The sequence below is a fragment of the Algoriphagus sp. genome, from assembly GCF_024305035.1.
Classification (GTDB): Bacteria; Bacteroidota; Bacteroidia; order Cytophagales; family Cyclobacteriaceae; genus Algoriphagus.
The window spans coordinates 1-57,671 of record NZ_JAMWZB010000026.1 but is presented as its reverse complement, the minus strand read 5'-3'; the positions used below and the strand labels follow the sequence as shown (position 1 = coordinate 57,671).

Annotated in this window: 49 protein-coding genes; 24 read left to right on the top strand and 25 right to left on the bottom strand. The window is 43.6% G+C overall.

Annotated elements, in window-relative coordinates:
• Positions 1 to 118 precede the first annotated feature (118 nt).
• Complete coding sequence (locus tag Q0L00_RS14930) at positions 119 to 1,213, top strand: RHS repeat-associated core domain-containing protein (protein ID WP_297337686.1); 1,095 nt, start codon at positions 119 to 121, stop codon at positions 1,211 to 1,213.
• 213 nt (positions 1,214 to 1,426) lie between these two features.
• On the opposite strand, the gene Q0L00_RS19730 is transcribed toward Q0L00_RS14930, so the two are convergent.
• From Q0L00_RS19730 to Q0L00_RS14920, 3 genes are read right to left on the bottom strand one after another with little or no spacing between them, the layout of a single operon-like run.
• The gene (locus tag Q0L00_RS19730) at positions 1,427 to 1,627 is read right to left on the bottom strand and encodes a type II toxin-antitoxin system RelE/ParE family toxin (RefSeq protein WP_363318554.1); all 201 of its coding nucleotides are present in this window, start codon (positions 1,625 to 1,627) and stop codon (positions 1,427 to 1,429) included.
• Positions 1,628 to 1,674: 47 nt separating this feature from the next.
• On the bottom strand, positions 1,675 to 1,881 hold the full coding sequence (locus Q0L00_RS14925) for a hypothetical protein (protein WP_297337685.1): 207 nt from the start codon (positions 1,879 to 1,881) through the stop codon (positions 1,675 to 1,677).
• Positions 1,878 to 2,213 (bottom strand): helix-turn-helix transcriptional regulator, encoded by a 336-nt coding sequence (locus Q0L00_RS14920; protein WP_297337684.1) that lies wholly within the window; start codon positions 2,211 to 2,213, stop codon positions 1,878 to 1,880. The genes Q0L00_RS14925 and Q0L00_RS14920 overlap by 4 nt, the downstream gene beginning before the upstream one ends.
• 259 nt (positions 2,214 to 2,472) lie before the next feature.
• Between Q0L00_RS14920 and Q0L00_RS14915 the strand changes: the two genes are divergently transcribed.
• From Q0L00_RS14915 to Q0L00_RS14905, 3 genes are all read left to right on the top strand, one after another.
• On the top strand, positions 2,473 to 2,643 hold the full coding sequence (locus tag Q0L00_RS14915) for a hypothetical protein (protein WP_297337683.1): 171 nt from the start codon (positions 2,473 to 2,475) through the stop codon (positions 2,641 to 2,643).
• Positions 2,644 to 2,900: 257 nt separating this feature from the next.
• Positions 2,901 to 4,823, top strand: a complete 1,923-nt coding sequence (gene abc-f, locus Q0L00_RS14910; RefSeq protein ID WP_297337682.1) for a ribosomal protection-like ABC-F family protein — start codon at positions 2,901 to 2,903, stop codon at positions 4,821 to 4,823.
• 24 nt (positions 4,824 to 4,847) lie between these two features.
• Positions 4,848 to 6,116: a DUF5103 domain-containing protein gene (locus tag Q0L00_RS14905; protein ID WP_297337681.1), complete on the top strand. Its 1,269-nt coding sequence runs from the start codon at positions 4,848 to 4,850 to the stop codon at positions 6,114 to 6,116.
• A gap of 50 nt (positions 6,117 to 6,166) precedes the next feature.
• Here Q0L00_RS14905 and Q0L00_RS14900 read toward each other — a convergent pair whose 3' ends face one another.
• The 9 genes from Q0L00_RS14900 to Q0L00_RS14860 all read right to left on the bottom strand — a co-directional run bounded on the left by Q0L00_RS14900 (position 6,167) and on the right by Q0L00_RS14860 (position 15,933).
• On the bottom strand, positions 6,167 to 6,898 hold the full coding sequence (locus Q0L00_RS14900) for a DUF4397 domain-containing protein (protein ID WP_297337680.1): 732 nt from the start codon (positions 6,896 to 6,898) through the stop codon (positions 6,167 to 6,169).
• Between the two features lie 203 nt (positions 6,899 to 7,101).
• Positions 7,102 to 9,363, bottom strand: a complete 2,262-nt coding sequence (locus Q0L00_RS14895; RefSeq protein ID WP_297337679.1) for a molybdopterin cofactor-binding domain-containing protein — start codon at positions 9,361 to 9,363, stop codon at positions 7,102 to 7,104.
• A 12-nt stretch (positions 9,364 to 9,375) separates the two neighbouring features.
• Positions 9,376 to 9,834 (bottom strand): (2Fe-2S)-binding protein, encoded by a 459-nt coding sequence (locus Q0L00_RS14890; protein ID WP_297337678.1) that lies wholly within the window; start codon positions 9,832 to 9,834, stop codon positions 9,376 to 9,378.
• Between the two features lie 136 nt (positions 9,835 to 9,970).
• Complete coding sequence (locus Q0L00_RS14885; RefSeq protein ID WP_297337677.1) at positions 9,971 to 10,381, bottom strand: response regulator; 411 nt, start codon at positions 10,379 to 10,381, stop codon at positions 9,971 to 9,973.
• Positions 10,378 to 13,059 (bottom strand): two-component regulator propeller domain-containing protein, encoded by a 2,682-nt coding sequence (locus Q0L00_RS14880; RefSeq protein WP_297337676.1) that lies wholly within the window; start codon positions 13,057 to 13,059, stop codon positions 10,378 to 10,380. Before Q0L00_RS14880 ends, Q0L00_RS14885 begins: the two co-directional genes overlap by 4 nt.
• A gap of 544 nt (positions 13,060 to 13,603) precedes the next feature.
• Positions 13,604 to 14,053: a fasciclin domain-containing protein gene (locus tag Q0L00_RS14875; RefSeq protein ID WP_297337705.1), complete on the bottom strand. Its 450-nt coding sequence runs from the start codon at positions 14,051 to 14,053 to the stop codon at positions 13,604 to 13,606.
• Positions 14,054 to 14,265: 212 nt separating this feature from the next.
• Positions 14,266 to 14,463 (bottom strand): hypothetical protein, encoded by a 198-nt coding sequence (locus Q0L00_RS14870; protein WP_297337675.1) that lies wholly within the window; start codon positions 14,461 to 14,463, stop codon positions 14,266 to 14,268.
• Positions 14,464 to 14,921: 458 nt separating this feature from the next.
• Complete coding sequence (locus Q0L00_RS14865; protein WP_297337674.1) at positions 14,922 to 15,368, bottom strand: nuclear transport factor 2 family protein; 447 nt, start codon at positions 15,366 to 15,368, stop codon at positions 14,922 to 14,924.
• Positions 15,369 to 15,486: 118 nt separating this feature from the next.
• Positions 15,487 to 15,933: a nuclear transport factor 2 family protein gene (locus Q0L00_RS14860; RefSeq protein ID WP_297337673.1), complete on the bottom strand. Its 447-nt coding sequence runs from the start codon at positions 15,931 to 15,933 to the stop codon at positions 15,487 to 15,489.
• Between the two features lie 270 nt (positions 15,934 to 16,203).
• On the opposite strand from Q0L00_RS14860, the gene Q0L00_RS14855 reads away from it, so the two are divergent.
• The 13 genes from Q0L00_RS14855 (at position 16,204) to Q0L00_RS14795 (ending at position 30,257) form a co-directional block, all read left to right on the top strand.
• On the top strand, positions 16,204 to 17,013 hold the full coding sequence (locus Q0L00_RS14855) for a hypothetical protein (RefSeq protein ID WP_297337672.1): 810 nt from the start codon (positions 16,204 to 16,206) through the stop codon (positions 17,011 to 17,013).
• Positions 17,000 to 17,959, top strand: coding sequence for a helix-turn-helix transcriptional regulator (locus Q0L00_RS14850; RefSeq protein WP_297337671.1), 960 nt, complete (start codon positions 17,000 to 17,002; stop codon positions 17,957 to 17,959). The genes Q0L00_RS14855 and Q0L00_RS14850 overlap by 14 nt, the downstream gene beginning before the upstream one ends.
• A gap of 134 nt (positions 17,960 to 18,093) precedes the next feature.
• Complete coding sequence (gene moaA / locus Q0L00_RS14845) at positions 18,094 to 19,074, top strand: GTP 3',8-cyclase MoaA (protein ID WP_297337670.1); 981 nt, start codon at positions 18,094 to 18,096, stop codon at positions 19,072 to 19,074.
• Between the two features lies 1 nt (position 19,075).
• Positions 19,076 to 20,251, top strand: a complete 1,176-nt coding sequence (gene glp, locus Q0L00_RS14840) for a gephyrin-like molybdotransferase Glp (RefSeq protein ID WP_297337669.1) — start codon at positions 19,076 to 19,078, stop codon at positions 20,249 to 20,251.
• A complete protein-coding gene (locus Q0L00_RS14835; protein WP_297337668.1) occupies positions 20,251 to 20,988 on the top strand; it encodes a sulfite exporter TauE/SafE family protein in 738 nt (245 codons plus the stop codon). The genes glp and Q0L00_RS14835 overlap by 1 nt, the downstream gene beginning before the upstream one ends.
• A gap of 653 nt (positions 20,989 to 21,641) precedes the next feature.
• Entirely contained in the window at positions 21,642 to 21,881 is a 240-nt protein-coding gene (locus Q0L00_RS14830; RefSeq protein WP_297337667.1) for a MoaD/ThiS family protein, read from the top strand.
• A 1-nt stretch (position 21,882) separates the two neighbouring features.
• On the top strand, positions 21,883 to 22,968 hold the full coding sequence (locus tag Q0L00_RS14825; protein WP_297337666.1) for a HesA/MoeB/ThiF family protein: 1,086 nt from the start codon (positions 21,883 to 21,885) through the stop codon (positions 22,966 to 22,968).
• On the top strand, positions 22,961 to 23,407 hold the full coding sequence (locus tag Q0L00_RS14820; protein WP_297337665.1) for a molybdenum cofactor biosynthesis protein MoaE: 447 nt from the start codon (positions 22,961 to 22,963) through the stop codon (positions 23,405 to 23,407). The genes Q0L00_RS14825 and Q0L00_RS14820 overlap by 8 nt, the downstream gene beginning before the upstream one ends.
• A gap of 18 nt (positions 23,408 to 23,425) precedes the next feature.
• Entirely contained in the window at positions 23,426 to 24,682 is a 1,257-nt protein-coding gene (locus Q0L00_RS14815) for a pyridoxal-dependent decarboxylase (protein WP_297337664.1), read from the top strand.
• 359 nt (positions 24,683 to 25,041) lie between these two features.
• Positions 25,042 to 26,523, top strand: a complete 1,482-nt coding sequence (locus tag Q0L00_RS14810; protein ID WP_297337663.1) for an MFS transporter — start codon at positions 25,042 to 25,044, stop codon at positions 26,521 to 26,523.
• Between the two features lie 12 nt (positions 26,524 to 26,535).
• Entirely contained in the window at positions 26,536 to 28,494 is a 1,959-nt protein-coding gene (locus Q0L00_RS14805; protein WP_297337662.1) for an alpha-amylase family glycosyl hydrolase, read from the top strand.
• A gap of 186 nt (positions 28,495 to 28,680) precedes the next feature.
• A complete protein-coding gene (locus Q0L00_RS14800) occupies positions 28,681 to 29,637 on the top strand; it encodes a DNA-processing protein DprA (protein WP_297337661.1) in 957 nt (318 codons plus the stop codon).
• Positions 29,628 to 30,257 carry a hypothetical protein gene (locus Q0L00_RS14795; RefSeq protein WP_297337660.1) on the top strand — a complete coding sequence of 210 codons (630 nt, stop codon included), beginning with the start codon at positions 29,628 to 29,630 and terminating at the stop codon, positions 30,255 to 30,257. Before Q0L00_RS14800 ends, Q0L00_RS14795 begins: the two co-directional genes overlap by 10 nt.
• A 237-nt stretch (positions 30,258 to 30,494) precedes the next feature.
• On the opposite strand, the gene Q0L00_RS14790 is transcribed toward Q0L00_RS14795, so the two are convergent.
• The 5 genes from Q0L00_RS14790 to Q0L00_RS14770 form a co-directional block, all read right to left on the bottom strand.
• Positions 30,495 to 31,517 (bottom strand): LacI family DNA-binding transcriptional regulator, encoded by a 1,023-nt coding sequence (locus tag Q0L00_RS14790; protein WP_297337659.1) that lies wholly within the window; start codon positions 31,515 to 31,517, stop codon positions 30,495 to 30,497.
• Positions 31,518 to 31,578: 61 nt separating this feature from the next.
• Positions 31,579 to 33,135, bottom strand: coding sequence for a metallophosphoesterase family protein (locus tag Q0L00_RS14785; RefSeq protein ID WP_297337658.1), 1,557 nt, complete (start codon positions 33,133 to 33,135; stop codon positions 31,579 to 31,581).
• Between the two features lie 154 nt (positions 33,136 to 33,289).
• Positions 33,290 to 34,420: a hypothetical protein gene (locus Q0L00_RS14780; RefSeq protein ID WP_297337657.1), complete on the bottom strand. Its 1,131-nt coding sequence runs from the start codon at positions 34,418 to 34,420 to the stop codon at positions 33,290 to 33,292.
• A 202-nt stretch (positions 34,421 to 34,622) separates the two neighbouring features.
• Positions 34,623 to 36,953: a glycoside hydrolase family 95 protein gene (locus tag Q0L00_RS14775; RefSeq protein WP_297337656.1), complete on the bottom strand. Its 2,331-nt coding sequence runs from the start codon at positions 36,951 to 36,953 to the stop codon at positions 34,623 to 34,625.
• A gap of 89 nt (positions 36,954 to 37,042) precedes the next feature.
• On the bottom strand, positions 37,043 to 37,615 hold the full coding sequence (locus tag Q0L00_RS14770) for a TlpA disulfide reductase family protein (RefSeq protein WP_297337704.1): 573 nt from the start codon (positions 37,613 to 37,615) through the stop codon (positions 37,043 to 37,045).
• 178 nt (positions 37,616 to 37,793) lie between these two features.
• Between Q0L00_RS14770 and Q0L00_RS14765 the strand changes: the two genes are divergently transcribed.
• Entirely contained in the window at positions 37,794 to 40,043 is a 2,250-nt protein-coding gene (locus Q0L00_RS14765) for a Tex family protein (RefSeq protein WP_297337655.1), read from the top strand.
• 271 nt (positions 40,044 to 40,314) lie between these two features.
• Here the strand turns inward: Q0L00_RS14765 and Q0L00_RS14760 are convergent, their stop codons facing one another.
• The 3 genes from Q0L00_RS14760 to Q0L00_RS14750 all read right to left on the bottom strand — a co-directional run bounded on the left by Q0L00_RS14760 (position 40,315) and on the right by Q0L00_RS14750 (position 47,596).
• Complete coding sequence (locus Q0L00_RS14760; RefSeq protein WP_297337654.1) at positions 40,315 to 42,924, bottom strand: ABC transporter permease; 2,610 nt, start codon at positions 42,922 to 42,924, stop codon at positions 40,315 to 40,317.
• Positions 42,924 to 43,250 (bottom strand): helix-turn-helix transcriptional regulator, encoded by a 327-nt coding sequence (locus Q0L00_RS14755; protein WP_297337653.1) that lies wholly within the window; start codon positions 43,248 to 43,250, stop codon positions 42,924 to 42,926. The genes Q0L00_RS14760 and Q0L00_RS14755 overlap by 1 nt, the downstream gene beginning before the upstream one ends.
• A 1,559-nt stretch (positions 43,251 to 44,809) precedes the next feature.
• Positions 44,810 to 47,596: an outer membrane beta-barrel protein gene (locus Q0L00_RS14750; protein WP_297337652.1), complete on the bottom strand. Its 2,787-nt coding sequence runs from the start codon at positions 47,594 to 47,596 to the stop codon at positions 44,810 to 44,812.
• Between the two features lie 285 nt (positions 47,597 to 47,881).
• Here Q0L00_RS14750 and Q0L00_RS14745 point away from each other — a divergent pair, with 285 nt between their 5' ends.
• Together Q0L00_RS14745 and Q0L00_RS14740 are read left to right on the top strand one after the other, a co-directional pair.
• Complete coding sequence (locus tag Q0L00_RS14745) at positions 47,882 to 48,127, top strand: hypothetical protein (RefSeq protein WP_297337651.1); 246 nt, start codon at positions 47,882 to 47,884, stop codon at positions 48,125 to 48,127.
• Positions 48,124 to 48,897: a LexA family transcriptional regulator gene (locus Q0L00_RS14740; RefSeq protein ID WP_297337650.1), complete on the top strand. Its 774-nt coding sequence runs from the start codon at positions 48,124 to 48,126 to the stop codon at positions 48,895 to 48,897. Before Q0L00_RS14745 ends, Q0L00_RS14740 begins: the two co-directional genes overlap by 4 nt.
• 33 nt (positions 48,898 to 48,930) lie before the next feature.
• Here Q0L00_RS14740 and Q0L00_RS14735 read toward each other — a convergent pair whose 3' ends face one another.
• Positions 48,931 to 49,683 (bottom strand): hypothetical protein, encoded by a 753-nt coding sequence (locus tag Q0L00_RS14735; protein WP_297337649.1) that lies wholly within the window; start codon positions 49,681 to 49,683, stop codon positions 48,931 to 48,933.
• Between the two features lie 72 nt (positions 49,684 to 49,755).
• Here Q0L00_RS14735 and Q0L00_RS14730 point away from each other — a divergent pair, with 72 nt between their 5' ends.
• On the top strand, positions 49,756 to 50,367 hold the full coding sequence (locus tag Q0L00_RS14730) for a 2OG-Fe(II) oxygenase (protein ID WP_297337648.1): 612 nt from the start codon (positions 49,756 to 49,758) through the stop codon (positions 50,365 to 50,367).
• Here the strand turns inward: Q0L00_RS14730 and Q0L00_RS14725 are convergent.
• Complete coding sequence (locus Q0L00_RS14725) at positions 50,364 to 50,792, bottom strand: DUF2141 domain-containing protein (RefSeq protein WP_297337647.1); 429 nt, start codon at positions 50,790 to 50,792, stop codon at positions 50,364 to 50,366. The genes Q0L00_RS14730 and Q0L00_RS14725 overlap by 4 nt on opposite strands.
• Positions 50,789 to 51,859, bottom strand: coding sequence for an AMP-binding protein (locus Q0L00_RS14720; protein WP_297337646.1), 1,071 nt, complete (start codon positions 51,857 to 51,859; stop codon positions 50,789 to 50,791). Before Q0L00_RS14720 ends, Q0L00_RS14725 begins: the two co-directional genes overlap by 4 nt.
• A 97-nt stretch (positions 51,860 to 51,956) precedes the next feature.
• On the opposite strand from Q0L00_RS14720, the gene Q0L00_RS14715 reads away from it, so the two are divergent.
• Positions 51,957 to 52,790, top strand: coding sequence for a 1,4-dihydroxy-2-naphthoyl-CoA synthase (locus tag Q0L00_RS14715; RefSeq protein WP_297337645.1), 834 nt, complete (start codon positions 51,957 to 51,959; stop codon positions 52,788 to 52,790).
• Positions 52,791 to 53,165: 375 nt separating this feature from the next.
• Here the strand turns inward: Q0L00_RS14715 and Q0L00_RS14710 are convergent, their stop codons facing one another.
• Entirely contained in the window at positions 53,166 to 53,846 is a 681-nt protein-coding gene (locus Q0L00_RS14710) for a response regulator transcription factor (RefSeq protein ID WP_297337644.1), read from the bottom strand.
• Positions 53,843 to 55,411: a HAMP domain-containing sensor histidine kinase gene (locus tag Q0L00_RS14705; RefSeq protein WP_297337643.1), complete on the bottom strand. Its 1,569-nt coding sequence runs from the start codon at positions 55,409 to 55,411 to the stop codon at positions 53,843 to 53,845. The genes Q0L00_RS14710 and Q0L00_RS14705 overlap by 4 nt, the downstream gene beginning before the upstream one ends.
• A 142-nt stretch (positions 55,412 to 55,553) precedes the next feature.
• On the opposite strand from Q0L00_RS14705, the gene Q0L00_RS14700 reads away from it, so the two are divergent.
• Positions 55,554 to 56,393 carry a GLPGLI family protein gene (locus Q0L00_RS14700; protein WP_297337642.1) on the top strand — a complete coding sequence of 280 codons (840 nt, stop codon included), beginning with the start codon at positions 55,554 to 55,556 and terminating at the stop codon, positions 56,391 to 56,393.
• Between the two features lie 89 nt (positions 56,394 to 56,482).
• Positions 56,483 to 57,671 (top strand): carboxypeptidase-like regulatory domain-containing protein (locus Q0L00_RS14695; protein ID WP_297337641.1); only part of this gene is annotated, 1,189 nt, incomplete at its 3' end.

Below are 57,671 nucleotides of genomic sequence, written 5' to 3'. Positions count from 1 at the left end.
GAATGAACTTGCGGGTGCCACCCAGCGAGGGGGAGGCGGCAATCCGATAGCGCTGTTCAATCTGGCGGATATTCTCGCTGGCCATCTGCAAAAGAAATCTGCTCCTGAAGCCTACCTGATGTATGCATTATGTGACAAAGACAGTAACCGATATGAAGTGGGCAAGAAAGTTTTGAGCAGAGATGCTGCCAATCAACATGAGGTTTTGGAAGAAAATCTGTACATTTCCAAAGACGGTTATATGGAAACCTTCGTGGTAAACGAGACCTCAGAGGATGTCTGGTTTGACAATATGATGCTGATGAGTTTGTCTTCGCCGATAGCCCAAGAAACTCATTATGATCCATGGGGGTTGGAATTGACTGGAATTGGATTTCAGTATGGGGGGATTAAGGCGAATAAGTACCTCTACAACGGGAAGGAATACACTGACCACCTAGGAGTGAACCTGTATGATTACGGGGCACGTTTTTATGATCCAGTTATAGGGAGATGGGCTGTTCCTGATCCGATGTCCCATCTCCGGGAATGGGTGTCGCCGTACAACTTCGTGCAGAACAACCCGCTGAACAGAATTGATCCTGATGGTAGATTTGATTGGGTTGTCAATAAGGACAACGAGATTTATTGGGATGACAATGCGACTTCCCAGGCAACAACAAAGACTGGTGAAACCTACTTGGGCAAATCCGGGACGGGAGTAGACGAACAGACCGGTAATACCGTAGTCTATAATTCCGATGGAAGTACAACAGAAGGGATTAGGAGTTTACCCGAATTTACAGTATCCTCACCTAACCCGGTTCAAGACGGTGTTTATAGAGGGAGAAGGGAGTTTGCTGCTGCTGCTCTTGGAGTGACAAAAGACGCTACGGGGAAAGTGGGGTTTGGAGCTACTGCTGCCGGGCTTGTAGCTGCTCCTTTTGCTCCACCGGTTGGAGCGGGGTTGTTAGCCGTCCGAGAATTATTTTCTGTTATTTCAGGAGTAAGTAGTGCTACTCTTAACTTTAACCAAGGTAATTATGGAGCTGCGGCGACTGATGCAGTTTTATTAGGGGCGGGGACGCAAGGAAATAGAGTTTTAGATAATCTTTTGAATAATGGTGTTATAGGGGCAACTGATGAGATTATTCTTAGGGCTACACAGAATACTGATATTGAAATAACTAACCAGTTAATTGTTCCTGCTATTCAAAAAAAGAAAGATAAATGATGGTTTGGGGTATAGTATTAATTCTGGCAGGGCTGTTTTTTTTGTATCAAACAATAAAACAACCAATAAAAGGAGATTACGGTTTTACCAATCTAAAAGGATATGCAGCAGGTCTTTTGTTTATTTTGATAGGTATTTATTTTATTTTTGAGTACTTCGGGTCACAATAAAAGTAGATAAAATGAAAAAGCCCGGCATTTCTGCCGGGCTTTTTCAATAAATATCCTTTCTGTGTCCTAAATCAATGACATCCACAAGCAGGACGCTGTCCTGTATCTCGTAGATGATTCGGTAATCGGCCACACGGACACGGTAGCCGTCCCTGCCTTTTAGTTTCTTGCAGCCTTTTGGGCGTGGGTCGTTCCCCAGGTCGAGTATGGCGGTCTTGATATTGGAATAATACGGTTCCGGAATCTTGGCGAGCTTTTTCTACGCTTTGCGCTCAACACGGACTTTGTACATTACTTTTGTTTTTGTTCGCGTTTTTTCTCGATCTCCCTGAAAGCCTGTTCTGCATCTATAAACTCCTGTTTGCCCTTCTTGGCGGCATCATAGAGTTTAATGTCTTCGAGTTCCTCCAGGTCATCGACCATTTTGTTATATTCCTTGATTGGAAGAATAACTGCGAGTTTTTTGCCGTGGTCATCTGTTACAAATTGTGTTCTCATTGCATATAAGCCTTTTGGGCGTTTGTGTCCCTGATTACAGTATCGATCAAAAAGAAAAGTTTGTCTTTTATGGTTGGGTTCAGGGCTTCGATCTCCTGCAGTCGCTGTACGGTCTTTTTGTCAAACCTTGCGTTTTGCCCTTCTCCCACCAGATAATCCAAAGACACCTCAAAGGCATCCGCAATCTTCTTGGCGGCATCGATGGATGGAACGGCTTCGCCCCGTTCATATTTACCGATCATTACCCGGGATACGCCGCTGTTGTTGGCCAAATCGGTCTGTGACCAGCCCTTGGAATCTCTTAAAGTTGCAATTATTTTGCCTGTTTCCATACCTGATAAGATACAATTATACTCTGTAATCTATGTTTATGGCAAATTTACGTAAATAAAAGATAGAATAAAACCTTTGGATACTTTTGTCTCTGATTGGAACAAGAAATATTTTTCTATAATCTTTCGATTATGGAGATCACCGATATCCAAACCGGACTGACGTTAAAAGGAAGTCCTGGAACATTATGGTCTGAAACCGGACAAACAAAGCAGGCTGAGCTGCCCGTTCCACCTGGACAAAACCCAGAGCCTACAGGTGTATGACAAGACCCAGACGGCCTACTGCTTCAGTACCTGCCCGATCCATGGGAAGAGCTTTAACGTGATCGACTTTATCATGCCTATGGAAAAAACGGACAACCACCAAGCGATCCTCAGAGCCAGAAAACTGATCACAAGAACGGCTTTCCACGGGAGTTTTAGCTAAACTCAATTCCTATTTTTTTCCATCCCTTTTTCTACACTAATTTTTTTTGCACGGTTGGGTCAAGTTTGCCAAGTGTATAGGGGCTGGATCTCTAGAAACTCCCTTCTTCTCAAATTCCTTCTTTTTATTGCTTTTTTATTTCCTTTTTTTAGTTCTGATCCGCTGAAAGCGATCTGTTTCTATTGGGTAGCCAAACCTTCAAACAAACTTTTCTCAATCAGGAAGGATAGGAGCGGGCGATTAGCTATTTTTGCCGCATGTTATCAATTAGTAACCTTTCATATTTTATCGGCGGGAGAGCCCTTTACGAAAATGCCAACCTACACATTAAGCCCAAGGACAAAATTGGGCTGGTGGGTCAAAATGGTACCGGTAAATCCACACTTTTACGGATAATCAATGGAGATTACCAAGCCACCACAGGGGAGGTGCAAAAAGCCAAAGATTGTACCATTGGGTTTTTGAACCAGGACTTGCTTTCCTATCAATCCGATGACAGCATTTTAAATGTTGCGCTTGCCGCATTTAAAGAGACCTTGGCATTGCAAGATGAGATCGATGAGGTATTGCATCAGATGGAGACCGATCATTCCGAAGAAATCATCAACCGCTTAGCCTATTTGCAGGATCGTTTTGAAGCCAATGAAGGGTATACCATTAAAGCCAAAGCGGAAGAGGTTTTGGAAGGGATTGGTTTTAAAACCGAGGATCTCCAAAAGCCCCTCCGTACGTTCTCCGGAGGCTGGAGAATGCGGGTGATGCTGGCAAAGTTGCTTTTGGAAAAACCCTCCCTGTTAATGCTGGATGAGCCGACCAACCACCTGGATTTACCCTCCATCCAATGGGTAGAAAATTACCTTAAAAACTACGAGGGAGCTGTTATCGTAGTCTCCCACGATCAGACTTTTTTGGATAACTGCATCAGCAGCACCGTTGAGGTGGCCAATCAAACCTTGACGCTATATCCCGGAAATTATTCTTTTTACAAGGAAGAGAAAAAACTGCGAATGGAGCTGCAGCAGAATGCCTACGAAAACCAGCAGCAGATGATCAAGCAGACCGAACGCTTTATCGAGCGCTTTAGAGCCAAAGCCACCAAGTCCAACCAGGTCCAATCCCGAATCAAGGCGCTTGACCGGATGGAACGGGTAAATGAGGTAGTCAACGATGAGGCTTTTGTCAATTTCAAGTTCAAATTTTCCCAAAAGTCCGGTCGTGATGTCGTGGTCTTGGATCAGGTTTCGAAGGCTTATGGAGCGTTGACTATTTTGAAAAATACCTCTGCCCGCATTGAGCGGGGAGATAAAATCGCCCTGATCGGAGCCAACGGGAAAGGAAAGTCCACCTTACTTCGAATCATCGATGGATCTGAAAAAATCGAGGGGAAACGCACCGAGGGCCACAACGTCATCAAATCCTTTTTTGCCCAGCATCAGCTGGAAGCCCTGACTTTGGATAATGAGATTTTGCAGGAAATGGCTCAGGCGGGAAGCGCCAAAACCGACACCGAATTACGCGGGGTCTTGGGGTGTTTTCTTTTTTCCAATGATGAGGTGTATAAAAAAATCAAAGTGCTCTCCGGAGGGGAAAAATCACGGGTGGCCTTAGCCAAAACCCTGATTTCAGAAGCGAATTTTTTGCTGCTGGATGAACCGACCAACCACCTGGATTTTCAGTCGGTTAATATTTTGATCCAGGCCTTACAGCAGTATGAAGGTACCTTTGTGACCGTTTCTCACGATCGCCATTTCATCCGGGGAGTAGCCAATAAAATCTGGTACATCGAAGATCAGCAGATCAAGGAGTACCCCGGAACCTATGATGAATATGAATTCTGGCGAAGTCAGCAGCAGCAAAGTCCAGTGAAGGAGGAAGTAAAAAGTCTACCCAAGGAAAAACCCAAACCCAGTCAAAGCGATGCCGAGCTCCAACAGGCTAAAAAGGAACTCAAGCGCCTGGAACGGGACTTGGAAGAATCCGAAGGGAAAATGGAGAAATTGGAGTCCCAAAAAGAAAAGCTGGAATTGGAATTGGCAGATCCGAATTTGTATGCTGACGAGCAAAAGGCTCAGCAGGTGCAGCAACAGTATCAATCGATCCAAGCCCAACTCGAGCAGGTGACCCAAACCTGGGAAAAACTAGTCGATGAAATTTCTGCCTTGCAGGAGGTTTTGGCTTAAGGGGATTAATGTCTATTTTCAGGCATGAATCAAGCAAAATCCTTCCTGTTGCTGTGGTGTTTTATCCTGGCCTCAGGTTCACTTCTGGCTCAGATCGAAGACCAAGTATACAAAGACCACATTTATTCAGTTCGTCTTTTTGCCACGGGATCTGATTTTTACAGTCAGTTAAATTCTCCGGTGGTTTCCATTGCCGATTCCCGATCATTGGTGCTACATTTTGATGATTTGGCTTATGATCCGGAGCTGTACTCGGTCAAATTGATTCATTGTGATGCGGATTGGAAACAATCCCAGTTGAAAAACAATGATTTTTTGTCCACGTTCAATGAATTTACCATTCAGGATTACGAGTATTCGGTCAATACCCGGATTCCCTACATTCATTATACCTTTCAGATCCCTCAAGTCACCAAATCCGGCAATTACATCGCTAAAGTGTACCGGGGAAGAGATGAAGAAGACCTGGTTTTGACCCGGAGATTTATGGTGTATGAGGATTTTTTTACGGTGGGGGCAGCCATCGTTCCGCCCACTCAAACCCAGGATAGACAGACTTCCCAGCAAGTCAACGTCACGGTCAACTATTCGAATGGGGAAATCATGGATCCCAACAATCAAATCCGTGTGGTAATCCGTAAAAACCAGCGTTGGGCCAATGCCAAGTCCTTTTCCAAACCGACGTTTTTGAACCAGAGCAGTAAATTGATGCGCTTTGAAAGCTTTGATGGGGAAAATACTTTTCCTGCTGGAAATGAATTTCGATTTGTGGATTTACGCTTTATTCGGGCAGCAGGGGTGAACATCGCCAATATAACGGTAGAAACAGATGTGATTTTTGCCGATGCCAAAATCGACAGCCCCCGAGACGATCTAGCCTATTCTCAATATTTGGATTTGAATGGGCAATATGTCGTGTTCAACAATGACCGGCCAGGAGGAGATCCGGAAATCGATAGCCAATACATTCTGACTAATTTTTACCTCAAATACCCTCAAACCACCACTCCCATTTACCTGGTCGGTTCGTTTACTGCTTGGGGAAAGTCACCGGATGCACAGCTTAAATGGAATGAGGAATTGGAGCTTTACGAAACGGCGGTTTTGTTAAAACAAGGCTGGTACGATTACCAATACGTACTAGGCGAGGAGCGGGATCCAGCGCCCTTTGAAGGAAACTATTTCCAAACCGAGAATGAATATGAAGTCATGGTGTATTACCGGGGCTTAGGATCACGCTATGATCAGTTGGTAGGCTATGTATACCTTCAGCCTAACCGCAGAAGGCTATAAAAAAATCCCGAGTGAATACCCGGGATTTTCTGCGTCAGTTAAGCTGCCATTTACTGGTAGTTTACATAGTTGGTTAATAATTGCAAATCTAGCTTCATGTCTTCATCCTCGGTTTCGGTCAGTCCCCGGAGAATAAAGGTATAGACGCGATTGCCTTTGAGCTCTACATCTGTTGCACTGACTAATACCTCTTCGGTATCCACCGAGATTACTTCGATATCGTAGATGTCTGTAGCGATATCGGAGAATCCGGAGTTCTCGCCAAAGGCCACATCGGTGGATAAGCGATCTTCCGAATCGCTGATTTTTACATAAACTTCTTCGGTATCCGGAGAGAGATGAACCAACCGAACCTGAGCCTCTTCTGCATTGGGTTCATCCCAGTCATCCTCCACCAAAATCGCATCTAAGTTCGCTACCTTGTTGAGGATAAATAAGGAATAAACCGTATCTGCTCCCAGCCTAAATTCCTTTTCCAGCAAGGAGGAGGCCGCATCAAAAGCGGTTACCTTGAATTGCCGCTCGCCTACATAAAAAGGACTGTAAGCCAATGCCTCTGCAAAATCAAGGGCTTGGTTATTGATTCGATTGGCGTCGGCATAGATATCGAGTTCAGGGGCATCAGGGGAACCTTGATACACCGAAACATAAGCAGTAGGTGGGAGATCTGGGTTTTCGATATCATCCAGGCAACTGCTCAGACCCAAAATTCCGGAAAGTGCAAGGGTACTGAAAGCTAGGGTAAGGCTTGGTTTTTTGAAAGAAATCAATCTTTTAATCATGATGTTGGATTTAGTTTTTATTCTGACCCCAATACGTAGCATCCCTGCATTTCGCTTCAATCCTTTTGTTAAAAAAGAGTAAATAGCAGAATATCAGGAAGGAAATTTCTTACAAATCCAAGATTGATCCTTTGAAAAACCAAAAGCAAGCATCGGAAGATGCCTGCTTTCGGTGTAATTTTAGCTTAACCGAGTCTTTGGTTTTACCTCAACAGGTTACTCATTTCTTCCAATTTGGGTTGGAAAGGTTGATCATACAGCCGTTTCCCGGTTGCTTTATACAGGGCATTGGCCACAGCGGCAAAAACAGGAGGGAAGAGAGGTTCTCCCAATCCGGTGGGGTCTTCGGTGCTATCCACAAAATGCACTTGGATATTTTTGGGTGCCTCTTGTTGACGGATCATGCGGTACTGGTCAAAATTCCGCTTGGTAGGCTTGCCGTTTTCGAAGGCCAACTCGCCAAAAAAAGCATTTCCAATGCCATCCACGATCGCTCCTTCCCCCATATTGGCAGCAGCATCCGGGTTCACCACGATCCCGCAATCCACGGCAGCATAGACATTTTCCACTTTTGGTGTACTTCCTTCCATTTTGAGATCCAATACCTCAGCCACGTAGGAATTGTGGCAGAAGTAGGCCGAAACTCCCCGGTGAACTCCAGCCGGCGGATTGCTCCATTTGGATTTTTCCCGTACAAGTTCCAGAACGCCTGCGTAACGCTTGGGATCATAATCGTTGTTTTCTCCGACTGGATTGGTTTGGGCGCGCTTGAGTAATTCCAAGCGGAATTCAATCGGATCCTTCCCCATTTCCTCGGCCAATTCATCCAAAAAGCTTTGCTCTGCTCCGGCAATAAAGTTGGATCGAGGTGCTCGGAAAGCCCCAATGGTGATGTTGGAAGGAATTTCCCAGCTTTCGGCTAAATAGTGGTCAATCGCCCCCGCCGGGAATCGGTTGGGATGGATTGGGGTTTCAGGGATTCCTCCAGCTTTGACATGAAATGCCACTAATTGATTGTTTTCATCCAATGCGGCCCGGTAGGTAGCCGAATAGGTGGGGCGGTAAATTCCATAGCCCATATCATCCTCCCGCGTGTAGACCATTTTGACCGGAGCCTGAATTTTTTGAGAAATCAAAGCCGCCTCAACCATATGGTGGCTATAGGCTCTTCGCCCAAATCCTCCGCCCATTCGAGCCAGGTTGATTTGAATGTTTTCTTTAGGTAAATCCAGGGCTTGGGCCAGCGTATTCATTATAAATTCAGGTGCCTGTGTCGGACCGTAGATTACGGCTTTGTCCGATTTTACATCTGCAAAGCAATTGATGGGCTCCATGGTATTATGAGCCAGAAATGGAGCATTATAGGTTCGCTCAATTACCTTTGCTGCCTTTTGGAATGCTGCTTCTGGATCTCCATCCCTTCGAAGTATATTTCCTGATTTTTGGATGTACTCAGCCATCTTAGCTTTATGATCGCTGGTGTTTTCCAGTCCAGCTGGGACTGTAACTGGAATTTTATTTCCAAAAGCATCCATGGTGAATTTACTTTCTGGGGCATTTTCCCATTCTGCTTGGAAGGCTTTTTTAGCCTGTAATACTTCCCAGGTTGAATTTCCTACGATTGCAATTACTTCGGGGAAGGTGGTGGTATCAAAGAAATTTCGTTCATAACCCTCCTTGAAAAGCTTAATCGTAAAGACATCCTGAATTCCGGGCATTCCCATGAGGGAGGACTTTTCAAAAGACTTGATCCTCATTCCAAATGCGGGAGGGTGAACAATGGCCGCATACTTCATTCCTTCCACTTTGTGGTCAATGGCATACATGGGCTGGCCGGTCACTATCTTTTTGCCATCAACATTCTTTTTCGAAGTCCCGATGATGGTAAAATTTTGGATATCCTTGAGTTTGACTTCTTCAGGAACCTCCAGGGTGGCCGCCAAACTGGCCACTTGTCCATACTGGACTTTTTTACCGGAGGCTTTATGCTCGAGGTGACCGTTTTCGGTGCTGATCTCTTTTGGATCCACCTTCCAGGTTTGAGCGGCAGCAGCAATAAGCATGGCCCGAGCCGTAGCACCCGCTGTACGGAGTGGGATCCAACCTTGACGAATCCCCTGGCTACCCCCGGTAAACTGGCGATCAAATCGCTCCGGGAAAAAGTCGGCTTGTTCGACGATAACCTGTTTCCAATTCACCCCAAGCTCTTCGGCTAAAATCATGGGCATGGAAGTTTTGACATTGGAGCCAAACTCTGGGTTGGGAGAAAAAAGCGTAACTGCTCCATTTTCACCGATTTTAATGTAGCTGTTGAGTTCAAACCATTCTTTGGGCATACCCAGGGTCTCCTCTGGGCTAGGCTTACAGCCTGCCAACCAAGAAAAGCTGAGGACCATTCCTCCCCCGGCAAGAGCAGAAACCTTCAGAAATGATCGTCTGTTGAGTTTTGTGTTTACAGTAGTCATGGATCTGAGGGATTACAGTTTTTGTGCTGCAGTTTTTACGGCAGCTTTGATTCTAAGGTAGGTTCCACATCGGCAAATATTCCCGTTGAGGGCATTCTCGATTTCTTCATCCGATGGCTTGGGATTATCGTTTAAAAGTGCTGCCGCAGTCATGATTTGACCGGCTTGGCAATACCCACATTGAGGAACATCATGCTCAATCCAGGCTTCTTGAAGGGGATGGTCTCCATTTTCTGAAAGCCCTTCGATGGTGGTGATTTCGGCTCCTTCAGCGCTGGAAACAGGAAGTGAACAGGAGCGAACCGCCGTACCGTCCAGATGGATGGTACAGGCACCGCATTGAGCAATGCCACAGCCGAATTTAGTCCCCACCAAATCCAAATGATCCCGCAATACCCAAAGCATTGGAGTGTTAGGGTCTACATCGACCTGCTTTGATTTTCCGTTGATGGTTAGATTGAAAATAGCCATATCCTATTTGTTTAAAGAATAAAGTTAGGGTTATTCTCGTAAGTTGTATTTACGAAAATCAAACAGAAGATTCTGTAAATCAATTTATTTACCTAAGCGAAGCTGATTCCAGAAAAAAAGGGTTTGCAAGCAGAGCTTAGTCTACCTTTAACCAGCTGCCCAGATTTTGAATTAAGGTAGATACCTGGTTCTCATCCATGGGTTTTTCCCAAAAATCAATAACCAGCTTATATTTTTTGGCTTTTTCCCGTTCATTTTTGTTCAAGGAGGAGGTAACCATGACTACTTTGACATCAGAATGTTTAATTTTTTTCATCAACCGGTCAAGAAATTCCCAGCCATTCATTTTGGGCATGTTGATGTCTAAAAAAATCAGAATTCGGTTTTGCTTATCATCAATAGAAAGAAGATAGTTTAAGGCGTTTTTGGCATCAAAAAACATACTGGGTTCAGGATGCAGCTTCCCCTCACTCACCATGATTTCATGAAGAAATAGGACTCCCGGATCATCATCGATAATCAGCACCTTAAACGGATTGTTTCTCATTCTTTTTTCAAATTTTCTGATTTGGCATGCGTTTCCTTGACGATCGCATCCAGTTGTTTGAGCGTCTGCAATAGTTCAACTTCCAAGTCCTGTTTCGTTTTCTTTACCTTGGAATAGTTGGAATAATTGATCAATACCTGATTGATTCCCATTGCTTTGGTTAAAGGCGCTCTAACCAGGTGAGACTGGTCCCAGGTGATTTCTTGTAATCTCAAATTTTGTTCCTCAATTTCTCGGACCGCCTCTTTGAGTTTTTCATTGGTTTTGCTGAGTTCAAGCGTCCTTCGTTCCACTTTGGCTTCTAATTCCCGCTTCATCTTACTGTTGAAGTGATACCTGAACATAAAATAAATCAACAGGAGCAAGGCAAGGGCCACGACCACCCAGAAATAAGCGGTTTCAAAAAATGTGGCTTCCACCACTATCGGTAAGGTTTGGATGATTTCATCCTGCCCAAATTTGAGGATTTTTACCTCCAAAGTGTACCTTCCAGGCTTCAGTCCATTGAAAATGAGCAAGCGCTGATCCTTGATAGGAAGCCAACTGTCGGAACGGTTGTCAATTCTATAAAAAAGAGAATATTGGGATGGATTTTCAAAATCAATCAAGCTAAAGGAAATCTGAAACATCCGAAGTCCGGGAGGGATCCGGATTTGATCCTCAATGGTTGTTTTTTGATTTCCAAGTTGAAGTTCGTCCCAAATAAAATTGGGTGGGGAAGTGGATGTGTTTGCCGTTACTTCAGGATCGATGATTCCCACCCCAGCCACCGTTGGGATCCATATTTTTCCTTGAAAATCCTGAATTGCTGCAGGAAAGATCAAGCCATTGGATTCGGAATTGGGCATGCCCAGGTTTTCATTGTAAAGGGTCGTGCCAATGAAAAAGTCTTCCTTGTCGGCCTGTTTGAATTTTTCCAGTTCGGCATCTGAAAAATACTGTACTCCAAAATTATTACTGATCCAAATGCCATTTCTGCCATCGTGGGTAATGCTGTAGACACTTTTGGTTTTTAACCCATTGGCTTTTTTTAGCGTTTTGAACCGTCCATTTTTCCTTACAATAAGACCACCATGTGTGGCAAACCAGACATCGCCCTGCTCGTCTTGATAGATCGCATAAATTACATCTTCACCTGGGGGTAGGGGAAGGGTTTGGTTTTGAATGAACTCCCCATTTTCTAGTTTAAAAATTCCCTGATTCATGGCCCCAATCAGAATCTGCTTATTTTTTAATTCTGCAATGCTGATAAAATTGGTTGTAGCAAATTGTTCGGGAAGGGTTACCGCGTGAAACGCCCCGGTTTCATCAAAATAATGTATCCCCCCTCGTCGGGTCAATACCCAAAGCCAGCCTTTGGAATCCAAAAATACCGCATTGGTATAATTGCCTCGAAGCCCATCTTCTTGGGTAATCTGATCGATAATTTTTCCGGTTTTTGGATCGATGACCGAAATACCCAAAATAGTACCGGCATAGATTTTTCCCCGAGCTTCTCCCAGGGTAGTGATTCGGTTTTGAAGTAAGCCTTCCGATTCGGTAAGGGATTGAATTTTTTCTTCTTTGATCCAAAATAACCCACTGGACTTGGTTCCAATCCAAATGCTGCTGTCGGAGGCCTGAAAAATCGCTTTGATGTTCTTTTCCTCCAGTTGGGGAAAGTCAGGTTGGATTACCTGGGCGGGTTTGACCAAAGCCAGACCTTTTCCCAAGGTACCCAAATAAAGGTTCTCCTTTTCCTTGATGATTTTCCGTACCGTATAGGTTTGCAATTCTGGATAGCTAATGCGGTTTACTTTTCCTTTTTCGATCAAAACCAACCCTTTTTCATTGGACCCGGCCCAGATTCGATGTTGGGAATCGGTAGTCAAACTACTGGGGTTGATGTCGCGGATTTGTTCGATCGGGACTTCGGGTTGAAGCTTAAGGTCCTCGGTTAGGGTATAGATGCCCGAATCTGGAGAATAAATAAAAATAGACTCCAAGCTACCAAATACTTTATGGACCGAAAAGCTGTCTGGAGTCAGCAGGTTCACGGTTTGGTTTTCAAGATGGACCTCATAAAGCCCTTGGGTTGTTCCAACCAAAAGATGAGTTGGGCTGAGGTGGAAAAAACCGTGTATTTCGAGTTTAACCTCAGGTTTCCAAAATTCCAGTAGCCTGAATTCCCCATTTTGATACCGATAGATTTCTCCTTTTTGCGTACCGATCAAAAGCGCTCCGGAAGGGTCTTCGGTGACCGCTCGGATCCAGGTGTTTTCGGTGATTTGCCTACAGTCTATTACTTTTCGGATGGTTTTTTCCAGCAGGACCACACTTCGGTCGGCCGTGGCCCATAGTCCTCCCGGGGTTTTGAAAAAGGTGTAATAGGTTTGCTCGATCATTTCCGGATAGCCATCTTGGTCAAAGACCTTGGGTGAGGATCCGTCAAATCGAACCAAACCTTCTTCGGTAGATATCCATAAGTACCCATGGTTATCCTTTTCCAGAGCCATCACAGAATTTTGAGGAAATCCCTTGGTGTTATCCCAAGTCTCAAATACGTAATTGGTAGAAATCCTTAAGGAATCTACTTGAAAGTCAAGATGTGCTGCTCCAGTGGCTTTGGTTTCTATGAGGTAAAAAACCAGGATCAATACATAAAGGACTGTAAATTTATTTTTATTACTTGGCTTCAAAACAGAGCAAACCGGGGGATTAAGGTTTTGAAATGGGTTTTAAACTATGCTGCTGAACGTTTCGAATAGGAGAAATCCAGGGGTAAATTTTAAGTAATCGCTCCTATGCATGTATTGAAATTTAGACTAATTTTTGGGATAAAAATATGTAATCCCTATAATTTTTTTTCATTAACTAAGTTGTTTGATTCAGTCTTTTGACTTAAAGCAAAAAACAGCCGATATATTTCAATTTTTTTAGTATTACTGTACTTCTCCGGGAGAACGGGTCAAGAAAAAAAATAAAAAAAAATTATATCGACAGGAATATTTCCTCAGCCAACGGGAGTATTCTGCCGGTGAAGGGGTAAGCTCCCCCGAAAATTGGGTCAGTCAAAAGTTTACTGTACACCCGAAAGGGAAGCTTGTAGGAATAGGAATGATTTGGGTAAAGGAAAGAGAAGAGCACAAAATTGAGAATGCAGCCCTAGCTGGCTGGCTCGGAAGTAAAAAACAATTAAAAAGGCTAATCATTTACCGATTAGCCTTTTCTAAATCTTTCTGCTTATTGAGGCAGAAGCACAGTATCAATGACGTGAACTACCCCGTTGGTTCCCTCCAAATCAGCAGCAACAACGGTTGCCCCGCCAATACTTACTTTCCCATCAGCGATAGAAACCGTCAATTCCTGCCCATTGAGCGTGGTTACCACTTGTCCATCGCTTAGATCGCCAGAAAGTACATTACCGGCAACCACATGATAGGTTAGAATGCCAGTCAATTTCTCCTTGTTCTCAGGCTTTAGCAAATCCTCAACTGTACCAGCAGGAAGGGCTTCAAATGCCGCATTGGTAGGTGCGAAAACTGTGAATGGTCCATCACCGCTTAGGGTTTCTACCAGTTCAGCCGCTTTTACAGCTGCTACCAAGGTCGTGTGATCGGGTGAACCGATGGCAATATCCACCACGGTATTGGAAGCTACCGGCTCTTCAGCAACTTCTTCCACGGGTGCCATGGTTTCTTCAGTGGTTTCTTCTTTTGGGGCACTGCATGCAGTCCAAAATCCAAGTGCAAGAAAACTTCCTGCCAATACTAAAATTCTTGATTTTTTCATCGTTTGAAGGTTTTTTAGATGTAGTTAGTAAAACAAAGGTGCGGTTGGAAAGTTTAAAAAAATCTTATTTTTAACGATTCTGGGAGAAAGTGGAACAATTGAAAATCAGAATTTTAGGCTGCTAAACCATTTTTCACTCCTTTTTCAAGCTTTATTTCTTTTTCTCCATCTATGACAACTAGAATTCCATCCCGCTCGTATCCACCTCGAATGGAAAATCCCGATAGAATCAGACAGCCTTCACAAGACTCTTCCAGCGTATCAAAACTGCTTCCGATGTTATAGCCTCCATGGGTAGTAAAGGGGATCAAAGTCTTTCTTAATTAGGTTATTCTTCCTGATAAAGCTTTTTATCGGAGGTAGTCATTGCATACTCCTAGTAGGGAATCCCAGGAAAACCACTTCTATTTTATTCCGATCGTGGATTGTGGGTTTTTCAGGTGGAAGAAAGCCAGTCTCATTTTCTCTGACTCCTTGGGACACAATGGATGGGTAGTCTTCTGGATAGGGTGTCTTTAATTCCACTTCGACCAATCTACCTCCAACTTCTTTCTGAATTATCTTGGCTACGCCTTTAGTGTGCTAGGTTCGGGAGAGGTAGTTAATGAGTAGTTGATTTGAGTCCGTTTTACCGGTACTCATTTTTACCTCACGCTGAATTTGGTTAGCACTACTCAAGGTACTGAACAGAAGAATGAAAAGGCAGAAATATTTCATGTTCTGTCCGATTTAGTTTTTTCAAGAGGAAAGTGGGCTAACTCCTCTAGTTTTAGCGATCTGCAGTTCCTATGAGTCGGGTAAAAGATAACGAACCTAGCTTCCAACCCTCTGCTTTTTTGATGTACACTTCGGTGACTTCAAAGGGATTAGTTACTTCATTTCCGCCAACCTCGGCTACCAAGGTGATCCGGTTGAGAAGTATGGCTGTATTTTCAATGATTTCCACAGATACTTCGTGGATGTCCGCTTTTTTATACCAAATGCCTCCGCTTCGGATAATGTTAATTTCCTGCGCTTTCCCCCAAGATCCGCCCATGTGAACGAAGACAGATTGGTCGTCAAACAATTCAGCGAGCTTGTCGGCTTCTTTGTCTGCCATCCATTGCCATTTGGTTTTGGAAAGGGAAATGACTTCCTGTTTTTCAGCAGTATTTTGGGCAAAAGAAAGGGATACACTGAGAAGGAAAACAACTAAACTAAATGTGGTGTTTTTCATGCTTGTTTGGTTTGGATAAACAGCCGAAGCGAGCAACAGCCTTGCTCATGGTGGGGGTTTCGGTTAGAAGAAAGATTCCATCTAAGGCTTTGCCTTACAAATTTTGAAAGGAGGAATTTTACTTCTCAATCTCATGGGTGTCCCGTACACTACTGAAGGTTAAAGCCAGCATTTTCCAGTCCGTTTCCTCTTTCTGATAAACTTCGGTTACGGTGAATTCGGTGGCTACATCATTTCCTCGGACATGGGCCGTCAACGTGATTCGGTTCCATACGATAGCAGTGTTTCCCAGGATCTCGATTGCGGTATCGTGGACATCGGCTTTTTTATACCAAATGCTTCCCGTTTCGATGATTTCAAGTTCGCGTTCAGTGGTCCAAGTACCACTCATGTGTACGAACTTGGCTTCTGGATGGAAGAGGGGAGTTAGTTTGGCGATGTCCTTATCGGCCATCCACTGCCATTTGTCCAGGGAGAGCTGTTTGATTTCCTGCTCAACGGAAGTCTGAGCAATTGCGAAACTGGCACAAAAGAAAAAGAGGAAAAGGATGAGGTATTTTTTCATGATCAAGTCGTTTTTTGCCTGGTATTCAATTTTTGTCCTTACAAAATTCACAGTTATTTCTCCTGATAGCTAATGATTTTCAAACCTTTTCTTATCCAATTCAAATAATTACTTGTATTTATATTCTTGTTAAGTGGTTTTTTTTCCTTTGGGAATAGCAGAGAAGGAGTTCGTGTAATTTTTTGTTTGAAAATCGTAACTTATCATTTGATATGCATTAACTTCTTCTCTTGATTTTCCCGCAATTTTGTGGAGTAATTCAACTAAATCATGGGAACAGCCACCGTTGGGTCTAAAGAAGTAAGCTTTCTGGACAATCAATTGCTCAAATCAATGGTATTTTGCCTGTTGTCTTTTGCATTGATTTTTGTAAATTCCATTTCCCATGCACAGGAGCCTGAAAACCGCCAGTTGAGTGGTACGATAACGGCTACTAACAATGGGGTTTCAATTATTCCCTCCTTTTCTTTGGGAAGACCTGCCGTTTTCTTTGATCTGTCCATGGGAGGGAAGCGGCTATCCTTTGATCCGATGCTTCGCTTCGGGATGGATGGAAAGCCTTGGACATTTATTTTCTGGGGAAGGTATAAGGTGATTAAGAATAAGCGGTTTTCCCTCAGCTTGGGAGGACATCCTGCTTTCTTGTTTCAGGAGAATAAAATAAGGGTGAATGGAAAGGAAGAAAAGGCTTTCATCGCCAATCGTTACCTTGCCGGTGAGCTAAATCTGAATTATAAAATGACTAACCGATTTTCGCTCGGGTTCTATTACCTCCGTGGTTCTGGAATTCAAGTGATTGCGGCGAAGGACTCGGACTTTTTGGCCTTGAATGGAGCGATTTCTGACTTAAACTTGATCAATGAGTGGAGTCTGACGGTCAATCCTCAAGTCTTTTTCCTTCAGGTAGATGAAAACTCCGGGTATTATGCCAATTCGGCTCTTACCCTTAAACATGGAGCCATGCCTTTTCAGTTACAGACTTTTTTAAACCAAAAAATCAAATCCACCATCCCCGGAAATGACTTGGTTTGGAATGTGAGTCTGCTTTATAAATTCGAAAACCGATATGCTCAAAAATAAAACGATGGAAAATCCTGAAAATCCCGAAAGTCTGGAGGAGTTTTACAAGCGCAAGTTCAATTGGATTCCCGAATCGATCGCCGGTGAGATCGGTCATTTCAATCTGTTTCGACTGGAACCTTATTTTGAAGGAAAGCTCAAAGCGGTGCCCTACCGAAGAAGGGACTTTTATAAAGTCATGCTGGTCAAAGGAGCAAGTACGGTTCACTATGCAGACCGGATCTATGAAGTTAAAAAGCAGGCCCTTTCCTTTTCCAATCCCCTTGTACCCTATAAGTGGGATCACCTGTCTGCCGAAACTCAAGGGATTTATTGCATTTTCAATCCTCACTTTTTTATGAATTTCGGGCAAATTCAACAGTATGAGGTATTTCACCCCAATGGGACTCACATCTTCGAACTCAGTGATGATGAAACAGAGGAAGTGGAAAAAATCTTTGAAAAAATGCAGAACGAATTTAACTCCGAATACAAATACAAGTATGATTCACTTCGGGCTCTGGTTTTTGAATTGATTCATTTTGGGATGAAGCTGCAGCCTGCCCAAATCCAGATGGCCCAGCATGGCAATGCATCCCTTCGGATCGCCTCTATTTTTTTAGAGTTACTGGAGAGGCAATTTCCGGTCGACGATACGCACCAAACCATTGGGTTGCGGGCTCCGGCAGAATTTGCCGATCAACTCAATATTCATGTCAATCACCTCAATCGGGCCGTAAAGGAAATGACCGGAAAAACCACCAGTCAACTCATTGCTGACCGGTTGATCCAGGAGGCAAAAATTCTCCTCAAGCAAAGCAGCTGGAATGTTTCTGAAATCGCCTATTCGCTGGGATTTACGGAGGTGACGCATTTCAATAATTTTTTCAAAAAACACCTGGATTTAAATCCTACCCAATTTAGAAAAGGGGGAATCAATCCGCGAAAATCAGAAAACAATAGATAGATAGGATAACCAAAAATCCAGGCTCCTTGATCTTGGTTTTTTTCTTAGGGGAATTCCTAGGATAAATAAGTCGTTTTAGGAAGGATTGGCTTTTCGAGGGTTGATTCTTACATAAAAAGCTGGTAACATCGCATATGCTACAGGACAATTTTGGACGTATTCACGATTACCTCAGGATCTCGCTGACCGATCACTGCAATTTTCGCTGCTCCTATTGCATGCCGCAGGAGGAAATGGAGTGGATGCCCCAGTCCAAGTTGATGCGTAAGGAGGAGATTTTAACACTCGCCCAAACCTTTATCGGCCTGGGGGTAAAAAAAATCCGGCTGACCGGTGGGGAGCCTTTGGTCAGAAAAGAATTTCCGGAGTTGATGCAGGCCCTTTCCCGCTATCCTGTGGAGTTGACCTTGACGACCAACGGGGTGTTGATTCACAAGCAGTTGGAAACCTTGAAAAAAGCCGGAGTTCGTTCTGTCAATGTGTCTTTGGATACGCTGAATCGAAAGAAATTCCTCCAGCTCACCCGGCGCGATCAGTTTGAGCAGGTTTGGGAAAATATCCTGCTCTTGCTCCGGGAGAATTTTCGGGTCAAACTCAATGCGGTGGCGCTCCATGGATTGATCGAGGAAGAGATCTGTGATTTTGTGTCTTTGACCGAAAAACTCCCCCTTCATGTGCGTTTTATTGAGTTTATGCCGTTTTCTGGAAACCATTGGCAAAGTAAAAAAGTAATAACCGCCGCTCAGATGTTGGAATTGGTTGGCAAGAACTTTGAAATGATTAAGCTGGAGGACAAAATTCACGATACCACCAAAAAATACCAGGTTCCGGGTTTTGCGGGAACTTTCGCCTTTATTACCACCATGAGCGAAAACTTCTGTGCGGGCTGCAATCGCATCCGATTAACTGCCGATGGCAAGATCAAAAATTGTTTGTTTGGAAAAGAAGAGTTGGATCTGTTAGGAGCTTTGCGAAACGGGGAGGATGTGGAAGCCCTCATTCGACTTTCCCTTTCCCGAAAGCACCAGGCTCTTGGAGGGCAATTTGATCCCGATTACCTCAAGGCCAATCCGGATGCCATCCAAAATCGGAGTATGATCAAAATCGGAGGCTAAAATGATTGGAGTCACTCAAGCAAAACGGATATTGAGGGAATTGAATTTGCCTCGTAAAAAAATCAGCAGTTCCCTTTCCCAGGCCATAGGTTATGTTTTGGCCGAGCCGGTCTATTCCAAAATCGATGTCCCCTCCTTTGACAATTCAGCCATGGACGGCTATGCCTTTTTTTGGGAGGAAAATCGCTCCACGCTCCAGGTCATAGGAGAGAGTTCGGCGGGTTCTTCCCCGGAAATAGCACTTCAAAAGGGAGAGGCCGTTCGGATTTTTACCGGAGCTCCCTTACCCAAAGGAGCCAACTCCGTCATTATGCAAGAGAAAGTAGTGCGGAAAGGAGATGAGATTTATTTTGAGGGGGGGGAGGCAGAATTGGGAAAGCATGTGCGCTATCGAGGTTCCCAATGTCAAGCGGGGGATCAAATCGCTCAGGCGGGAGCGAAAGTGAGCCCTGGAATGGTCAGTTTACTTGCCTCGGTGGGCGTGGCGCAGGTAGAGGTTTGGGAAGCTCCCCGCGTTTCGCTGATCATTACAGGAAATGAAATCAAAGAATTGGATGAAGTGCTGAGCCCCGGCCAAATTTACAATGCCAATGGTCCGGCTTTGGTCGCTTGGTTGCAGCAGTTGGGCGTTCGAAAGATCACTCCACTCTCGGTCAGGGATGAAAAGGAGGCGGTAAAAGAGGGATTAACCGAAGCGTTGGAATCCAGTGATTTGGTGATTTTTACCGGAGGGATTTCGGTAGGTGATTATGATTTTGTAAAGGAGGCAGTGGAAGCAAATCAGGTACAGGAACTGTTTTATAAGCTAAAACAGCGGCCGGGAAAACCCCTTTATGCTGGACAAAAATCCGGGAAACTGGTTTTTGGATTGCCCGGCAATCCCGGATCGGTGTTGTCCTGTTTTATCAACTACGTCAAACCGGTGATTCGAAGTTGGATGGGTGAGGCCCAAGCCTGGGAGGATGTTGTTGAAATTCCTTTGGCTGAGGACTTCGAAAAGAAAATTCCGCTGACTCAATTTTTAAAGGCTGAGGTAAAACATGGGAAGGCGCATATTCTTCAGGGGCAGGAATCCTTTAATTTGATTGCATTTGGTATGGCGGATGGTTTTGTGGAAATCCCTGAAGAAATGCAATTGGTCAAGAGCGGAGAATTAGTGAAATTCTATCCTTGGTAATGGAAGAGGTAATCTATTATGGATTGTTTTTTCTGATGCCTTTTGCCGCGTTTTTATACGCCTCAGTAGGGCATGGGGGAGCGAGTTCCTATTTGATGATTTTGGCTTTGTTGGGATTTGCTCCCGAAGAGATCCGACCCACAGCTTTATTATTGAATATGATGGTATCGATGGCTTCTTTTTTAAGCTATCGCAAAGCTGGTGAATTTCCGACCCGATTATTTTGGTCCTTGATCCTTTTTTCGATCCCGGCGGCTTATTGGGGTGGGACTATTTTATTGGACGCTTCCATATATCAAAAAGTATTGGGAGCCTTGCTGCTTTTTCCTGCCTTGAAGTTTGCTGGGGTTTTTCCCATTGCCGATACGATCCAAATCAAGCGAACCTGGTGGATGGGACCACTTTTAGGTCTTATTATCGGGTGGTTGTCCGGAATGATTGGAATCGGAGGAGGAATTATCTTAACCCCCCTAGTTCTGATGCTGGGTTGGGCAGGAGTCAAAGAAACAGCGGCCTTGAGTGCCCTATTTATCTTTTTGAATTCGGTGGCGGGCTTTCTGGGGGCAAGTACCTATAAACTTCCGCTTCAGGAAGAATTTTGGCTCCTGGTACCACTGACGGTGATGGGAGGGATTTTGGGTGCGTATTTAGGAGCCAAGCGATTTTCAGTGAAATCCTTGAAATACATGCTGGCTTTTGTCTTGCTTTTTGCTGCGGTGAAGTTGCTATTGGGATAACTTAAATCATTCAAGCCTGCCTTTAATTTGAGAAAAAGTGGGTTCATGGTAACCAGTAGGTTTCGAAGGCTTGTTACCGAATAGAAGTTTATTAATTTCTTGTCACTCCGTTTCCTAGTAAGAAAGTCAGCTTAAAGCTGACTTAATTGATTGGAAACATAATTTTTGAATCACATAACCTTAGAATTTTAACTCTTTTGGTTTTTGAAGGCAAGGTTTTGCCTCTGGGTTTAACCAGGTTTACTAAAAAGTACGGTGAGGTGCCCTCAGCCCTCGGCAAGGCATATCACCTCATTTTAATTTACCCTTTATTCATTTCACTCTTTAACCGTTGGGGGATACTGCTTTTTTTGTCTTAATTTTTTTCTTCTTACGGGAACGGTTTACCTCACTTCCTTATTCCTTACTCCTCATCCAGAGGGAAAGATAAGCGCTAGCCTGCTAAATAGGAATCGAACATGATTCGAGGCTTGAGCTGTCTTTGTGATTGGGCGACAGGGCATGTTGATCTTGAGCTATCCTTCTTAGGCCAGCTTACTCGTGTAGCTAGGTTGATTTGAACGTTTTTCCTTTTCTTCCACAGGGGATAATTGTTCTAAGAATTAGCTAAATCAAGCTTTGAACTTTAATTTAGATGCATCGATTACTTTACTATGGAAAACCAAATTACAGTCAAGGCTTTTGGATTGGTTGCCGAAAAGATGGGATTAGAAAATTTGTTGTTGGTAAACCCGGGAACTACTCAGGAACTTAAAAATCAACTCGTTAAAAAATATCCCGAATTGCAATCAGTCAAGTTCAATTTGGCAGTCAATAAAAAAATGGCCTCGGAACAAACCGACATTCCTTCCGGGGCCGAGGTGGCACTTTTACCCCCATTTTCAGGAGGATAATATGGATAGATTTGAAAGACAGGTCATTCTTCCCGGATTGGGAAAATCCGGACAGGATAAGTTGAGAAAAGCTTCGGTGTTAGTCATTGGTGCCGGAGGCTTGGGTTGCCCGGTTTTACTTTACCTGGCAGCAGCAGGGGTGGGGCGAATCGGTGTAGTGGATGGAGATGAAGTGAGTCTTTCCAATCTGAATCGACAGGTGCTTTTTGGAGAAAAGGATTTGGGCAAAAATAAGGCGGAGCAGGCAGTTGCCTTTTTTCAAAACAAGTACAGCGACATCAACTGGTTTGCTTTTCCCGAATTCATTACCGTCAGCAATGCGGCCCAAATCCTTAAATCCTACGATTTGATTATCGATGGATCGGATAACTTTCCCACCCGATACTTAGTCAATGATGCCTGTGTGCTTGCGCGAAAACCTTTGGTTTTTGGTGCGATTTATCAGCATGAAGGTCAGGTGGCAATCTTTAATATCTATCATCATTCTTCCAATTACCGGGATCTCTATCCCACTATGCCCTCGGCCACGGAAATTCCCAATTGCGCACAAACCGGAGTTATCGGCGTTTTGCCCGGAATAATCGGCAATTTAATGGCCTTAGAGGCGATTAAATGGATCACCGGACTGGGCAAAGTGCTAGATAATAAGGTGTTGTTTTTTAATAGCTTGTCCTCTGAAACGTATACCGTAGAAGTCAGCCCACAATTCAAATCCAGGGCAGCGGCACCTTTGGATTGGGAGGCCTATCAAGCGATGAATTATGAGTTGGCCTGTGAAGGGATAGAGCAACTTGAGTGGGACGATGCCTTTCAACGGGCAGGTCACGGAACCTTGCTCGTGGATGTGCGGGAGCCCGATGAGCTGCCTCCCTTGGTTTGTTCGGTCTTATTCAAAGCTCCTTTATCGGATTTTTCCAGCTATTTGGATCAACTCGGAGATGCGGAGGCGGTGTTTTTCTTCTGCCAAAGTGGAATTCGAAGTCAGAAGGCAGCCTTACAGTTTAAAGCCGAATATCCGGACAAAACGATATTTTCCATTCGGGGAGGAATCAATGCATTAAAAACCAGTCAATTTAGAAATGGATAAAGTCAGAAAACCGAAAAATATATTTGTAAAAGGTCCAATCTCCCCGGAAAAAATCGCGCAATCCATTGCCAATCACAGTGCTAAAACGGACATTGGAGGGCATTCCATTTTTTTGGGTCAGGTTAGAGCCGATCAAAAGGAAGCAGGTCAGGTGATGGGGATTGACTACACGGCTTATGAAGAAATGGCCTTGGAGAAGGCTTTTGAAATCCGAGAAGCTATCTTTGCAAAATATCCGCTGACCTGCATGCACATGTATCACAGTTTAGGGGAAGTGAAGACAGGGGAACTTTGTCTTTTTGTGTTTACCTCCTCCAAACATCGTAAGGCAGCCATGGAGGCCTGTGAGGAATTGGTGGAGCGAATCAAAGCCGAACTTCCCATCTGGGGAAAGGAAATCCTAGATTCGGATCAGCATGTCTGGAAAGTAAATACCTAGAAACCCAACTATATAGCGATGCACATCGAGATGAAGTATTGGAGAAAGCTTTCTCCTGAACAGCGACAAGAGCGCGTTCAAAAAGCCCTAAAAGACAATGTAGACTTTTCCAAGGATGCCAACCTCGGCTATCCGGCCTCCAGGTTGGATGAAAAGGTTTTTAGCAACGAATCCCTTTATCTTCGGGAAATGCCTGTGTTGAATACCTACATTGCCAACCCCAATCACATCGGTTGCCATACCTACGGAACTTCCGAGTATGCCTTTAAGGGGACCCAGGAACTTGAGCGGGAAGTGCTCAAAATGATTGCGGTGGACCTGTTTAAAATCGAAGAGGATGAATTTGATGGCTACATTTCACCGGGAGGGACCGAAGCCAATGTACAGGCCTTGTGGATTTTCCGAAATGAATTTATTAAACATCATGGGGCTAAACTCGATGAGATCGTCATTTTGGCCTCTGAGGATACCCATTACTCCATTCCCAAAGGTGCCAATCTCCTGATGCTGGATTGGGAGAAAGTCCCCGTGCAAGCGGATACTCGGGATATGGCCGAAGTCGATATCGAGCTGGCGGTGCGTAGGGCTTTATCCAACGGCAAAAAGTATTTTATTGCCATTGCCAATATGGGGACGACCATGTTTGGTTCCGTGGACGATCCTGTTCCGCTGGCAGCGGTATTAAATCGGTTTGAAGTCCCCTTTCGCTTGCATATTGATGGCGCGTATGGGGGATTTGTTTATCCTTTTTCCGATGAGGAAAACCAGATAACCTTCCAGAATCCAGCCATCTCTTCCCTGACCATCGATGCGCATAAAATGCTTCAGGCCCCTTATGGTACCGGGATTTTTGTCTGCCGGAAAGGCCTGATGGAACATGTCTTGACCAAAGAGGCCGAGTACGTGGAAGGCTTGGATCTGACACTTTGCGGGAGCCGATCCGGTGCCAATGCGGTAGCAGTTTGGACCATTCTGACCACCTATGGACCCCATAAATGGTTTGAAAAAATATCGGTCTTGAAAATGCGGACCAACTGGCTTTGCAAGCAACTCGATCAACTGGAAATTCCCTATTTCCGAGAACCGGAAATGAATATTGTGACCCTGCGAGCTCATGCGGTCCCCAAATCAATCGCGCATAAATTTAACCTGGTTCCCCAATCCCATGGAGAATCCAACCAGTGGTACAAAATCGTGTTGATGGATCATGTGGAAATTGAGCATTTGAAGGAATTTATTGCCGAGATGAAAGAATTTGCAAAAGTTTCGGGTTAGGCTGAAAATGTTGGAATCATCCCGCCCAGTTTTGCTTCTTGATTGGGTTGAACTTAGGGGAGGAGATCAAGGGCAGTCCCTGGTTTTTTCTGGAATAAGGGCTAGGACTTCGGTCTGTGTAGCGATCCTTGATTCTGGTGGATTTAGGCTCCGAGGAATTTATTTTCCTCGGAGTTTTTTTAACCTATTCAAAGAAAACGGTTGATATTTTAGGTTGGTCAAAATTTTCAACCGATTGCATATATTTTTGCTATTTTTTAGTTGGAGATCAAGCTTTTGATGCAAATAAAGTTTGTATGTTAGTTGGGTTAATCAGGTGGCAAAGTCCATCTGTTTTCGGTTTAACCCAAACTAACCCCATGGCAAAACCACGCCTTTCCTTTTCTGAAATCATCAACATGAATGTCGGATTTTTCGGCATTCAGTACAGTTTTGGACTTCAACAGAGTGCGGTCAACCCGATTTACGACATGCTCGGTGCGATGCCTGATGAGATTCCCATTCTCAATTTGGCTGGCCCTATGACCGGCTTATTGATTCAGCCCATCATTGGGGCATTAAGTGACCATACCTGGAGTCCAAGCTACGGGAGAAGAAAGCCGTACTTTTTCATCGGGGCTTTGCTTTGTAGCATTACTCTTTTCTTTTATCCTTTTAGTAGCTCCCTGTGGATGGCTGCAGGATTGCTTTGGGTGCTGGATGCGGCAAATAATACCGCGATGGAACCCTACCGGGCTTTGATCGCCGATAAATTACCCGATACACAATACAGCACTGGATTTCTTACCCAAAGTTTCTTTACCGGCTTGGGTATCACCTTGGCCAATGTCTCGCTGTTCGTCTTTCAAAAATACATTTCCGGAACTTGGGGGGCCTTACCTTACTGGGTGTATGCTTCGTTTTTCTTGGGGACAGTTTGCTCCATTGGTTCTGTTCTTTGGAGTATTTCCAAGACAGAGGAGATTCCTCCCAGCCCCGAAGAATTGGCTGCATTAAAAGCACGGACCAAAGGAATGCCTCATCCGGCCATTCAGTTTTTCTTATCGATTTTAACCACGCTGTTTGCCTATTTAGTTTTTTTGGTTTTACTCCTTCCTGCTCTGGTTTGGAAAGGACTTTTGCATCAGGTCTTGGATTGGACGAAAGGAAATAAAACGACTCGGATCCTATTTGCCCAAAATATCGAAATCCTCGAATCCATCATGGTCATGCCTTCGGTGATGTGGAAGCTGGCCCTGGTGTATTTGTTTCAGTGGTATGCCTTGTTTTGTTATTGGCAAAATGCGGCCAAAAGTATTGCTCAATCGGTATGGAACACCAGTCCCTCGGCAGACCCAAGGCTTTTTGAAGAAGCGGTGGGTTGGACCGGGTTGGTGAATGGTTGGTACAATGTGGTGACCTTCCTTTCTGCCTTCTTTTTGGCTGGAATGGCACGGAAATTTGGTCCCAAGAAAGTCCATTTTTTGTGCTTGATTCTGGCGGGAATTGGGCTTTTGGTCTTTCCCTTTTTGGAAAATAAATATGCGCTTTTTATTCCGATGACCGGATTTGGGATTGCATGGGCGAGTATGATGGGGGTACCCTATCTTTTGGTGGTCAATAAGATTCCCAAGGAGCGTTACGGGGTCTATATGGGAGTGATCAATATGATGATTGTCATTCCGATGATCCTGCAAACGCTGACCTTTGGGTTTATATCAAAGAATTTCTTGGGAAATGATCCAGGTTTGGCGATTGTCTTTGCAGGCGTTTTGCTCCTAATTGCGGCATTGGCTACGCTTTACATTAACGAAAATAAAAAAGTAATGACAGATGTCAGTGGGGTAGCTGCTGGGCATTGATTGGAAAAGGGTATGGGTAATCAGGAAGTTTTGGCGCAGAAAATAGCTTCTTATTTTGAGGCCTTTGAGTTGAATGCAAGATCGGGAGACAGGGATTTTTTCCTCCGGGTGACCGAAGGCATCGATTCGTTGCAAACCTTGTATTTCAACCTTTACGGGGACCATCCGGATCGAGCAAATCAATTTGATCAGCTGCTGGCTACGGTCTTTCAGGCCTATCAACAGCGAGCCGATACCTTAAAGGATCGCGATTTGGAAAAGTTGGCTCAAGGGAATTGGTTTCTGAGTAATAAACTGGCAGGGATGAGTCTTTACGTGGACCGGTTTTGTGGGAAACTATCCGAAATGGAATCCAAGCTCCCGTATTTGGAGGACTTGGGGATCAATTTTCTTCACCTGATGCCCCTTTTTGAAAGCCCGGAAGGCGAAAGTGATGGGGGGTATGCGGTTTCGGATTTCCGCAAGGTCAGCAAACGGTTTGGGAGTCTGGAGGACCTAGCCAAGCTCATGCACACGTTGCATTTGAAAGAAATGAATGTGATGTTGGACATTGTCCTGAATCATACTTCTGATCGTCATGAATGGGCCAAAAAGGCAAAGTCGGGGGATAAGCATTACCAAGATTACTTTTACATGTACGATAATCGATGGATTCCCAATCAATTTGAGGAGTCAATGCCGGAGATTTTTCCGGAAAGCTCCCCTGGGAATTTCACCTGGTCAGAGGAATGTCAAAAATGGGTGATGACCGTATTCCACAGCTATCAGTGGGATCTAAATTACCGAAACCCCCAGGTCCTTCGGGAAATGCTGGATACCCTGTTTTTCTATGCCAACTTGGGCGTAGATCTTCTCCGGATAGATGCTCCCGCTTTTATTTGGAAGCAAACGGGTACCTCCTGTCAAAACCTTCCCCAAGCCCATACGATTTTACAATTGATCAAGCAAGCCGTGCACATGGCCAGCCCGGGAATGGCTCTGTTGGGTGAAGCCATTGTGGCTCCGGCCGACATCATGGCTTATTTTGGGAGGGGTGAGCAGCAGGGAAAGGAGTGTGATTTTGCCTACAACGCGACGCAAATGGCCTTGCAATGGGATATGCTCGCCTCAGGAGAAACCAAAGTGATGCTGCAAGCTCAGCCGATTCTTGACCAAAAACCTTTTGGATGCAGCTGGATTGCCTATACCCGATGTCATGATGATATTGGTCTGGGTTATGATGATTACATGATCGCTCAAGCAGGAAAAGATCCTTATTTACACCGGCGATTTTTGAAAGAGTATTTTACCGGAAAGACTTTGGGCAGCCCGGCAAAAGGAGCACTTTTCTCTTCCAATCCCAAGACAGGCGATGCTCGGATTTCGGGCACCTTGGCTTCTTTATGTGGATTGGAAAAGGCCCTGGATGAAAATGATCCGGGACAATTGGAGTTGTCCATCCAAAAGATCCTGATGATGCAGGCTCATTCTTTTTTTCTGGGTGGGTTGCCGATGATTTTTTACGGGGATGAGATCGGCTACACCAATGATTACTCTTACCGAAGTGACCCCGCCAAAAATTACGATAACCGATGGATGCATCGCCCTCTTTTTGATTGGGGAAAAGCAGCCAAAATTCATGAATTTGGAAGTATCGAAGCGCAAATTTATGCTGGGACACAGCGCTTACTTTCCATTCGAAAAAAACTAGCTGCAGTTGGTGACTATAAAAATATTTCTTGGATGGGTCCCCACAATATCCATATTGCCGGATACTTGAGGAGTTTGGGCCCCCAACGAATTTTTGTGGTCTTTAATTTTAGCAGCCAATTTCAGTCCATGACTTGGTATGCGTTTAAGGAACACGGCTTAATTCCCCATCAACTTTGGGACCACTGGAATGAGGAAATTATTCCGGTGGGATTGGATCACGAGTACTTTCACTTGGCACCTTATGAGTTTCGGATATTGGAAGTAATGCCTAAGGATTGAGTTTGTTAAATTTGTAACTGCTCAACGAAATTAAACGCTTACTTTCAGTAAAAAGTAATTCGTTTTTTTGTGTTTTGCTGGAGTGGGATTTGGGCCTAAATGTTTCCTTTCCCAATCAAATTTTTGTTTCAAAACTTTTAATGAGTCTATTATATCGACAATTAATGTCAGGTTTAATTTGTTCCATTGAAAAATATTTGGAATTTAAATAAATTTGAAATTCAAATAACCTGTAAATCCAAAATGGAGAGTTTAGATTTTAAACCATTTGAGAATTCAATTGATGCCCGAAGGGAGATCATTGCCTATGAAGCTCTCTGGAAGAAAAATGGAGCTTCTTTTAAAAAAATAGCGTCCCAATTTGCAGAAAAACAATTTGGAAAAATTTCAGAATCTATTTCTGAAATAGAGTTTGAGGAGGCCCATAAGGCATTCGAATCCGTTTTGTCTGAAAGCTCCATAGGTTATTTCCCTAAAGCTGTTATTAAGGACACTTTTGATTACCCTAAAAGATTACTTGATGCTCAAGACCCTCTTGAAATTTTATACTATGAAGGCGATTTGACCTTACTGGACGATGAAAAGGCAATTGCAATTGTAGGAACAAGGGAGCCAACACAAGATGGGGTTTTAAGGGCTAGAAAGTTAGTCAAAGAGTTAGTCAAAAGAGATTTTACCATTGTTTCCGGATTAGCGAGAGGAATTGATACTGTAGCGCATGAAACCGCCCTAGAAATGGGGGGGAAAACTATTGCAGTTATTGGAACTCCAATTGGACAATTTTATCCCAAAGAAAATAGAGAGCTCCAATTAGAGATCATGAAAAACCACCTTTTGGTTAGTCAAGTTCCTTTTTTACGTTATGAGGATCAAAACCCAAGTTCAAATAGATTTTTCTTTCCAGAAAGAAATAAAACCATGTCAGCGCTAACATGGGGAACTGTAATTGTTGAAGCTGGTGAAACATCAGGAACACTTGTTCAAGCCCGAGCAGCATTACATCAAAAAAGAAAATTATTCATTCTCAATAGTTGCTTTGAGAAGCAAGAGCTTTCATGGCCAAAAAAATATGCTCAAAAAGGTGCTATTAGAGTGTTCAATATGGAGGATATTAGTAATCAATTTCCAGATCAATGGCGTTGATAATAAAAATTTCCGATTTCTCTTTACATCTTGATTTAGAAGAAAAAGATAATTGTTTTTATTTAAGAGAATATGTTAATGGAGCCGGATTTCAAGGGGGAAAAACAAATAGTTTAATATTAAACTTTAAGAAAAGTGTTGATGAAAAGGGAAAAGATCATTATCAGTATAAAGAAATGGCGATAGGACAAATAGCTGATGAGTTGATTCAAGCTTTATATGAGAATAAAAACCTAGACAAAATGATTTTTTGTCCAATTCCTCCATCAAAACAAAAGTCAGATCCATTATACGATGACAGGTTAATACAAGTATTGAATAGGGTAAAAGAAAGTATCCCAATTACTTTTGAGGAAATGCTTGAAACGAAAATTTCTCATCCTGCTCAACACAAATCTGCAAAAAGACTTTCCAAGGCTGATCTGAAAGGGAAGTTTAGTCTAGCCAGTAATTCAATAGACCCGACAGGAAAAGTTGTTGTCCTTTTTGATGATGTAATAGCAAATGGTCGACATTTTAAAGTTTGTTCTGAAATAATTAACGATAGATTTCCTGGTACTGCAATCATTGGATTATTTATTGCCAGGAGAGTTGAAGGCTTTCCACCTAATTCATTTTAGTCAAAAAACAGTTTAATAGTAATTTGATATTTTTATTTCTTTTTGATTGCAAATCAAAAAAACTGATTAAAAATATAAGGAGGAATTAGGGTTAAATAGTTAATTTGGCTCCTATTGACAATACTTTAAATAATCCCAAAATATAAAAAAGTACTGTACTCTACTCCACTCCAGCTGTTGAAATTACTCGTGAAGAAACAGAATCCCTTTCTGTTTTCCAAAGGCCAATTCAAACCATTAGTTTGAAGTAGATTCGCGGATGATCAAATCAGTTTCAATTTTATAGATTTCGTGATTTCCCTGGGAGTTTTCATTCAGTAAGTGGAGTAGGATCCCTACTGATTTTTCGCCCATTTTAAAGCCATGTTGCTCCACGGTACTCAAGCTCGGACTCATCACTTCGGATATTTTCCAATTACTGAAACCCATGACGCCCACTTGTTCGGGAACGCGGATTCCGGCCGTTTTGAGGTAGTTCATCACCCCCAAGGCGACCAGATCAGTAATACAGAAAATTGCATCCGGCGGGTTGGGTAAATTCATTAACTGACTTGCAAAATCATATCCCTCTTCCTCACTGATTTCCTTGCAGTGTGGGACCCATGCCTCATGAAATTCCAGGCCATGATCAGTTAAGGCTTGTCTGTAGCCTTTGAATCGATCGATGGAGTTTTGCACCGCAATTAAACCGTTGATGTGTGCGATTTTTCGATAGCCTTGATCGATTAAGTGCTTTACGGCTTTGTAGGCACTTTCAAAATCATCGGTGATCACTTTGGGGGTATGAAGCTTTTCGGAAAATTTATCAAACTGAATAACAGGTTTTCCTTCATTAATAAACTCTTGAATATGATTCAAGTCTACTGTTTCATTGGCAATAGAAATGAGCAAACCATCTACGTTTCCTCCAATCATGCTGTTACAGGCCAAGATTTCATTTTCCTGTTTTTCGTCGGTTTGACTGATCAGAACACGGTATCCGGCCTTATTTGCTCGATTGATAGCCCCACTGATGACGCTTGAAAAAAAAGGATGTACCAATTCGGGGACAATCATCCCAATGGTTTGGGTTTTGTTTTTTCGAAAATTAACCGCGATCGAATTGGGTACATAGTGATGCTTTTCGGCAAAATCCTTAACCCGTTTGATGGTTTCTTCTGAAATTCCGGGATAGGCATTGAGTGCCCGGGAAGCAGTAGAGACAGAAATGCCCAATTCTCGGGCAATATCCTTGAGTGTGATTCGGCGTTTTTCTGACATGGATTTTGGGTCTATCGAATGAAAGATAAGTCCGATTCCCCCTAAAATCCAAAGATTACCCTCAGTTCACTTGATTTCCCAGTTGATCCAGGAGCAGGATTTTCTCTTCTTTTTCCTTGAGGAGACGTACCCGATACCGAAATCCCTCTTTTTCTTGGATAAAATTGACTCGATCTATGCGATAATCGGGGAATTGCTTGCCGATGCTAGCGGCGATTGCCTCGGGAAGTTGGTCTTCGTAGGGGATGGTGTTTTCAAATCGAAACTCCGGCCCAAGTGCTCCTTTTTTCTCGATAAACCGGTTGCTTCCATCCTCAGATTTAATCAACTCAAACGCATCGTAAAGTTCGCCGATTGCGGTATAGGCTTCAAATTGGAGTTGGTTTCCCTCTACGGATATCACCTGAAAAAGCTGGGTGTTTTCAGCGGCACGGTCTCGTTCGGCCTCTAGATCCTCCCAACCGTTTGGACGAAGGCCATACATCTTTCCCCCACTGACCGAAACCACATAAACGGTGCCGGTTTGATCTCTCATATTCAGCCCGTTGAGTTCATTTTTTCCGGGAGCAACTCGACCTCGGGCATAGCTGTGGTCGTGTCCCTGAAGTGCCAAATCCACCCCAAATTCATCGAAAATGGGTTTCCAGAGTTTTCTTAAGTCCTCATTGTCCCGGCCTGCTGAGGCCGAAAATAAGGGGTGATGATAGCTGACGATGGTCCATTTTTTATCATTTTGGGAAAGGACAGTTCTCAACCATTCGGCCTGAATTTCATGGTCGCGGTTGCTATCCAGAAAAATAAATTTGACTTGGGGGTAGTCAATGAAGTAGACCGTTTCTTCCAATCCGGCAGGACCATTCTGCGGAAAACTAAATTGCGGCTTCCATTGGGCCGAAAGGCTCCGCTTTCTTGCTTCCCGATCCGCATCATTGAGGTAGTTGTACTCGTGATTTCCCGGTACAGCAAGCGTCGGAAGCATGCTGTGAATAAACCCCCCAGCGGTAAACCATTCATGCCATTCTTGTTCCCGGTGGGCATAGTTAATCAAATCCCCCGCATGGATGATAAAATCTGCATCCGGTGCTTTACGGTAGCCTTCCCGAATCAATCTTGACCAAAGTTCAAGAATGTAGTTTTGAGCATCTCCTACATAAAGAAAAGAGAATTTGGCATTAGGATCAGCATCCGGGGTTTTAAACTGAAACCATTCGGACCAATGGGTACCATCTCCTACCCGGTAGGCATAGGTGGTAGCCGGCTGGAGCTCATCAAATGAAGCACTGTGGTAATGGGCCAAAACCTCAGCCTGGGGAATGGCTAGCGCATTGAAAGGTTCTGTAATTGCTTTTTGGCTGATGGCATTTCTCCAGAATTTGGGTGCAGCAGTAGCCACAGCGAGTTCGGCATAGGCTTCGGTAATCGTGCTGTCGGTTCTCCAATTAATCCGGATTTCTTCTGTAGCATTTTGTCCAAAAGTAAGCACAATTCGGTCGGGATGCTCAGAAGGTTTACTCCAGTCAAAACCAAATGCAGGGGCCTGATATACCCGTGGTTCTTGTCCATGAACTTGGGTAGAGCAAAGCAAAAACAACAGCAGGATCCGGAAGGGGAATTTCATAGTCAGGTCTTTTGGCTAAAAATACCCATTTTTTGGCTGGATTTAAATTGGGAAAGGATTATGCTTAAAACATAACCCTAAGCTAATCCACAGATGATCTTTACCTAATATCAGATATCCTGTTTGAGGCTTGGTCTTCGGGGATGGATTAATTCTAAAAATTCAAACACCAGATTCCAGCCCGTTTGGCTGTATGAGAATCCAGAAGCTTTCCATGATGGTAGGCCATGGTTTTGCCCTCATAAACCCTATCCCAAAGCTGCCCCATCAAAAAGACATTCATTCCGGCTCTTGCCTGAGTTTCACTCAGCAGAGCGGGTAGGGCATGGGTGCTCCAGGCTTCCCATTCGTTCAGGTTCTCGGTAGAGGTTAAGTCAGTTTCCAGAGCGGGAGCTGATTGCTCAGGTCCCGTTCTAAGAGGTTCCTTTCCTTGGTTCTGGGACCAATACGAAGACATCAGCACCAATTCAATGTCATTTTCCCTGATGGGTTGAAGCATTTCCGACTGCCAGCTGTCTGTACTCATCAATAGAGAAGTTTTTCCCATCGGAAGGTTGAAAATGGGGGGATTTTCAGGGCTAGCCGAGCTAATCAATTGTTTTTCTGCTTCAGTGGGGAAAGCCTTGAGCACAGGTCGTTGCAGGATTTTGCCGTCAGGACCAAACAGGAAGGAAGCATTGTAAAGCGGTTTGCTGGGGTCTATGATCAATTCCCCATCCAAGACGGTGGGTCCGGGAAGAATGATCGATCCTGCTACCAGATAACATTTTTGCTCGGATGCGATTCGGCTAAATACCTGAAAGTAATCACGTGCCATTTGATTGGATTTCATCCGAAGAAGTGCCCCCATCTTGCGATTTTCCTCAGGGGTAGTCCAATAATGGAGTCCAAAATCTACCAAATTGGAAAAAATTAGGGTATTCGTAGCTTCTTCCAATTTTTCTTTCTCGGCAATGCTGTGCTTTTCTCCTGAAAAAAGCAGCCAGGTACCGATGGATTCAGGAAAAAGGATCAGGGAGTTTTCATTGATCAGTCCATGTTGGCCGGCAACGCTTACATAGCTCGCTAATTTAGAATAAAAGGCATCTTGACTGAGGTAGTCTCGGGGTTCCATAAATGGTTGGATGCCTACAATCCTGTGGTTTAAGGTATCGGAAGGATTCAATTCCTGTACCAAATCCAAGTATGTTTCCGGAAGGGGAAGGGGATATCCTCGTCCTGTATTGGACCAGATTAGCCAAATAAATAAGAAAAGAAGTGCAAGAGAAATAAATAAGCGCTTCATGTCCGGGTAATTTTAAGTGTTGGATAAACTGACATGGGGCATTCGGTTCACGTATTTTCCCAGGCTAGTTGAATAAGCAAAATGGAAATAAAATCGGATTTTTGGTAGCCTTGTGCCATAAGGTCCGTTGAGTTTTTGTCTGAGGTGAAAAGCTAGCCAATCTTGAGCATGCTTTCGGATTATACCAGGATATAGTTACTCATTAAAATTCGAATTCCAGTTGTTCACCGCTTTTTAAGTTCAGTTCCATTTCAGAACCATCGGCTAGAATCAGGATGGGTTTTCCAAGTTCGGAATGAATTTTTAACCAAGTGAGCTGCCCGTTTTTCCATTCAAAATCGAGGGTAAATCCGCCACGGGCTTTAATTCCACTGACGGCTCCATCAGTCCAGGCTTTCGGCAGGGCGGGTAATATCCGAATGAGTCCCTCTTCATGACTTTGGAGGAGCATTTCAGCTATTCCGGCGGTAAAACCAAAATTCCCATCAATTTGAAAGGGTGGATGAGCATCAAATAAATTGGGATATAAGGATTGACTGATGAGCTTTTGAATGTGCCCATGAGTGGCTCCCCCGTCGAGCAGTCTGGCAGAAAAATTGATCAGCCAGGCTCTCGACCAGCCTGTTCCGGCACCTCCATGGGCAAGACGATAGTCTAGGGTCTTTTTAACCGCTTCCAGGAGTTGAGGAGTTTGGCTGGGGGTGATCTGATTGGCTGGATGAAAAGCATAGAGATGAGAAAGGTGTCGATGTCCCTTTTCAGGTTCGGCATATTCCCGATCCCATTCCAGAATCCTTCCGTCTTCGCCTAGAATTACGCCCTGTCTTAACTTGGGTAAAAGCGTTTTAATTCGCTTTTGAAGTTCGCTTTCTGTTGAGTTTATCTCTTTGATTTTAAGATATATAGTAAATATATCTTCAATTAACTGTTGATCCATGGCTGCCCCTAGGGTACTGGCCGCTTTTATCCCCTCTGGATTGATAAACTGGTTTTCCGGAGAGGTAGAAGGAGCCGAAACCAGACTGCCGTCTCTGGGGTCTTCGATGAGCCAATCGGCATAAAACAGGCTCAATTGCTCGATCGCCGGAAGTGCACGCTCGATGAGGAAAGCCTCATCCCCGGTAAATAAATAATGCTCCCAGTAATGGCGGGCGAGCCAGGCTCCCGAGCCGATCCAACTTCCCCAATACGCAGTTTCGGCTTGTAGAAAGGGAATTTTCCACAGATCCGTGGTATGGGGCAATACCGAACCGCGCATGCCGAAATTTACTTGGGCAACCGCTTTCCCATTTTCGATCAACGCATCGGTAAAATCAAAAAGCGGCTCATGCAATTCATGGAGTCCGGTAACTTCGGCCGGCCAATAATTCATCTGCAGATTGATATTCAAATGGTAATCTGCATTCCAGGGTGCTTCAATATGAGGGTTCCAAAGTCCTTGAAGATTGGCTGGATTGGTCCCCGGTCTGCTCGAGGAAATCAATAAGTAGCGACCATAATCAAATAACAGCTTTTCAAGCCAAAGATCTACTTTTCCTTCCTTTACCTGCTGGATCCTAACATCGGTGGGAATATCGGCTGTAAAAGGTTTTCCCAATTGAAGGTTCATTCGGTTAAACCAAGCTTGATACTCACTCTGGTGTCGAAATTGCAATTCCCCAAAACTCTTGAATGCGATACGATCCAATTGTCTTTGGGCCACCTGTTCAAAATTGGAATGATAATACGAAGTAGCGGTGACGAGTTTCAGGGTGATTTCAGTGGCTCCATCCACCCAAAGCTCATCCTCGGTGCCCGTCAAAGCAACATCCGCCTCGGCGTGTAAAATACTGCGGAATCTCACTCCCTGGTAAATCGGGGAGGGTTTGGAGTCAATTTTAGCACCCCGTTGGGTGACTTCTCCATTCATTTCCAATAATTGATGATGGATCGCCCGGGTTTCTGCGGTTGGTACTTCTTGGTCTTCGGGTCTGCTCAAGCGGATTTTTCCACGGAACCCTTTGGGATGGTTGGTGATTAACCGGATAATTAAAGCTTGATCTGGAGCCGAGGCAAAAACTTCCTGACTGACCTCATAGCCTTCGCTTTGGAACCGGGAAAAAGCTACGGCCCGCTCCAAATCCAATTCGCGGTAATATTCACTTACTTCTTCCCATTGGAAATCCAAAACTAGATCGCCAAGGGTCTGATGGGAGCGCGTTACTCCCTTTCTGGAAAAGGCTGAGACCAGTAGGGAATCGGCTTTCTGATGCTCACCGGCCAAAAGAAAGTCCCTAATTTGTTTTAAGTCGGCTGGCCTTCCTTTAGCCAGTCCCCAATCTTTTTCTCCTCCGGGCCACAGCGAGTCCTCGTTGAGTTGAATTCGTTCCTTTCCGGGAATGCCAAAAACCATGGCCCCCAGACGGCCATTTCCGATTGGTAAAGCTTCCTCCCACGTTTCAGCGGGCAGCTCGTACCACAGTTTGGATTGTTGAGCGTATCCATCCAAAAACAAAAGTACAAGGGCTCCAAAGAGGAAAATGGCTTTTTTCATAGGTTAAATTGGGTTTGTATCCGAAGATTACTACAAATCTTTAAAGGTGGCAAACCGAACCTATAAAAAGGGCTATGGGGTGGATTGTTTTAGTGAGAAATCAAAAATTCACGAAATTCATCGGTATTGAAATTACTCATTCCCTGCTGATAGAAGACGATTTTTCCTTCGGGGTTCACCACAAGGGTAGTGGGAATCGACTCGCTTTGTAAGCTCTTATTGATTCCATAGCTGGCATGTACCGCTGGGAATGCCCAATTTTTGGATTCAATCAAGCTTTTGCTTTTTTCAAAATCCTGATCCAAGCCGATCATCAGAAATTCAATGTTTGCTTGATCCCTTAGGGATTTGTACAGTTCAGAAATATGCGGCATTTCAGCTCGGCAAGGACCGCACCAGGAGGCCCAGAGATTAATGAAAACCGTTTTTCCTTTATAGTCCGCTAAGTAAACTGGGTTTCCTTCAAAATCTTGAAATTGACCGGAGTAATCGAAGTTCTGCTCTGTCAAATCTACCCGCTCAAGCTTAGGTTGAATTAATCCGGTGGAAAGCAATACCGATTGGATGGCTCCCTGCACTACAGGTAATAAGCCGGTAAAATATAGAAAGGCAAAAAATGCGAATATGAGTCCCCACGATTTGATTTCCTTTTTCCAATCCATTTTTTTCTTTTCTTCCATAGTCAAGGGTGAGTTTTAATCCACTCAGGGAGGGGCAATTTATTTTCAAAATTAATCCATCAGCATCAGTCATTTAGTGACAAGTCTTACACAAGAGCCTTTTTGTCTGGTTTAGGAGACGTATCTTGCAGCCTCAAGTTGGAAAAATCACCAGTAAATCATGAATTACGACGTTAAAATTTCTTCTGAACTCCAGGTTAAGCCGGCACAGGTAAAAGCAACTATTGAGTTGTTGGACGGGGGAGCGACAGTACCTTTTATTTCCCGTTACCGAAAGGAAGTTACCGGAAGCTTGGATGAGGTGCAGGTGGCAGCCGTACGGGATCGTTTACAGCAGTTGCGGGATTTAGATAAGCGAAAGGAAGCGGTAATCAAATCCATTGAAGAGCAGGGGAAAATGACCGACGCCCTTCTTCAGTCCATTGCCACCGCTGAAACCATGGCCAAATTGGAGGATATTTATTTGCCTTACAAACCCAAGCGGAGAACGAAGGCAACGATCGCAAAGGAAAAAGGACTGGAGCCACTCGCTACCCAGATTTTTAAGCAAGAATCTGTTGATTTGGAGCGTTTAGCCGCTGACTATATCAATGAAGCTCTGGAGGTGAAGAGTTCGGAAGATGCCCTTCAGGGTGCGCGTGATATCCTAGCAGAATGGATTAATGAAAATCCGGAATTACGGGAGAAGATGCGCAAATTGTTTGTGGATCAGGGAACCTTCACTTCGCGGGTCATTCCCGGCAAAGAGCAGGAAGCGGCAAAATACAAGGATTATTTTGACTGGTCTGAACCCATTAAAACCGCTCCTTCCCATCGGGTATTGGCGATGCGACGTGGGGAAAAAGAATTGTTTTTGATGCTGGATTCTTGTCCCGAGGAATCCGATGCCCTCGCTTTAATGGAGCGGGAAATTTTAGAGAATGCCTCCAATTCCTCGGTAGAACAGGTGCGGTTGGCGATTAAGGATGCCTACAAGCGATTGCTCAAACCGAGTATGGAAACCGAGGTGAGACTTTTGACCAAAAAGAAGGCCGATGAGGAAGCGATTCGGGTGTTTGCAGAAAACCTTCGCCAATTGCTTTTGGGTGCGCCCTTAGGCGAAAAAGCCGTCATGGCCATTGATCCCGGTTTTCGAACAGGTTGTAAATTGGTGTGTTTAGGTCCTCAGGGGCAGTTTTTGCATTACGAGGCCATCTATCCTCATGAACCCCAACGAAGGAGCGCAGAATCTGCCATGACCGTTAAGGGATTGGTGGAGCGCTTTTCCATTCAGGCGATCGCCATAGGGAACGGGACTGCCGGACGGGAAACAGAAGCTTTTGTCAAAAATTTAGGCTTACCCAAATCCATCATTGTTACCATGGTCAATGAGGCAGGAGCATCTATTTATTCGGCTTCGGACGTGGCTCGGGAGGAATTCCCTGATTTGGATTTGACTGTGAGGGGAGCAGTAAGTATAGGAAGACGTTTGATGGATCCCTTGGCTGAATTGGTCAAAATCGACCCCAAATCCATCGGAGTGGGGCAATATCAGCACGACGTCGATCAAAGTGCGCTAAAAAATGCGCTGGATGATACCGTGATGTCTGCAGTTAATGGAGTAGGAGTGGAAGTGAATACTGCTTCAAAACAACTGTTGACCTATGTATCAGGCTTGGGTCCTGTATTGGCTCAAAATATCGTGGATTACCGAAATGAGCATGGACCATTCTCCAGTCGATCCCAGTTACTGAAGGTACCTCGCTTGGGGGAAAAGGCCTTTGAGCAGGCTGCCGGCTTTTTACGGATTCGCTCGGCTAAACATCCTTTGGACGGTTCGGGTGTGCATCCGGAACGCTACGAACTTGTCGAGCAAATGGCTAAAGACTTGGGAGCAACAGTTTTGGAGTTGATTCAGTCGGAAGAATTGCGGAAGCGCATCAATTTGAAAAACTATGCCAGCGCCCGGGTAGGAATGCCGACTTTGGAGGATATTTTAGCTGAGCTTTCCAAGCCTGGTCGAGATCCGAGGGAAAGTTTTGAAGTGTTCCAATTTGAGGAAAGTGTCAACAGCATTTCTGATCTAAAAACCGGAATGAAGTTGCCCGGTGTGGTGACCAACATCACCGCTTTTGGGGCATTTGTGGATGTGGGTGTCCACCAGGATGGTTTGGTTCATTTGAGTCATTTGGCGGACCGATTTGTCAAAGATCCCAATGAAGTGGTTCAAGTCAACCAAAAAGTTCAGGTTACCGTGATGGAAGTAGATGTAGCCAGAAAGCGAATTGGCTTGAGTATGAAATCCGATCCCTTTGCCGAGCGTGGGAAAAAGATGGCTAAACCGGTTGAAAATCGATCAGCAAAGCCCAACCAAAAAGAACCCAGTATGGCTGAGAAGCTAGCCATGCTCAAAGGTAAGTTTGGAGGTTGATTTCTTGAAGCCTTGCTTAAAGCAAGTGAATTTAGAAAATGGTTCGAAACGTCCTAAACTGTTGAACGATGGTCATTTTGGCTGGTTGATACCGTAGGGGATCTCGGAAAGATGCATGATCTATTCGATATAGGAATCGTGAAGCTCCACTTGTTCCTGGTAAAAGGACTGACAAATGAAAAAACAGTTATTGGATTCTTTAAAAGGGGTTCGATAGGATTGATAGAGGTAAAATTGTTTTTCTCATCAATCCAATCCTGAAAACTGCCTATTATTCTGTCTTTATTGCAATAATTGGGTTTGTATTTGCCGCTTTGTATGAATGAATAGTTGAACTTAGGGCTGCTATAAAATAAGTAGTCAAGCCTCCGATTAGAAACATCCACCATGTTATATTAATTCGATAGGTAAAAGTTTCAAGCCAATATTCCATCAATAAGAAAGTAATTGGTATGGCCAATAAAAAGGCTATTCCAATTAAAACAGTAAATTCTTTTGAGAAGAAAAGGATAATCTCTGATGAAGTGGCTCCAAATACCTTCCTAATTCCAACCTCTTTTGTTCTTTGTGTGGTTAAAAAAGTCATCAGTCCGATCAAGCCCAAAGTACCAATTACTATCGCTAATGCTGAAAGTAAAGTAAAACCTTTGAACATAAGTAATTCTACAAAATACTCTTTTTGAATCGAATCATCTACAAATTCATAAGAGAATACGGCTCCAGTAAATGTTTTTTTCCAAGCATCTTCAATTTGCTCGGAATCCAATTCACCAAGCTTGATAAATGCTTGATCTTTAAAGTATTCCCAGTTAATTAGGATGCATGGTGAAATTTCGTTTTGAAGTGAATTGTTGTGAAAATCTTTCATTACTCCGATGATTGTTGCTTCTCCTTCATTGGTAATGATTTTTCTTCCTACCGCTTCTTGCGGAGTCCAGCCAAAAGTATTAATCAGGCTTTCGTTAACGATGAATTCATTAAAGTTTGGAGATTTGTTTGTGAAATTTTTTCCTGCAAGCAGGTTTATTCCATAGAAATTCAAATAATTTTCATCACCAATTTTTAACTCAGTCTCGTACCCATCACCCTCTGGCATTTCAGGAACTCTAAATCTAGAGCCTAGCTGTATCCCATTTACTGCCATTGGGGGGCCAGAACCTATTGTGAAATCTAAAACATTTGATGTTTGTCGCAATTGATTTTTAAAAGATTCAATTTTTTCTGCTTGAGGGATTGGAGTCATCACCACTGCCTCTGAGGAAAATCCCAAAGGTTTTTCCTTAAATAAATCCATTTGATAGGTAGCAATGACAGTTGCGATTACAAATGTCTGAACAATAAAAAATTGAACTATTGTAATAGCCTTTCTCGCTGAAAAACCGCGGGTAGGAGTGAAAGGCATTTTGTTTTTAATAATCTTCAAGGGTTTAAAGCGTGAAAGGAATAGGGAGGGATATGCAGTTCCCAGTAAAACAGTAGATATACTAATAATAAGGATTACACCTACATGACCCCACCTCAACTGTAATTCAAGATTAATGGAGGAAAAAACTTGATTCGTCTGGTTGAAAATTAGCGTGACTAGAAGCAGCGAAATAAGGACTGAAATTAGAACTAAGAGGCTGTTTTCCCAAGTAAACTGTTTGAATAGGTCAAGCCTATTGCTTCCTACAATTTTTCGTATTCCTACTTCTTTTCCTCTGTTGGCAGAATGTGCTGTTACTAAATTGACAAAATTTCCAATGGCAAGAAGCAAAATACAGATCCCTATAAATCGGGCATTCATCAAGGTTGAATGACTCATGATATAGCTACCCGGACTATTCCCGTAGCGAGCTTCTGTATGCATTTTACTCAGAGGTTGTAACTTGTACTCAATCCTACTATCATCCTCGTTGCTTAAATATTTCTTTTGCCAATTTTGTATAGCTGTTTCGATTTCTTTAGGAGTTTGATTTTCTGATGTGACAATGAAAGTTGTTCCTCCATAATTCCCTGACCAATTGCTGGCAGGATTGGGGTTCTTAATTTTATATAATTCATAGGGAATTAGCATTTCATATCGAAGGGAAGTATTTCCAGGTGCATCATTAACTATTCCTGTTACTTGCATGGCTTCCTTTCCATCCAAGAGAATTGTTTTTCCAAGAAGGGATTCAAATGAGCTTGGTATTCCAAATAGCTTATTAGCTAAACTTTCAGTTAAAACTACAGAGTTGGGATGCTTGAAGGCAGTATTTCTATCTCCAGAAAGCCATTTTAACTCAAAAGCTTTTGTGTAGTATTGGTCAACATAGAGCGTGTAATTGGATTCAAAAAAAGAGTAATCTATCCCTGAATTTTCGACCCTTACAATGCTTGGAAATGGTCCAGCAGTTTGAGTGACTAGTTCAAGGCTTGGAAAATCTTCACGTAGTGCCTCCGCTAGGGGGTATGCAGTGGTATTCCAATAAAGTGTTTCATCGACATATTTTGTGTGTTGAACAATTCTATAGCTCCTTTCTTGGTAAGGATGATAATTATCAAAACTAGACTCATAATCAGCAAAAACAAATAAAGATAAGCAGCAAGCTATTCCTATTGATAATCCTAAAATACTAATTCCTGAAAAGCTTTTGTTTTTAAGAAGTTGTCTTCCTCCTATTTTTAGATAATGTTTAAACATGGTCATATTGCTAAGATGGCGTATATCGGATTTTTTAATATTTCGTAGCCTAAAAGAACGGATCACATCCCAAATGAACATCCGATTAGCCTTAGATGAGGATAGCTGCTTATGTCTCTGCTCAAATAATTCAACAAGGTCTCCCTCGATTTCTTCTAAGTAATCCTCTCTACAAAACCAGCGGAGGAATTTAAGGGCATTTCGGGGTGGATGCATCAGCCGAAGGAAATTTTTGGAATTCTATTATAAAGTGTGCTTCGTAACGTGAATTGATGATCCAGAGCTTGCTTGCCTAAAGCAGTGATTGTATAATACTTTTTCCTTCTGCCTCCACGTTCTCCGGTAATTCCACCAAACTTTGAGGTTACAAAATCTTTTTCTTCAAGTCTTTTTAGTACTACATGTATTGCGCTGATATTTAATGATTTACCCAATTCTTTTTCTAGCCCGGACAGTATAGAAACACCATATGCATCATCTTGTAATCCTGCAACCATCAATAGAACAAGTTCTTCGAATTCACCAAGGGAATAGTGTGACATTTTAGATATATTTACTTAACAAAAGTAAATATAATAATTTAATTCATATTTGTTAAGTAAATAACTTCTTTCAGATAACCAAGGCAAACAATTGTTCAATTATTCTCAGAATTGGAGCTTATGGATCAATTATTCAGTATCACCAAAAAAACATGATTTCTTTCAAATGGTGCTTTGGCTCATATGATACAGCGTCAAATGGCGTTTGAACAATTGGTTTAAAAAAAATAGTTTTGGTCCAGCGTCAAATGACGCTACTGTACGAAACGCTCAAATAAAAGAGCCCTGGAACAGCTTCAAATGACGGTTTAGGCAGTATTTTTTCTTCAACTCATTCATTTCAGTTGATTGCTAAGATTTGATGATATGTCAGGATTGTTTCCTTCACTCAGGTAGTCTTACTTTTGAATGGGTTGTACATGGTCAGGTGAGGAACATTTACCAAATTGGTAATATGGATTATTATGCGCATGGAAAAGGTAGAGCCCAAAAATGTTGCAATTCAATTCCCACGCTTTTGTATCCAAAATGATAGCTTATTATTGACCGGTTAGCCTATGGAACCTTTTCAATTTCAGAAATAGTGTTTTGACTTATTCCGGTCCTTTAAAGTAATTTATCAAGACTTTAGTTTATTCTCAAGATGGATAGCCTAATTTTCAGCGATGAATTAAATGATTGTCAAATTTTTGGATAATAATCGGAAAAATTCCGATCATGATTCCTTAGTTTGACAATCTAGAGTTCAGAGATCTTTTATATGGGTTTCAGGAGGTACCTCTAACAAGGCATGTTATTTTATCGCTCTTGAACAATTATTAGCGACTGAATGATAAAATTGCTGAATTGATAAAGGAAGGTTGCTTAATTGGTTTGAAAAAAAGGCTTATACGTTCCTGGACCGAAAAGTAACCTAGTGTTGCCTGAATCCCTTCTAATTGCAAATCATTTATAGGGGCCAAGTTAGGTTTCCTTGGAATAAGCACTTTCTTTTTGGGGATTAATTCCTGAACGAGTCTTTGAAACCGGTTCAGTCACTCTTAAATCGTCTAAGGTGATTAAGACAGAAATTGGTAGATTTAGTTTTAAACATGTTCCACTTCCTTATAATTCTTTTGGAATCAGGACGGTTGACATTACTTCTAAGCAGGCAGTGATGATGGCTTCACCAGAAAAGGCGGTTTGTGACAAAATTGTTTTGACAAGGAGGCTGGATTTGAGAAGTGTGAAACAGGCAATCGAGTTTTTAACGGAGGACAGGTGAATTGACGTAGAAAAAATTCGAAGTTTGAATCTCGACCTGATAGAAAACTGGATTTCGGAAGCTCCGAAGCAATCCAGTTTAAAGACGCTCATCAAAACAATTCAAAGTTTATGATACAAGAGTGGTTGAAGTTTTAGGAAAAGTTGATCAACTCGGTCAAAAATTTAAAAGGGGGATAGAACCAGTAGGCTAGATTAATTTTCTTGGATTTTAAATCCTTTAACTTAATAAAGCGTACGGGTTCTATCCCTGTGAAACACCCTAATCATTCCACTTTCTAGTAACAGAAGGTTGCTTATAGGTTGTCATATCTTCTACCCCCTCTGCGGTCCTCATCCCCAGAATCCATCAGGTCCCGATAATCTTCCTCACTGGTTCCTTTGGCAAAGCGGCGGATGTTGTAAGAGAAGGTCAGCATAAAGTAGCGTTGAAGGACATTGGATTGGATATCCTCGATGTAGGTATCGGTGATGTTTCGTCGAATATTATTGTTTTGACGGAAAAGGTCATACACATTGACTGAAATCTCTCCCCGCTGATTGTTGAAAATCTTTTTACCCAAACTCATATTCACCAAAGTAAAGCTTTGATCAAATCCTTCAGAAAGTCCTTTATTGACCTGATGATTGATGTCAGTTCGGAAAATAAACCCTTCCCAGATGATCCAATTAAAATTGATTCGGGCTCGCTGATTGAAGAAATTATTGTTCAGGTTTGGATTGAGGGTATTTTCAACATTGTTAAAAGACAATCGCGTCCAAAGGTTGAAGTCAATTTGATCGCTAATATTACTGCTTAGCGAAACCCCGGTGCTGAGTCTTCTGGAGTTATTAAATCCATATTCATTGTTAACCAAGGTCGGACGCTTGGTATATCCCGCTCCTGCATTGATGTTTAGATTGGACTTGATAAAATCCAAAGGCATTCCGTAACTGGACCAAGATCTGAAATCCCAATATCCATCTAAGTTAACTGGGCTGAATAGCTGAGATCCGGGCTCAAGGATGATTCCGGGTTGGATTTCCGTAGCTTCATCGGCAATGAAGGAACTGTTGGCTACCGTATTATTGACAAAAGACGAAAATGCATACAGGAACCAAGACTGGTCCGTTTCCGGGTTGTTGCTTCGGAATCGCATTCTAAAGCGATGGGCAAAGGATTGATTCAATCCCGGATTACCCACATACAGTTGAAGCGGATTGGAGTTGTCCACTACCGGCTGCAACTCGCGAAGTCCAGGTTCATTGGCCCGCGTATCGTAATCGAAGTTTAGACTGGTATTTTCAGTGATTTGATAATTGAATCTTAAAGAGGGCTGAATACTTTCAAATCTTCGATTCAGCTCAAAAGGATCTGGAAAGCCTTGCGTATTATCCAGCTTGGCATTTTGGTATTGAACCTCGGCTTGCATCCTCACTTTCTCAGTTTGGTATTGGTATCCCAGTTCGGTCTCCTGAGTCAGGAATTTACTTTCAAAGGTATTACTCAGCGTGGTGTCAAGAACAAATTCCGGCTGAGTGGGATCTTCTTCAAAGACATCAAAAATCAATTGATCGGAGTCGTTGAGTCGGTTTCCGATTTCGTATTCGAGTTCCAGTTGGCTTCGTTCACTTAAGGCCTCGGTAAACGAAACTCCGGTTTCCCAGGAAGAACCACTTCGATCCCGATTGATTTGTTGATTGATGATTTCGGTTCGTGGTTCAGGAACAAAGTATTGGTTGGTTGCCAATCGATTGGCACGGTCCTCATTCCAGTTTTCACTTATTCTTCCTCTAAAGGTGAAGGTTCGTCCCGGCTTGTCAAATTTATGACTGTAAAAAATCCGGTTGAAAATATCAAAATCCCGATTTTCTGCCGTCCGCATGTTTTCTACGGTATTGATCAGGCTTGATCCATTGGAGGTTTCCCCAGAGAAGTCGGAATTCTCCGTTTCAAATCGTGCTGAAAATCGTGGGATAAATACGATTCGATTTTTTTCGTCGATATCATATTCCAAGCGCATGTCGAATTGATGACGGTTGTTTACCCGGACATCGTTGGCTACTTCATCGTAGAGCTGATCCGAATCGTCGCTGGTCACAAATTCCCGAAAACGGATTTCCTGACCGATGTTTTCTCTAGAGGAATATAAATAACTACCGGTTACCTGAATTTTATCTCCCCAGGTATCGGTATAGTTCATTCCGAGGATATTGGTGTTGATTACTCCGTTTTGTGGTCGGGCATTGTCTTGGGCATTGGGGTCTGAGGAGAAATCGGTGACATTGACATTATTGGATAGTCCGGTGATCGTGATTCTGCGGTCACCACTGAAATCATTGATGCTGGCACCCGCAAGATACCGGTCATCGGTTCCATAGCCTGCCGAAACCCGACCAAACTGCCCTTTTCTGCGGTTCGGTTTGGTGATGATGTTTACCGTTTTAAGACGCTCTCCATCATCAAAACCACTGAGTCTGGCTTTTTCGCTCAATTGATCAAAAATCTCAATCCCCTGAATTACCTCTGCAGGGAGGTTTTGAAGGGCAGTTCGTACATCGGTGCCAAAGAATGGCTTTCCATCGACCAGAATCTGGCCAATATTTTCACCTTGGGCTTGAAGGGCTCCATCTTGGGAAGTAACTCCTGGGATTTTCTCCAAAAGGGTCTGTGCGCTCGCATCCTTCATCGTTTTGAAGGCGTCGGCATTAAAAAGGGTCGTGTCGGATTTATTTTGACTAGTGGATCGTCTGGCCTGTACGGTAACCTCTTCCAAGTCGGTATCTTCTTGTCGGATGGAGATGGTACCCAAATCCAAATTTTGAGAGACGCTCAGCGACCTGAAATAATTTTCGTAGCCCAGATACTGGACTTTAAGCAAATAATCTCCCTCACGAACCTCTTTAAGTTCAAATCTTCCTTCCAAATCAGAAATAATTCCATCCACTTGACTCGAATCTTCATCATTGAGTAGGAGAATGGTGGCATTGGGAATCGTATTTGAACTTCCGGCTTCTTGGATTTTTCCTACAATGGAATACCGCTGGGCGGAAGCGGATAAACTCAGCGCTAAGGCAAGAACAAGGGTAAAATAAATTTTCATATAGTTGGTTTTTGGATCGGAGCCATGGTGGTAGTTTTCCCTAACTCCACTACAAAACAAGTAAGTTGCCATCAAAATGTTTTCCCTTTTTGGCTAAGCGGTCAATAGAGCAAATGAATTGTTAACCGATCATGTAAAAGCTATTGAATATCAATATATTATAGAATTTTGAAGAAAATCTGAAGTTTTATGACAATTCTTGTCAGAAAACAATGTTTATTTTTATGTCACTGCTATGTTTATAAAAACAACATTTTTATCTTAGTGTCCTGAATCTTAGAAGATATGAAAACAAGCGAAAAAATCAACATTACGACCAAGAACCTGGCCTCTGGAAATTGTCAGGTTAAATTTTTCCTAGAAGATGAACAGAAGCCCCAATACGGCTATTTGTTGATTTCTGAACCCAAGCCAGTGGGTGAAATTATAGCCGAAATTCAACACCGACTGGCGGCAAGACAGAATATCAACCCGCTTTTTCCTATAGAGCCCGCTTCGGAGGATCATAATTTTTATCTCTTTTCGGCATGAGTTACTTAGCTTCCAACCTTCGGTTTTTACGCAAGCAAAAAGGCATCACGCAAAGTGAACTGGCTGAAAAGCTTGAAGTCCAGCGGACTATGATTTCGGCCTACGAGGACGGACGGTCAGAGCCTAAGCTGGGGACACTTAAACAAATTGCAGATTTCCTTGAAGTTGGAATTGAGGAGCTTTTGGAGCATGACATTGAAAGTCTGGGTAGAAAAGCCTTGCAAAACCGGGGAATTAACATCCTGACCATTGCAGCGGATGAAAACGACAATGAAAATATTACCCTAGTCGGTCAAAAAGCTTCAGCAGGCTATCTCAATGGTTTTGCAGATCCGGAGTATATGGAGCAATTGCCCCAATTTCATCTGCCCAATCTCTCCAAGCAAGCCACCTATCGGGCATTTGAACTGGCTGGAGATTCCATGCTTCCACTGATTCCCGGTACCATAGTGATTGGGGCCTATGTGGATCAGCTTTGGTCGATTAGGAGCGGGCGAACCTACATTCTGGTCACTCAAACCGAAGGAGTGGTGTACAAGCGGGTTTTTAATTATTTGGAGGAAAACGGTAAGCTTTTTTTGGTCTCGGACAATGAGCATTACAAACCCTATGAGGTCAAGGGAGAGGATGTCTTGGAGGTTTGGGAAGCTAAAGCGTTTATCAGTACTGATTTTCCGAACCCTGGAGACAAAAAGAAAGCATTGAGTTTGGAGGATTTGGGTGAAATGATCCGGGACATCCAACTCGATTTGCAGAAACTGAAGAAGTAACTCCTAGGGAATTGGGCTTACTGGATTTCAGACCTAATCGAGTAGCATATCTTCAAAGCGTTGTTGGATTTTTCCTACCGCGTCAAAAGCCGGATCGATATTGACTACTCCTTTTCCCAACTCATGCCATAGCCCATCTCCGCAATCTATGTAAGCACCGCGTTTGGTTCCCGGCTCTTCTTTTGCGATTTCATAATGATAGTCTGGGGTGAAAATCAATTTCATCAGCTGAATGGAGTAATCCCAGTTGAGGGTTTCAGTAGTTCCGCCTTGATCTAAGATCACGGTTCGGTTCGAAAAATTAACCGTAATGGTGCAATCGATCGTTTTTTCTTTGGTGACCAATCGATAATTGATCTGAAGGGGAGCTTCTTTTTTGGTGGTTTCGTAAATGGCTTGAATGAGATCTTGAGCCATCAGCTGCCAGATCTCCTGTCTGATCGGAGTTTTGGGAACCGATTCATCATTCAAGTAAAGGATAATTCCTCCTTCGTCGAGTTGGCGTGGAGACCATTTGGTATCTGAAAGTAACTCTTTAATAGGGCTGATCCAGATGGAATTCAACTCTCCTTCGTAGTGATAATCGTCGGCCAGTGTAAATCCCTCATCCAAAATCTCCTGCTCGCTGAGTTCATCCCGGTCGGTGTAATGCAGGTCAAGCTTGACTTGAAGGAAGGATTGACTCCAATCCAACTCCAAGTGGAAAACATGGCTGTAGGGAGGAGGGATAATTCCTGAGTCGTATTCGAGAGTTAATTTTTGGATATCTTCTTTAGAGGACTTCATTTTTTAAGCTTTGCACAAAAGTATATTTTTTCAAGCAATTAAGCTTTTACTTTGCAACTCAAACCCATTTTCATGGAAGAATATCTGGATCGGATCGTTTCTGGCATTTATGAAGACTCCTATGCTGTCCTAGATGACTTTGTGGATGAGATATTTCGTAAAGCCCTTTTTGATGAGCAAACTGATCTGTTGGAAAGCGGAAAGTTTCGTAAGGCCGCTATCGGTACAGGGGATCAGAAACAGGTGAAGCCCGAGATTCGCAGTGATGAAGTGCTGTGGATGGAGCCAAGCCAGTTGAGTATTCTGCAGGCTGAATATTGGCAGCGGGTTGAACAAATCAAACAGGCACTCAATCGACGATGCTTTTTAGGGCTTCAGTCTTTTGAAGCCCATTTTGCACGCTATCCGATCGGGTCTTTTTATAAGCGGCATTTAGATCAATTTCAGCAGGTCCCTTACCGGGCAGTGACCGTAATCCTGTATGTCAATGACCTGTGGACACCGGAAGACGAGGGAGCGCTTCGCATGTATTTGCCCCGAGAGAACGGGAAAGAAGAAGTTTTGGACGTTCTGCCGATGCCGGGTCGGTTGGTGGTTTTTCTCAGTGGGGAAATCCCCCATGAGGTCCTGCCAACCAAAAAGGAGCGGAACAGCATTACCGGTTGGCTTCGTACGATTCCCTAGCGAAGTTTGATGTCAACTTTTTTGACCTGATCGCCTGAAATGGACACCGCGCAGCGTTCAAATTCGGGAATGGAGAATTTGTTGGTAGGATTGTTGGAAAAACCATATTTCTCCTTTGGAAAACCGAGGGAGTTTTTTTTCAGTTCTCCATTTTCATCCTGGTCATGAAATACGGAAATCGCATACTTTCCTTTTGGAAGATCCTTGATTTGAGTGCTAGCCTTCCCGTTTTTGATGGGAATGGAAAGTGAGGTGATCGCTTGATTCGGATCTTCGGGGAATCCCTCCGAACTGGAAAAAACCAAAATTCTAATCAGTCCTTGATTGGAGTCGATGCGGTGAATAGTCAAATTGATGGAGCCAGTTTGAGGCATCATCACTGGGTTTTGCATCCAGATAAAAAGAGAAATTAGCAGGTTAATCATTGCGGAATACTCATGTTACGGTCAATTTTCCCACTTCCTGTTTGACTGAATACCGACAGGAAATAGACTGCCTTCGGACATTCATAGGGGGGAAGCAATTCGGTGAGTTGAGAGAGCAAATGGTTTGCCTGAATTTCGTTTTTCTCTGCCGATTCAATAATGAGGACCAGTTTTTCACCAAATTTAGGATCTGGGATTCCTTTTAAAAAAAAACGGGCGTTCGGAAAATGGCTCACTACCGCTTCTTCGATTTTGGATTCGATTCGCTCGGGATGCAGTTTGATTCCGCCTGAATTCACCACAAAATCGGTTCGTCCAATCCATTGAAATTCATGGGCAGATCCGAGTCGGACCACATCATTGGTCTGGATTTTTTCCCCTAAGCTCATGGGACTTTTTACCCACAAGGCCTGGCGATCATCCACTCCGATTTCTACCTCAGGAAGGGTTTGATAAATTAACTCACCGGTCCCAATTTTTGCCAAAGCGATATGGGATACGGTTTCTGTCATTCCGTAGGTTTGATAGGCTTGAATCTGATTCAAAATCAGTTCTGATTTTAGCGGAGCGCTTAGCGGCGCTCCGCCGATAATCACCTGCTTGACTTTTTTCAGCTTGAGCAGTGAGATAGGATTTTGGAGGCTTTGCTGAATCTGAAGGGGGACCATGGCAATTAAGTCGGGAATTCTTTCCTCGGCAAGTTCGGAAAGGGGATCCGAACTGGGCGGAATCAAGATCACCGGGCAATTCCATTCCATTGCTCGGACCAGCATCATTTTGCCTGCGATATAGGCCGGATGAAGGCAGCAGCAAAGAAGTGATTCTTCATCCATTCCAAAAAAAGCGCCCGTAGCCTGGGCACTGGCTTTCATTTGCGTTCGGTTGATGAGTATTTCTTTTGGCCGTCCGGTGGACCCTGAGGTGAACTGCTGAAATTCTTCCTTTCCCGAAAGCCAAGCTCGACAAAAGGCCATGGCTTGATCTGCGACTGGGTTACCCAGGGGCTTGGCTTCTGTAAAGTCCTCCAGCGAGGAAAAGAGCCTGTCTTGAAACTGAAGTTGGAACATGGGTTATTTTAAAAGCGAAGCGGGTTAGCAGGTCAACAAATTTCGAACAAGCCTGTTATCTTGCAAAAAAATCAGATTTTTAACCAAAAAGAAAATTATGGAGTGGATCACTGCCAAAGAATACGAAGATATCACCTATAAAAAGTGTAATGGGGTTGCCCGGATTGCCTTCAATAGACCGGAAGTCCGCAATGCCTTTCGTCCCAAAACCACCGCAGAATTGTACGATGCTTTTTACGATGCCCAGGAAGATACCTCCATCGGAGTGGTTTTGCTCAGCGGGGAAGGTCCTTCTCCTAAAGATGGAAAATGGGCCTTTTGCTCCGGAGGAGATCAACGGGCACGAGGTCATCAGGGCTATGTGGGGGAGGACGGGTACCACCGGCTCAATATTCTGGAAGTGCAACGTCTGATCCGATTTATGCCCAAAGTAGTCATTGCCGTGGTTCCGGGTTGGGCTGTGGGTGGTGGACACAGTTTGCATGTGGTGTGCGATTTGACTTTGGCCAGTCAGGAGCATGCGATTTTTAAGCAGACCGATGCTGATGTCACCAGTTTTGATGGGGGCTATGGCTCTGCTTATTTGGCTAAAATGGTCGGGCAGAAAAAAGCCCGAGAAATCTTCTTTTTGGGAAGAAACTATTCTGCGCAACAAGCCTATGAAATGGGGATGGTCAATGCAGTAATTCCACATGAAGAGCTGGAAGCTACAGCTTATCAGTGGGCGCAGGAGATTTTGGAAAAATCACCAACTTCCATCAAAATGCTGAAGTTTGCCATGAACCTAACCGATGACGGCATGGTCGGTCAGCAGGTTTTTGCCGGAGAGGCAACCCGGCTGGCTTACATGACCGAGGAGGCTAAGGAAGGAAGAAATGCGTTTTTGGAAAAGCGAAAACCGAATTTCAAGCAGATTAAATGGATCCCATAACGTTGGGGGGGCTAGGTACGGGACATGTTGTTCCCTTTTGGGATTACAGGGGTCAAGGAAAGTGATCAATGGTTCTTGACTACTGCTTGGTTTACCTGCAAGGGCTCAGATTTCCGTGTTCAATCCGGTTGGGATGATCCTAACTCGTCATGGGGAAGAAATGAAGGAGAAATTTTGAATTCCTTTTTCCCCCGGATGCTCCCAAAAAGCGAAGGGTTGAGATCAAAAGTGAAGCGAATAAAAGACCTGAAAAACGGGTAGGCTGAAGGCAAGAGGTTAAAGGAAAGAGGAAATAAGGCAAGAGGAAAGGGGATAAGTCCTGCTAACTAGAGGTAATGACTTGACAAGGACTTATCCCTTCTGCCCTTGATGTTGCTAACATACCAACTTAAATCCATATCCCCGAACATTAAGAATCTGGATTTGCGGGTCTTCCTTGAGTTTTTTACGAAGTTTGGTAATGAAAACATCCATGCTTCGGGCATTGAAAAAATCATCTGAGCCCCAGATTTGATTCAGAATCAGGGTGCGGTCAGTGATGTCATTTGCATTTTCTAAAAGGATTTGCAGCAGTTGGGATTCCCGTGAAGTAAGCGGTTGTTCCCGGTCTGCAAACCTCAACAGTTGCCGGGTGGGATGAAACTCATAGTTTCCCAAGGGAGTCCAATCACTTTGACTTTGACGAACTCGGATTTTATCCAAATGAGCTTTGATCCGAACAATTAATTCTTCCATGCTGAAGGGTTTGCGGATGTAGTCATTGGCCCCCAGTCCAAATCCTTTGACCACATCTTCGGTTTGACTTTTGGAAGTCAGGAAAATAATTGGAGTGTATGGATCTGTTTTTCGAATTTCAGCTGCGATGGAAAAGCCGTCTTTTTTGGGCATCATCACATCCAAAATCAGTACATCCGGTTTTTGGCGAAAGTAGGCTTCCAATGCCTGTTGACCATCGCCACAAAGATGAACGATGAATTCCCGGCTCTCTAGACTTTCTTGGATGATGGTCCCTAGAGCCAGCTCGTCTTCAGCAAGGATTACTTTAATTTTGCTCATGGCCAATAGGTGGTAAACGTGGTCGCTTGTTTTCCTATTTCAAGCTTGATTTTTCCCTGATGTTTTTCCATGATCTTTTTCACGTAGTAAAGCCCGATTCCAAAGCCTTTGACATTATGAATATCCCCTTTCGGAATTCGGTAAAACTGTTCAAAAACATGTTCCTTTTGTTCTGCGCTGATATTTCCTCCATTGTCATGGATTCTCACTTGGTTAATTCCGTTTTGATCCAGACTGACTTGGATCCTTGATCCGCCGTATTTTACCGCATTATCGATGAGGTTGGAAATCGCGTTCTCAAAATGAAAAGGATCCGCAAAAATGGGAGTTGGATTGGCGGGCAAAATCAATTCGATCGATTTCTCCGGGGATAAAGTCTGGAATTTTTGAATAAGTTGACGCAGAAGGGATTCTGGATCCAGGGCTTCTTTCTTCAATACCAATTGGTCTGAATTTAAGGTGGCAGTTTCCAGAAGTTTTTCTACCATATGATTCAACTTGAGCATCTGATTTTTGGAAATACCCAAATACCTCTTGTTTTTTGAGGGATCGTTTTCAGGGTTGAATTGTTGGATACCCTCGATGGCCGAAAGCGTAGTCGCGATCGGGGTTTTGAATTCGTGGGTGATGTTGGCAATTAAGTCTTGCTTGATTTCAGCAATTTCCTTTTGGCTTTTGATGGTTTGATAGAGGTAATAGAAGGCATAAACAATGATTCCGAGGAAAAGTAAGGAAATCAGGAGTTCGAAAATTCCACGCTTCAGCAGCGTTTTTGCCGTATTCTCAAATTGGAGTGCCAAGGTTTGATCCTTGGGTAGAAAGGTAGAACGCGAAACCACCTGGGAATTGATGGCATCAGCCTGAAGTACAAGAGACGAATCAGAGGTTGATTTTTTATCCCGTTGGATCAGCCTATAATCGATTTCTATTTTTCTTCGGTCGAGTTCAGATTTAAGGTTTTCCCGTATTTTTCCCAGTTCGATCGAATCTCGGGTAATTGAAATGATGATTCTTTTGGTCAAAAACTGGATTTGAGAAAGACTGTCGGCTGCATCCTGACCAAAGAAAATCTTCAAGTCATTGACCTGGTCCAATGCATGGTTTTTTAGCGAGTCAATTCCCGGGAAAGTAGTTAAGCTGTCGGGGCTTACCAGGGAAATAAAAATGGAGTCAGGCTTTGCATTTTCCAATCCCTCGATGGCTCTGAACAACATTTTGCTGTTGCCAATCCGTTCAAAAAATGGAGTAGAAGGTTCAGTTGAACTGAGCGTGTCGACTTGCATGAAATAGGTGGAGTCCGTGTCAGAACTCAAACTATCTGCGAGACCAGAAAGCCGGAAAGACTGTCCTATTTCCAAGTTGTCAGTCAAGGTGATCACATTGGTTTTAGCAAGTTCGGCATAATAGCTTTCTACAGCATTATCCAGACTTTCCTGAATATCACTGACCAATTGACGCTGGATAATTTCAAACTGGGCATACATTCGCCAAGCCTGCACTCCTATACTTACCAGCAAGGTCACCCCAATCAACATTCCTATGCGCTTGAATTGTAAATTTTTCACATCCCTAAATTAGAAGTATAAAAAAGGGGAAAAAAATGGGGTTAACACACGTTAACAGTCCTTAACGCATTGTGGAGGCTGCATTCTTTTGGTTTGTGTCGAGAACAAAAATGAATTTCCAATCAAAATCACGATCGAAACGATGAATGCTAAACCCTTTTTACTCGCTTTCTTATTTTTCCTATTCCTAGCTCCCCTTCATTCCACAGCACAGGGAATTACCGGAAGGGCTTATTACAGATCCTCCTCTCAAATCTCCATTTCCATGGATTCCACCCAAATGGGATCCGAACAAATCGCTGAAATCAAAGCCCAGCTTAAAAAGCAAATGGATAAAGATTACATACTTTCCTTTACCCAAACCGAATCCAATTGGAAGGAATCCGAAAGTCTTGGAGGAGCACCAACCATGGCATCTTCAGGCGTGAGGACTATGGTGATCACCGGCGGAGGTAGCGATCGCATGTTATACAAAAACATTGCTGATCAATCTTTTGTGCAAGAGCAGGAAATCATGGGCAAGGAATATTTGATCAAAGATCGTTTGGAACCGGCCGAATGGGAACTCACGGGTGAAAGCAAACAAATCGGAGATTACACCGCTCAAAAAGCAACTTTTTCCAGAATTATAGACTCCCAACGCTTCTCTACCGGGATGACCGAAATGGAAAATGTGAAAGACACGATTCAGGTAACCGCTTGGTTTACTCCTGAAATTCCCGTTTCCCATGGCCCGGAGAATTATTTCGGATTGCCTGGGCTAATCCTAGAATTACACCATCAAGGAAGAGTTCTGATCTGCGAAAGAATCGAACTCAACCCCGCTGCAAATCCGGTCAAGATCGAACAGCCCAAAAAAGGGAAACTCGTGTCCAGAGCGGAATTTCGGGAAATTGAAGCTGAGCGACTAAAGCAAATGATGAATCAGTACCAGGGAAAGCCCGGTGAGGGGAATCAATTCACCATTAAAATCGGGAACTAGCCAAGAGCACTAAGTTCCTTGACCACAATTGCTTCACCCACAAATCTCAACCTTAGTCTTTCAGAATTTCCATTCTTTTAAACACAGCCATGTCATTTTCTAAGCATCTGATCACCGCCTTTCTTCTTTTGTTGATTTCTGCAAGTGCTTGGTCCCAGACCAAGCCCCTGATCGGACAGGTGTTGGATAGCCTGAATCAGCCGATTGCCTATGCCAATGTGGTGGTCATCAATCAAAGCACCCAAAAGATCGGGGGATTTGGGATTACCAATGAAGAAGGCCGATTTAAGGTCACGCTTACATCGGGCCCGGAGTACCTTTTGAGGGTTTCCTTTGTGGGCTATCAGCAGTTTGAACGGGTCATCTCAACCTGGGATTCGGAAACACCCCTGCAGGTCATTCTTTCAAAAAGCGATATCGAACTGGGCTTGGTGGAAGTGGTTTCCGAAATGCCGGTAACCATGAAAGGGGATACCCTAACCTACAAAACCGAAGCATTCACCACTGGAAACGAACGAAAGCTGGAAGACGTTTTGGAGAAGCTCCCGGGATTTCAGATCGATGACAATGGAGAGGTAAAAGTGCAGGGAAAGAAAGTAGACAAGGTATTGGTAGATGGAAAGCCATTCTTTGACGGGGATACCAAGCTTGCGACCCAAAATCTTCCTGCCAACGCAGTAGACCGGATCCAGGTGCTAAAAAATTTCAATGAAATCGCCCCCATCCGAGGTCTGGACAACAACGAGACATTGGCCTTGAATGTCCAATTGAAAGAGGGGAAGAAAAATATGGTTTTTGGGGATATTACCGCCGGTGCTGGTCCTCAGAGGAGGTATTTGACCCATACGAATGCATTTTACTATGCTCCAAAACTTAACCTGAACCTGATTGCAGGTGCCAACAATGTAGGGGAACAACCCTTCACCTTACAGGATTACTTCCGCTTCAGTGGGGGGATGGCCGGTTTGGGGGGCAGGACCGGTTCAAGTCTAAGGTTGAGTGGGGATGATCTGGGTATTCCTTTGGCCACTCGCAGTAATGCAGCTTCGCTAGAGACCTCGCTTGGAGCCTTTAATTTTAATTTCAATCCAAGTAACAACTGGCGGCACTCCGGCTTTTTGATCGGATCAAGTTCTGACAATACCTTGGGAAGTACTTCCTTGCGTACCTATTTAAACGCAGGAGAAAACAATCAAGAATTGCTTAATTCGGCCAGTAGGATAGAAAACAAATCCGGTGTGTTAAAATATGCCCTGACCTTCACTCCAAATGAGGAAA

Coding starts and splice junctions, on each gene's coding strand:
- Q0L00_RS14730 (WP_297337648.1), top strand. CDS start 49,756: ATGGAAGAATATCTGGATCGGATCGTTTCTGGCATTTATGAAGACTCC.
- Q0L00_RS14770 (WP_297337704.1), bottom strand. CDS start 37,615: ATGGATTGGAAAAAGGAAATCAAATCGTGGGGACTCATATTCGCATTT.
- Q0L00_RS14865 (WP_297337674.1), bottom strand. CDS start 15,368: ATGAAAAACACCACATTTAGTTTAGTTGTTTTCCTTCTCAGTGTATCC.
- Q0L00_RS14780 (WP_297337657.1), bottom strand. CDS start 34,420: ATGAAGCGCTTATTTATTTCTCTTGCACTTCTTTTCTTATTTATTTGG.
- Q0L00_RS14900 (WP_297337680.1), bottom strand. CDS start 6,898: ATGATTAAAAGATTGATTTCTTTCAAAAAACCAAGCCTTACCCTAGCT.
- Q0L00_RS14895 (WP_297337679.1), bottom strand. CDS start 9,363: ATGACTACTGTAAACACAAAACTCAACAGACGATCATTTCTGAAGGTT.
- Q0L00_RS14715 (WP_297337645.1), top strand. CDS start 51,957: ATGGAGTGGATCACTGCCAAAGAATACGAAGATATCACCTATAAAAAG.
- Q0L00_RS14905 (WP_297337681.1), top strand. CDS start 4,848: ATGAATCAAGCAAAATCCTTCCTGTTGCTGTGGTGTTTTATCCTGGCC.
- Q0L00_RS14860 (WP_297337673.1), bottom strand. CDS start 15,933: ATGAAAAAATACCTCATCCTTTTCCTCTTTTTCTTTTGTGCCAGTTTC.
- Q0L00_RS14820 (WP_297337665.1), top strand. CDS start 22,961: ATGGATAAAGTCAGAAAACCGAAAAATATATTTGTAAAAGGTCCAATC.
- Q0L00_RS14925 (WP_297337685.1), bottom strand. CDS start 1,881: ATGAGAACACAATTTGTAACAGATGACCACGGCAAAAAACTCGCAGTT.
- Q0L00_RS14735 (WP_297337649.1), bottom strand. CDS start 49,683: ATGAAGTCCTCTAAAGAAGATATCCAAAAATTAACTCTCGAATACGAC.
- Q0L00_RS14795 (WP_297337660.1), top strand. CDS start 29,628: ATGGCGTTGATAATAAAAATTTCCGATTTCTCTTTACATCTTGATTTA.
- moaA (WP_297337670.1), top strand. CDS start 18,094: ATGCTACAGGACAATTTTGGACGTATTCACGATTACCTCAGGATCTCG.
- Q0L00_RS14830 (WP_297337667.1), top strand. CDS start 21,642: ATGGAAAACCAAATTACAGTCAAGGCTTTTGGATTGGTTGCCGAAAAG.
- Q0L00_RS14740 (WP_297337650.1), top strand. CDS start 48,124: ATGAGTTACTTAGCTTCCAACCTTCGGTTTTTACGCAAGCAAAAAGGC.
- Q0L00_RS14785 (WP_297337658.1), bottom strand. CDS start 33,135: ATGAAATTCCCCTTCCGGATCCTGCTGTTGTTTTTGCTTTGCTCTACC.
- Q0L00_RS14700 (WP_297337642.1), top strand. CDS start 55,554: ATGAATGCTAAACCCTTTTTACTCGCTTTCTTATTTTTCCTATTCCTA.
- Q0L00_RS14790 (WP_297337659.1), bottom strand. CDS start 31,517: ATGTCAGAAAAACGCCGAATCACACTCAAGGATATTGCCCGAGAATTG.
- abc-f (WP_297337682.1), top strand. CDS start 2,901: ATGTTATCAATTAGTAACCTTTCATATTTTATCGGCGGGAGAGCCCTT.
- Q0L00_RS14835 (WP_297337668.1), top strand. CDS start 20,251: ATGGAAGAGGTAATCTATTATGGATTGTTTTTTCTGATGCCTTTTGCC.
- Q0L00_RS14725 (WP_297337647.1), bottom strand. CDS start 50,792: ATGATTAACCTGCTAATTTCTCTTTTTATCTGGATGCAAAACCCAGTG.
- Q0L00_RS14775 (WP_297337656.1), bottom strand. CDS start 36,953: ATGAAAAAAGCCATTTTCCTCTTTGGAGCCCTTGTACTTTTGTTTTTG.
- Q0L00_RS14855 (WP_297337672.1), top strand. CDS start 16,204: ATGGGAACAGCCACCGTTGGGTCTAAAGAAGTAAGCTTTCTGGACAAT.
- Q0L00_RS14765 (WP_297337655.1), top strand. CDS start 37,794: ATGAATTACGACGTTAAAATTTCTTCTGAACTCCAGGTTAAGCCGGCA.
- Q0L00_RS14825 (WP_297337666.1), top strand. CDS start 21,883: ATGGATAGATTTGAAAGACAGGTCATTCTTCCCGGATTGGGAAAATCC.
- Q0L00_RS14760 (WP_297337654.1), bottom strand. CDS start 42,924: ATGCATCCACCCCGAAATGCCCTTAAATTCCTCCGCTGGTTTTGTAGA.
- Q0L00_RS14815 (WP_297337664.1), top strand. CDS start 23,426: ATGCACATCGAGATGAAGTATTGGAGAAAGCTTTCTCCTGAACAGCGA.
- Q0L00_RS14755 (WP_297337653.1), bottom strand. CDS start 43,250: ATGTCACACTATTCCCTTGGTGAATTCGAAGAACTTGTTCTATTGATG.
- Q0L00_RS14890 (WP_297337678.1), bottom strand. CDS start 9,834: ATGGCTATTTTCAATCTAACCATCAACGGAAAATCAAAGCAGGTCGAT.
- Q0L00_RS14810 (WP_297337663.1), top strand. CDS start 25,042: ATGGCAAAACCACGCCTTTCCTTTTCTGAAATCATCAACATGAATGTC.
- Q0L00_RS14745 (WP_297337651.1), top strand. CDS start 47,882: ATGAAAACAAGCGAAAAAATCAACATTACGACCAAGAACCTGGCCTCT.
- Q0L00_RS14710 (WP_297337644.1), bottom strand. CDS start 53,846: ATGAGCAAAATTAAAGTAATCCTTGCTGAAGACGAGCTGGCTCTAGGG.
- Q0L00_RS14805 (WP_297337662.1), top strand. CDS start 26,536: ATGGGTAATCAGGAAGTTTTGGCGCAGAAAATAGCTTCTTATTTTGAG.
- Q0L00_RS14720 (WP_297337646.1), bottom strand. CDS start 51,859: ATGTTCCAACTTCAGTTTCAAGACAGGCTCTTTTCCTCGCTGGAGGAC.
- Q0L00_RS14875 (WP_297337705.1), bottom strand. CDS start 14,053: ATGGCACCCGTGGAAGAAGTTGCTGAAGAGCCGGTAGCTTCCAATACC.
- Q0L00_RS14885 (WP_297337677.1), bottom strand. CDS start 10,381: ATGAGAAACAATCCGTTTAAGGTGCTGATTATCGATGATGATCCGGGA.
- Q0L00_RS14930 (WP_297337686.1), top strand. CDS start 119: ATGTATGCATTATGTGACAAAGACAGTAACCGATATGAAGTGGGCAAG.
- glp (WP_297337669.1), top strand. CDS start 19,076: ATGATTGGAGTCACTCAAGCAAAACGGATATTGAGGGAATTGAATTTG.
- Q0L00_RS14920 (WP_297337684.1), bottom strand. CDS start 2,213: ATGGAAACAGGCAAAATAATTGCAACTTTAAGAGATTCCAAGGGCTGG.
- Q0L00_RS14750 (WP_297337652.1), bottom strand. CDS start 47,596: ATGAAAATTTATTTTACCCTTGTTCTTGCCTTAGCGCTGAGTTTATCC.
- Q0L00_RS14850 (WP_297337671.1), top strand. CDS start 17,000: ATGCTCAAAAATAAAACGATGGAAAATCCTGAAAATCCCGAAAGTCTG.